At 58.0% G+C, this 57,671-nt stretch carries 42 protein-coding genes and 1 tRNA gene (1 of these 43 running past the window's edge); 14 read left to right on the top strand and 29 right to left on the bottom strand.

The annotated features are described in order from the left end of the window. The 3 genes from VNL17_16105 to VNL17_16095 form a co-directional block, all read left to right on the top strand. Positions 1-493, top strand: partial view of an HAD family phosphatase gene (locus VNL17_16105; GenBank protein HXI85605.1) — the 3' portion only. Its footprint begins 119 nt before the window's first position; 493 of the gene's 612 nt are visible here — the last part of the coding sequence; the start codon falls outside the window, past its left edge; it ends in the stop codon at positions 491-493. A 19-nt stretch (positions 494-512) separates the two neighbouring features. Continuing rightward, positions 513-587: transfer RNA gene (locus tag VNL17_16100), tRNA-Asn, on the top strand. 809 nt (positions 588-1,396) lie between these two features. Then, entirely contained in the window at positions 1,397-2,032 is a 636-nt protein-coding gene (locus VNL17_16095; protein ID HXI85604.1) for a lectin-like protein, read from the top strand. Between the two features lie 118 nt (positions 2,033-2,150). On the opposite strand, the gene VNL17_16090 is transcribed toward VNL17_16095, so the two are convergent. After that, positions 2,151-2,858, bottom strand: coding sequence for a PEP-CTERM sorting domain-containing protein (locus tag VNL17_16090; protein ID HXI85603.1), 708 nt, complete (start codon positions 2,856-2,858; stop codon positions 2,151-2,153). Between the two features lie 409 nt (positions 2,859-3,267). Here VNL17_16090 and VNL17_16085 point away from each other — a divergent pair, with 409 nt between their 5' ends. The 3 genes from VNL17_16085 to VNL17_16075 all read left to right on the top strand — a co-directional run bounded on the left by VNL17_16085 (position 3,268) and on the right by VNL17_16075 (position 7,596). Then, positions 3,268-4,689, top strand: a complete 1,422-nt coding sequence (locus tag VNL17_16085) for a hypothetical protein (protein ID HXI85602.1) — start codon at positions 3,268-3,270, stop codon at positions 4,687-4,689. Positions 4,690-4,802: 113 nt separating this feature from the next. Continuing rightward, entirely contained in the window at positions 4,803-5,333 is a 531-nt protein-coding gene (locus VNL17_16080) for a 2'-5' RNA ligase family protein (GenBank protein ID HXI85601.1), read from the top strand. 250 nt (positions 5,334-5,583) lie between these two features. Next, positions 5,584-7,596, top strand: a complete 2,013-nt coding sequence (locus VNL17_16075; protein ID HXI85600.1) for a hypothetical protein — start codon at positions 5,584-5,586, stop codon at positions 7,594-7,596. Positions 7,597-7,848: 252 nt separating this feature from the next. Here the strand turns inward: VNL17_16075 and VNL17_16070 are convergent, their stop codons facing one another. The 3 genes from VNL17_16070 to VNL17_16060 form a co-directional block, all read right to left on the bottom strand. Then, positions 7,849-8,931: a glycoside hydrolase family 18 protein gene (locus VNL17_16070; GenBank protein HXI85599.1), complete on the bottom strand. Its 1,083-nt coding sequence runs from the start codon at positions 8,929-8,931 to the stop codon at positions 7,849-7,851. A gap of 42 nt (positions 8,932-8,973) precedes the next feature. Next, a complete protein-coding gene (locus tag VNL17_16065) occupies positions 8,974-12,201 on the bottom strand; it encodes a di-heme oxidoredictase family protein (protein ID HXI85598.1) in 3,228 nt (1,075 codons plus the stop codon). 367 nt (positions 12,202-12,568) lie between these two features. Next, positions 12,569-13,834, bottom strand: coding sequence for a hypothetical protein (locus tag VNL17_16060; protein ID HXI85597.1), 1,266 nt, complete (start codon positions 13,832-13,834; stop codon positions 12,569-12,571). 293 nt (positions 13,835-14,127) lie between these two features. Here VNL17_16060 and VNL17_16055 point away from each other — a divergent pair, with 293 nt between their 5' ends. After that, positions 14,128-14,526, top strand: coding sequence for a DoxX family protein (locus VNL17_16055; protein ID HXI85596.1), 399 nt, complete (start codon positions 14,128-14,130; stop codon positions 14,524-14,526). Between the two features lie 308 nt (positions 14,527-14,834). Next, positions 14,835-17,504, top strand: coding sequence for a LamG-like jellyroll fold domain-containing protein (locus tag VNL17_16050; protein ID HXI85595.1), 2,670 nt, complete (start codon positions 14,835-14,837; stop codon positions 17,502-17,504). Positions 17,505-17,665: 161 nt separating this feature from the next. Here the strand turns inward: VNL17_16050 and VNL17_16045 are convergent, their stop codons facing one another. Beyond that, positions 17,666-17,839, bottom strand: a complete 174-nt coding sequence (locus VNL17_16045; GenBank protein ID HXI85594.1) for a Flp family type IVb pilin — start codon at positions 17,837-17,839, stop codon at positions 17,666-17,668. A gap of 260 nt (positions 17,840-18,099) precedes the next feature. Here VNL17_16045 and VNL17_16040 point away from each other — a divergent pair, with 260 nt between their 5' ends. From VNL17_16040 to VNL17_16030, 3 genes are all read left to right on the top strand, one after another. Further along, positions 18,100-18,873: a PEP-CTERM sorting domain-containing protein gene (locus VNL17_16040; protein HXI85593.1), complete on the top strand. Its 774-nt coding sequence runs from the start codon at positions 18,100-18,102 to the stop codon at positions 18,871-18,873. 192 nt (positions 18,874-19,065) lie between these two features. Further along, positions 19,066-23,256, top strand: coding sequence for a glycoside hydrolase family 2 TIM barrel-domain containing protein (locus tag VNL17_16035; protein ID HXI85592.1), 4,191 nt, complete (start codon positions 19,066-19,068; stop codon positions 23,254-23,256). 312 nt (positions 23,257-23,568) lie between these two features. Beyond that, positions 23,569-25,764 carry a family 16 glycosylhydrolase gene (locus VNL17_16030; GenBank protein ID HXI85591.1) on the top strand — a complete coding sequence of 732 codons (2,196 nt, stop codon included), beginning with the start codon at positions 23,569-23,571 and terminating at the stop codon, positions 25,762-25,764. Between the two features lie 65 nt (positions 25,765-25,829). Here VNL17_16030 and VNL17_16025 read toward each other — a convergent pair whose 3' ends face one another. Together VNL17_16025 and VNL17_16020 are read right to left on the bottom strand one after the other, a co-directional pair. Then, entirely contained in the window at positions 25,830-26,591 is a 762-nt protein-coding gene (locus VNL17_16025; protein ID HXI85590.1) for a hypothetical protein, read from the bottom strand. Further along, positions 26,588-27,181, bottom strand: coding sequence for a hypothetical protein (locus VNL17_16020; GenBank protein HXI85589.1), 594 nt, complete (start codon positions 27,179-27,181; stop codon positions 26,588-26,590). The genes VNL17_16025 and VNL17_16020 overlap by 4 nt, the downstream gene beginning before the upstream one ends. Before the next feature lie 322 nt (positions 27,182-27,503). Between VNL17_16020 and VNL17_16015 the strand changes: the two genes are divergently transcribed. Continuing rightward, positions 27,504-28,052, top strand: coding sequence for a PPC domain-containing DNA-binding protein (locus tag VNL17_16015; protein HXI85588.1), 549 nt, complete (start codon positions 27,504-27,506; stop codon positions 28,050-28,052). 14 nt (positions 28,053-28,066) lie between these two features. Here the strand turns inward: VNL17_16015 and eda are convergent, their stop codons facing one another. Continuing rightward, positions 28,067-28,699, bottom strand: coding sequence for a bifunctional 4-hydroxy-2-oxoglutarate aldolase/2-dehydro-3-deoxy-phosphogluconate aldolase (gene eda / locus VNL17_16010; protein HXI85587.1), 633 nt, complete (start codon positions 28,697-28,699; stop codon positions 28,067-28,069). A 14-nt stretch (positions 28,700-28,713) separates the two neighbouring features. Next, a complete protein-coding gene (xylA, locus tag VNL17_16005; GenBank protein HXI85586.1) occupies positions 28,714-30,030 on the bottom strand; it encodes a xylose isomerase in 1,317 nt (438 codons plus the stop codon). 119 nt (positions 30,031-30,149) lie between these two features. On the opposite strand from xylA, the gene VNL17_16000 reads away from it, so the two are divergent. Together VNL17_16000 and VNL17_15995 are read left to right on the top strand one after the other, a co-directional pair. Beyond that, positions 30,150-31,865 (top strand): DUF4034 domain-containing protein, encoded by a 1,716-nt coding sequence (locus tag VNL17_16000; protein ID HXI85585.1) that lies wholly within the window; start codon positions 30,150-30,152, stop codon positions 31,863-31,865. 444 nt (positions 31,866-32,309) lie between these two features. Continuing rightward, positions 32,310-33,938 carry a glycoside hydrolase 43 family protein gene (locus VNL17_15995; GenBank protein HXI85584.1) on the top strand — a complete coding sequence of 543 codons (1,629 nt, stop codon included), beginning with the start codon at positions 32,310-32,312 and terminating at the stop codon, positions 33,936-33,938. Positions 33,939-33,954: 16 nt separating this feature from the next. Here VNL17_15995 and VNL17_15990 read toward each other — a convergent pair whose 3' ends face one another. The 20 genes from VNL17_15990 to VNL17_15895 form a co-directional block, all read right to left on the bottom strand. Next, positions 33,955-35,349, bottom strand: a complete 1,395-nt coding sequence (locus VNL17_15990; protein HXI85583.1) for a sigma-54 dependent transcriptional regulator — start codon at positions 35,347-35,349, stop codon at positions 33,955-33,957. Positions 35,350-35,364: 15 nt separating this feature from the next. Then, a complete protein-coding gene (locus VNL17_15985) occupies positions 35,365-36,924 on the bottom strand; it encodes an ATP-binding protein (GenBank protein HXI85582.1) in 1,560 nt (519 codons plus the stop codon). After that, positions 36,925-38,091 (bottom strand): hypothetical protein, encoded by a 1,167-nt coding sequence (locus VNL17_15980; protein HXI85581.1) that lies wholly within the window; start codon positions 38,089-38,091, stop codon positions 36,925-36,927. It lies immediately after the preceding gene. A 43-nt stretch (positions 38,092-38,134) separates the two neighbouring features. Beyond that, positions 38,135-39,754, bottom strand: a complete 1,620-nt coding sequence (locus tag VNL17_15975) for a secretin N-terminal domain-containing protein (GenBank protein ID HXI85580.1) — start codon at positions 39,752-39,754, stop codon at positions 38,135-38,137. Positions 39,755-39,759: 5 nt separating this feature from the next. After that, positions 39,760-40,395 (bottom strand): hypothetical protein, encoded by a 636-nt coding sequence (locus tag VNL17_15970; GenBank protein HXI85579.1) that lies wholly within the window; start codon positions 40,393-40,395, stop codon positions 39,760-39,762. Further along, positions 40,392-40,934 carry a type 4a pilus biogenesis protein PilO gene (gene pilO / locus VNL17_15965; GenBank protein HXI85578.1) on the bottom strand — a complete coding sequence of 181 codons (543 nt, stop codon included), beginning with the start codon at positions 40,932-40,934 and terminating at the stop codon, positions 40,392-40,394. Before pilO ends, VNL17_15970 begins: the two co-directional genes overlap by 4 nt. Then, a complete protein-coding gene (locus VNL17_15960; protein ID HXI85577.1) occupies positions 40,924-42,375 on the bottom strand; it encodes a hypothetical protein in 1,452 nt (483 codons plus the stop codon). Before VNL17_15960 ends, pilO begins: the two co-directional genes overlap by 11 nt. Then, positions 42,375-43,802 carry a hypothetical protein gene (locus VNL17_15955; GenBank protein HXI85576.1) on the bottom strand — a complete coding sequence of 476 codons (1,428 nt, stop codon included), beginning with the start codon at positions 43,800-43,802 and terminating at the stop codon, positions 42,375-42,377. Before VNL17_15955 ends, VNL17_15960 begins: the two co-directional genes overlap by 1 nt. Further along, a complete protein-coding gene (locus tag VNL17_15950; protein HXI85575.1) occupies positions 43,799-44,509 on the bottom strand; it encodes a type II secretion system protein GspJ in 711 nt (236 codons plus the stop codon). Before VNL17_15950 ends, VNL17_15955 begins: the two co-directional genes overlap by 4 nt. Beyond that, positions 44,506-44,880, bottom strand: coding sequence for a type II secretion system protein (locus VNL17_15945; protein HXI85574.1), 375 nt, complete (start codon positions 44,878-44,880; stop codon positions 44,506-44,508). The genes VNL17_15950 and VNL17_15945 overlap by 4 nt, the downstream gene beginning before the upstream one ends. Before the next feature lie 7 nt (positions 44,881-44,887). After that, the gene (locus VNL17_15940) at positions 44,888-45,406 is read right to left on the bottom strand and encodes a prepilin-type N-terminal cleavage/methylation domain-containing protein (protein ID HXI85573.1); all 519 of its coding nucleotides are present in this window, start codon (positions 45,404-45,406) and stop codon (positions 44,888-44,890) included. 7 nt (positions 45,407-45,413) lie between these two features. After that, a complete protein-coding gene (gspG, locus tag VNL17_15935) occupies positions 45,414-45,878 on the bottom strand; it encodes a type II secretion system major pseudopilin GspG (GenBank protein ID HXI85572.1) in 465 nt (154 codons plus the stop codon). Positions 45,879-45,898: 20 nt separating this feature from the next. Beyond that, entirely contained in the window at positions 45,899-47,140 is a 1,242-nt protein-coding gene (locus VNL17_15930; GenBank protein HXI85571.1) for a type II secretion system F family protein, read from the bottom strand. Positions 47,141-47,142: 2 nt separating this feature from the next. Beyond that, positions 47,143-48,849, bottom strand: coding sequence for a GspE/PulE family protein (locus VNL17_15925; GenBank protein HXI85570.1), 1,707 nt, complete (start codon positions 48,847-48,849; stop codon positions 47,143-47,145). A gap of 31 nt (positions 48,850-48,880) precedes the next feature. Next, the gene (locus VNL17_15920) at positions 48,881-49,420 is read right to left on the bottom strand and encodes a hypothetical protein (protein ID HXI85569.1); all 540 of its coding nucleotides are present in this window, start codon (positions 49,418-49,420) and stop codon (positions 48,881-48,883) included. A 404-nt stretch (positions 49,421-49,824) separates the two neighbouring features. Further along, the gene (locus tag VNL17_15915) at positions 49,825-51,123 is read right to left on the bottom strand and encodes a DUF1501 domain-containing protein (GenBank protein ID HXI85568.1); all 1,299 of its coding nucleotides are present in this window, start codon (positions 51,121-51,123) and stop codon (positions 49,825-49,827) included. 16 nt (positions 51,124-51,139) lie between these two features. Further along, entirely contained in the window at positions 51,140-52,975 is a 1,836-nt protein-coding gene (locus VNL17_15910) for a DUF1800 domain-containing protein (protein ID HXI85567.1), read from the bottom strand. Positions 52,976-53,238: 263 nt separating this feature from the next. Further along, positions 53,239-54,027, bottom strand: coding sequence for a hypothetical protein (locus VNL17_15905; GenBank protein ID HXI85566.1), 789 nt, complete (start codon positions 54,025-54,027; stop codon positions 53,239-53,241). 359 nt (positions 54,028-54,386) lie between these two features. Then, a complete protein-coding gene (locus VNL17_15900; protein ID HXI85565.1) occupies positions 54,387-54,866 on the bottom strand; it encodes a hypothetical protein in 480 nt (159 codons plus the stop codon). A gap of 815 nt (positions 54,867-55,681) precedes the next feature. Further along, on the bottom strand, positions 55,682-57,671 hold a 1,990-nt coding region (locus tag VNL17_15895), incomplete at its 5' end, for a hypothetical protein (protein ID HXI85564.1).

The following is a 57,671-nucleotide window of genomic DNA, read 5'->3' as shown; positions in this document are numbered from 1 at the left end:
CTACGCGCGCACCACGCCGTACGTGACCGAATTGGCGTTGGGCAAGGTGACGAAGCTGCGGTTCTTCCACACCGTCGCCAAGGATCTGGCCTTCGACGGCACGTACCAGGAATTCGCATTGCTCTGGTCCGACATCTTCACGCCGATCGACCCGATGATCGCGCTGGCCGAATCGCTCAAGAACCGCCTGCCGCGCCTGCTCCTCTCCAACACCAACGCCATCCACATGGACTACGTCTTCGAGCACTACCCGTTTCTGCAGGACTTCGACGCGCATGTCCTCTCGCACGAAGTCGGCCTGCTGAAACCCGATCCCGCGATCTTCCAGCACGCGCTCCGCACGTCCGGCCTGACCGCCGCCCGCACCGTTTTTCTCGACGACATCGCCGCCAACGCCGAGGCCGCCCGTCACGCCGGGATGCAGGGCATCCATTATCAAAATCCAGACCAGGCACGCGCAGAGTTGACGAAACTCGGTGTGTCGCCTATATAACAAGGCCACCACTTTCCGTTCCGCAGTAGCTCAATGGTGGAGCAGCGCACTGTTAATGCGCGGGTTGTAGGTTCGAGTCCTACCTGCGGAGCCAATTTCCTCACAAAAGCCTGTTGTTGTGGGCCGGTCTGCCGACCGGCACTTGGCCCCGACCGCAGGTTTTCCGCTCCGTTTTGCCTCCGATTTTGGGTCTGTTTCCGGCAAATGCACTCATTTAGGCCCTCAAATTGGGTTCGTTTTCCCAAAACGAACCCAATTCTTCTCGTCGCTTCAAAACGCATAAGTCACTTATCACAAGTGTCATACGCGCTCGTTTGTGCAAAATAAATTTGGGTTCGTTTCGCAGAAACGCATATGGGCCTCGAGCTGCGCACAGCAGCGAGTCGCGCCGACTTGTCCGCCATAGCACGAAGTGCGACGGAGGAAGCCTTGGCGACGGCGGATCGATCCTGATTCCCCTATTCTGCATTTCCCCGACCATACCCACTCGGATGGACAATGTCCAGAACAATTATCAATTATCGATATCAAAACGCCAACTCACCTGGGAATGAGAAGCAAGTGGGAAACCTTGCTGGTCGTTGTAGGCCGCGTGCCCCCACGCGGCGATCGTTGTTCTATTCGATAATCCGTCCATCTTCCTTTCGGTGAAACTGAGGTGTGGGTCGTGTGCGATGTGTGCGGTCGTGCGTTCGGTGGCCCAAACCTGAACAAGACGATTGTCAGAGTAGGACACGTCAACCTATGCGTCGATTGCCTGCGGAATTAGGGTTTACTCCAGGTAGTAAATGCGGCTATAAGTAGAGCAACGAGTTACCTCTTAAGCCTGTCTGCAAAGCGCCACGCTTTCATTCGGGGGAGGTAAAGATAAACCCAACCAACCTAAGTTATGGAGGACGTATCATGAAAGCGAGCAACACAACTCGGTTATCGGCGGTTCTGGTAGTTCTGATGGCGATCTGTGCAGCGACGAAGCTGATGGCAACCCCGATCTCCGGTCCAATGGTGGATCCAGCTACGGGACACACCTATTATCTGCTGGCGAATAGCGATTGGACTGATGCCCAATCCCAGGCGCTAACTCTGGGCGGGAATTTGACGACCGTTAATGATGCCGCTGAAAACGCCTGGATTAGCCAAACGTTTACGAATTTTGGTGGCGTCCAGCGCAATCTATGGATCGGGCTTAATGCCGCAGGTTTGGACGGTACCAATCCGAGCGATTACTCATGGATAGATGGCAGTTCTTCGAACTACAGAAACTGGGCCCCATTGCAACCTGGTTTCACAGGTAATCCAGCTAATCAATATGCTTACATCATTCCCGGTGGAAATGCTAATTCTGGGCAATGGAACAACGTACCGAATCAAACTACGGCTGGTTACCAATTCAATCCTGCCATACCGCTTTACGGCGTTGCGGAGGTGGTCCCCGAGCCGAGCACGTATCTCTTGGCGCTACTTGGAAGCGTCGTAATTTGGGGGAAATTGGCGACGTCTCGAAACTGGGTGAACCGTAGCCGACACTTCAATCGTTAGGCGAACGAAGCCCTAAACCAGGCACGGCAACCCTCGGAAGTTCAAACTGTAGGGTTCGCAAATCGTCCAAAGCGGGGACGTAAAGCGTAACATTACTTGTTGTTTTCAGAAGCCGACTTCAACCGGACTTACGACGGCCGATGCCAAACAACAGGCTGATCAGCCCCCCCGCCACAAGTGTCAGAGTCGTTGGTTCGGGAACGGCCGTGAAGTTGTTAACTTGCCAAACTTGCGTCGGTTGCCAACTGCTGAGGCGTAATTGGTAGCTGCTATAGGGCATCACGACCGAGTTGGAAAGCCCGACGTCCAGGCCGTTAATTGACCAACTCACCTGACCGTTTCCCGCAACGCCAACAGAGACATGATACGTCGTTTGCGTTTTGATGGCATACGAAACCGGGCCCCAGAGGATGCTGGCACTATGATCCTTTTGGACCTGCAAGCCGTCTTGTCCACTCTGACTCTCAAACATATCGAGTTCGATGTCGGGATTGGGAAGAAGGTTGGGGTTTTCTCCCGTGGGAACAAAGAACAATTCAAAAATCCCATCCGTCGTGCTCTTGGCGGGCAAGAGCACATCGTAGGAGATCGCCAGCGGCCCCGTGAACGATTGGACGGAAAGCACGTCCTGCCCCGTGAGAACGATCTGATTACCGTTGGTTGTGGCCGGGGCGCCTTGCGGTCCGGGCCAGTCCTGGTTGGCGGGCCATGGAAGGTCCTGCCAGGTGACCGTTTGTCCAAAGACAGATAGGGTGCAAGAACAGATAGCGCACACTATGAATGTTCGCAGGCACACAGGTAGACGGCAGACAAGAGGCATATTCATCGCGTTTCCTTTCCCAACTCCTCAGAGGTCGGAGGAAAGTTGGATCGCTCTGTACTCGCAGACGGAGCGATTTAATCAAGAAATACCAGCCTTCGGCGGTCACGTCAAGGCATTAAGGAACGGCGCTGTGGCACGGCAATCAAGCCCTGACCACGTCAAACCTTAAGGTTCGCAAACCGTCCAACGCGGGGAGCCAGTTTCCCGCCAAAGTAGAACCAAATAAGGAATCTCCATCAAGGGTGCAGGCTGTAGAGACCCACAATTCCAGGTGGAGTAAGACGTTTGTGGCGCACAGTTAACGCTTATCCTGCCTTGCTTCTGTGCCAGTATAAGGATAGTCTCGCACCGAGCGTGAGGCTCGGTTCCACCCCTGAGTGATTTGCGGCCACCGACGGCTGAAAGGCAAGGCATGCATCGATTGCGACGCGGTTATCTGGTCATTGGATTGTTTGTCGGTCTGGTCATTGGAGCCAGTTCTTCCCAAGCGCAATTCAGTGGCAATTCCCAAACGAACCTCATCAGCGGCGTCACGAGCAACTGGGTCGGCACTTACTATGTTGGGAACGGCAGGTTCGCCGATGCGCTTTTAATCCAGAACGCGGGGGTGTTGTCCAACGGGTCCGGCTTTGTCGGCAATGGATCAGCCTTCGACAACAGTGCGGTGGTTACGGGCTCCGGGTCGGTATGGAATAACAACGGTCCGTTGTCTGTCGGGAACTTTGGCTATCATAATAGCTTGGTAATCAGTAATGGGGGCCAGGTGTTCAACTCGCACGCCGTCCTCGGCGATAATTACATTGGCAGCAGCAATAACAGTGTGCTGGTATCTGACCCGGGTTCGCTGTGGCGGAACAGTCAGGACCTCGAAATCGGCGGCTATGGTCCGGCTAACACGCTGGTGATCAGCAATGGCGGTTGGGTGACCAGCGGCTATTCCTACATCGGTTATAATTCCTTCGGCAACAGCGTCCTGGTCACAGGCGTGGGCTCGGTCTGGAGCAATCTCGCCATTTCGTTTTCCTCCTCAGATAACCAGCTTGTCATCCGCGACGGAGGACAGGTGATCAGCGGCTCAGGTTTCTTAAACCCTGGATCGCAGCGTATACTCGTTACCGACCCGGGGTCGGTTTGGTCCAGCGGCAGCTCCTTGGAGTTGGCTAGCCCCAAAGGCAGTAGCATGGTCATCAGCAATGGCGGTTACGTAAATTGCGCCGACGGGGGACTTGGCGGTGCCAGTAATTACGTGCGCGTGGTTGACGGCGGCGTCTGGCAGAGCGACGTACTTCGCATTGGTGATGAAAAGATAAGCAATACCGTGGTCGTGGCCGGTGGATCTCTTCAGTCAACCAACATTGTCATCGGGTCCCCCGCCACCGTGTGCAATAACCTGCTCCAGTTGAACAGCGGCACCGTGCTGGTCACGAACGCGACCGCGAATGCCGTGCTGGAGGTGCGTTACGGAAAGTTGATCGTCAACGGCGGCACCCTATGGGCTGATATCCTTGTTCTAACGAATGCCTGCAGTCAACTTGTTCACACCGGCGGAACACTCCTCGCTGGCCGCGTGATTCTCGACCCCGCCACGTTTCGTATTGTTTCCATCGCCCGGCAGGGAAATGACATGCTGGTCACGTGGATGATGGGGCCGGGCGCGACCAACACATTACAAGCTACGGCGGGAGATGGAAGTGGCGGTTATAGCACCAACGGCTTCACCGACATCTTCGTCGTCACGAACAATGTGGCTATCGGCACCATCACCAATTATCTCGACATCGGCGCCGCGACGAACATCCCCGCCTGCTATTACCGCGCGCGGCTCGTGCCCTGAGCAGACTCCTTCGCCAATTCAAACCGCAAGGTTCGCAAACCATCCAACGCGGGGACTCCTTTTTTGCTTTCATCGCGGGTCCATCAGCGGTTTAGTGGGGTGGGCTCCATTCCATGATCGAACATCGTTCATACATTGTTGCCGAGATTCCCGAGCCTGTTCGTTCACAGGTTCAAGCGTTACGCGATTCGCTCAGAACTCTTACGGCCAAACTACCAGTTGAGATCACCCTGGCTGGTTCGTCAGGCGTGGGACCGATCCCTGTCGGCGCCGATTTGTCGATCATTCAGCGCCATTTGGACCGGATACTCTCCAACATTTCTCCATTTCCTACTCGCTTCTCCGCCGTTCGCGCATTTCCCAATACTTCGATCTTCTATCTGGAGCCATTTGACCGTTCGCCGTTTGACCAGATTCATCGGGAGTTGCGCAGTTCTGGCATTCCATTTTCTGAGTGTCCGTGGCCTTACAATCCGCACTGTACCTTGCGCGGAGGAAAACCACTGGATGCTGCGGCCGCGTCCGAGCTTCTGGCTCGTTCCTTTCCCAAAGAAGAATTCCAGATCAACACCGTTTCTGTCTACCACCTCAATGACATCGCTATGGACTACAAACTCCTTTTCCAACGAACGCTTGGAGCCTAGTCACGCGATGCAGCTAACAGCTCCGGCGCGTCACGCATCCACTGTAGCTGATCTTATTCTCGTTAAGCGAAGCAAGTCTTTCCCGGCGTGGCAGGCCTTGCAAACTCAAACCGCAAGGTTCGCAAAGCGGAGAGCCAATTTTGTCCTTTACTCGCCGCTCCAGAGGCTGTTTTAGGGGTTGATTTAGCTGGGGTTGCGAGGTACGATACGCGCGAGTTAGTGCCTTTCGTTTGGCCTCGATTGCTGTACCATGAAGCAAAGCGACAGATGCGGAGGACAGCATCCGCACCTATTTGCCCTCATCGTGACATTTGCGCTTGCGTTCACCCCTCAAGATTCCCCTGCGCAATTCGCGTCCGATTACGAGACCAACATCATCAGCGGCGTGGTCAGCAATTGGACGGGCGACTATTATATCGGCAGCAACACGGTGTTTGACCAACTGCAGGTCATTAGCGGGGGCGCGTTGTCCAACGCATACGGCTTCATTGGAGTCGGCGGGGGTGGCAGCAACAACAGCGTGTTGCTCAGTGGAAGCGGGTCAGTCTGGAGTAACCAGTTTGATCTCACCGTCGGCTACCAAGGTGGCAGCAGTAACGCGCTGGTCATTAACAACGCTGGTAAAGTGATCAACGGCTCCGGCTACATCGGCAACGGTGGTAACAATAACACCGTGTCGCTCAGCGGTAGCGGATCGGTATGGAGCAACCTCTTCAGTTTGCGCGTGGGCAACCAAGGTGGCAGCGGTAACTTGCTGACGATCGACAGTGCTGCGCGAGTAAATGTCCAGTTCAACGGTTATATCGGCGTCGGTGGCAACAGCAACAGAGTGTTGCTCAGCGGGAGTGGGTCCACGTGGAAGAATATAGGTGATCTGTTCGTCGGCAGCGGCGGCAACAGCAACTCGCTGATCATTCAAAGCTCCGCAGTCGTATTCAACAATAGCGGCACGGTTGGCAACAGCGGCAACGCCAACGGTGTGGTAGTGACCGGGGCCGGAGCAGTCTGGAGCAACTCGGGCACACTTCTCGTCGGCAACAGCGGCAGCGGCAACTGGGTTGTTGCCAGCAACGGCGCCAGCGTGTTTGTTGGCATCGACGGCAACATCGGCAAGGGCGGACGCAGTAACAGTGTGCTGATCACTGATAGCGGAACGACGTGGACCAATAAAGGCGACATCTCCGCCGGCTACAAGGGGAAAGGCGCAAACTCAATGGTTATCAGTAATGGGGCTGGGGTGTCATCGCCATATGGGTTCGTTGGAAACAGTGACAACGGCAGTTGGGCAATTATCGACGGCGCTGGATCCGTGTGGGTCTGCCAATCCAACATCTTTGTTGGTTGCGCTTGTGATTCCCCGAATGGTGGAAACTCGAATACTTTGATCGTCAGGAACGGAGGCAAACTGGTTACGCGTGTGGCACCCTTCAATGGCTACTCCGGTGCCATCGGTTACAACACCGCCAATAACAGTGTCCTGATCACAGGGGCTGGATCGGTCTGGAGCAACAACGAGAGCGTCCTCTTCGTTGGCACGTGGGGCAGTGGTCCGAGCGTGGGCAACTCACTGGTGATCAGCAACGGGGGCACGGTGGCCGAAAGCTCACTCTTGCGAATTGGCGGCTCCCCGGGCGCAATCAGCAATTCCTTGGTCATCGCCGACGGCGGCACAGCATTGGCCGACAGCATGAGGGCCGATCCCATGAACTTTGTCAGGCTTGCCGGCGGGAACTTGACAACAGTAAGTGGCTCAGAGATCTCCAGTAACGCGTCGCTGACCGGCTGCGGAACAGTTACCGGACCTGTTGTAATCGATCCGGGCGGCACAATCGCCGCCGATTGCGCGAGCGGCGTATTGACGTTCACGGGTGCCGTCACCAACAACGGCACGATGCGAGCGCTCAACGGAAGTGTTTTGGAATCATATGGGCCGCTCGTCAACAATGGCATCATCGACATTATGAGCGGCACGACGAACTTCCATTCCAGCTTCGTAAACAATGGGTTTGTCGTGGACGCTTCATATTTCCAAGTGGTCTCAGTGGCGGCGCAGGGCAACAACATCCTCCTCAGTTGGACGGCCCTGGGCGGAAGAAGTTACGTCGTGCAGATGAGCGCAAGCGGAGTAAATTCAAACAATTTCACAGACACCGGCCCGACGATTTCCGCTTCCGGCACCGGCGAATACGTGACCAACTACCTCGACGTTGGCGGTGCTACCAACGTTCCTTCACACTACTATCGCATCCGCTTGGTGCCGTAAGGCTGAGCCGGGCTGAACAAAGCGTTGTCACGCTACTCTTGTAAGTTAAAACCACATGGTTCGCAAGGCGTCCACAGCGGAGAGCCGATTTTCTTTTCTGGATTACCCTCCGGTGGGAGATGTCCCGGCTTCCCGCGGGTGACGTGGTCGCTTCGATGGTTTCCCCGTCTCCTTGGCTGGCGCAAGTATGGCAGAGATTGGTGCGGCTGCCGATGCGGACTCAAGACGGCCGGCGGGAGTTGCGGAATTGTGTCACTGCTGGCGCAGGGCCGGCATGGGGATCGGGATGTTGAAGAACTTGGAGCCGGCTCCCAGGCCTCCCTCACACGTGTTCGGCGGTGTGGTACAGGTTGTCTTCGTGCCTGGGCACTCGGCGGCCCAGAACATGTAGCCGAGCATGCCGGGAGTCGTCCCCGCGCCATTCGGAGCCACGGTCTGCACATACTTCCGCGCCGCGTAGTTCACCGAACGGGTAAAGCTTGTGCATTCCGTAGTGACCCTGCGGCCGGTCAGGGACAGGCTTACGGTGAGCTTGGCCGGGGCCAGGGGCGGGATCGGCGGTGTCGTGCGTGGGGTCCCCTTGATGTGTTCCTGCCAATTCGACTCGGCAGAAGAAGCGCTGGATTGATGGTCCGCCACCATCGCGTTGACATAATCCAGCACGGGATTTGTGGTCGATAACCAATCCCGCGTCGCCTTGGCTGCCAGACTAATCAACCAACCGTCGCCAGCTGCAAGGTCGATGGTCAAGCGCGCGGCCGGGTTCGCTCCCGATGCGTCGTAGGGCACCACCGAGCGGTAGGCATTGATGAAGGCCTGCAACCCGGTCAAGCTGGTTGCGGAGTCGCCTTCGTAATCGATTTCAATCCCGACTCCCAGGCGTTGCGCCACTTCGGCGGCGTTCAATCCAAGCTGCCTCGCATCGGCTGCCAGCGCCTGGTCCCAGAATTTGACATACGTAGCGCCGCCGATGGACAGCATCACGCGAACGCCACGGCTCGTAAAGTAGTTCACGATGTCGGGCGTCATGCCCGCGGGGAGGCCATTCACCGTCTGCGAATCGTTGGCCTTGCCGAGCAGCTTCAGCGGTTGCACAAAACTCAGGATCACGAGGTTCACCGACGGAATCCCATCGCCGCGATCGATGATCCAATGGTTTTTGTGGTCGAACTCGGTCAGGTTGCGAACCGATGCCCAGATGCACGCATCGTTGCCCGCATGCCAGACCCCGTAAATCTGAATGGGCGTGGCGTTCGTCACCGCATAGGTGGATGGACTGGCTGCGAACAAGACGCCCGCGACAATTCCCGACAGCACGACAAATCTGTTCATCATGAGCGACCGTTTTTCGGTCGGCAGCGTACCGGTCTGAGGGTCTTATAGCGATTTCAAGAACGCGATAAGAGCGGCGCGATCGGATGCCGACATGTTGCGGAAGGCTTCCCGCGACGCCGCGGCTTCGCCGTCGTGCCAGAGGATGGCTTCCTCGAGGCTGCGCGCCCGACCGTCGTGGAGATACGCTTCGCCGCCGTTGACCGACGGCGTAAGGCCGATGCTCCAGAGCGGCGACGTGCGCCATTCGGAACCGGTGGCGTTGCCTTCGCCCAAGTTGTCAGCCAAGCCGGGACCCATATCGTGCAACAACAGGTCCGTGTACGGATGGATGGTCTGGTTGCGCAGCTCGGCCATGGGATGGTGCGGGCTGGTGGTGATCGTCGGGGTATGACACTTCCAGCAACTGGCGCTGCCAAAGAGCGCCTGGCCCTGGAGGTTTACCGAGTTGGTGACGTCGCGGCGAGCATTCACGCCGAGAGCCTGGACATAACGCACCCAATTCGTTAGGTCGCTGTCGGAAAGCTCAACCGGCCCACTATTGGTATCACCGTCAAGAACCGGGAAAACCGAGGTCGTCACACCCATGTCGTTATTCAGGGCCGCGGCTACCTGGTGCTTAACCCGCGCTTGCCCGCCCCGGTAAGTGAATCGCCCGAGGCGCAATTGGCCGGTTTCGGGATCGGTCACAGTTCGTACTTTACCGGAAATACCGTCTGCATCCGAATCACCGGGATCGGCCAGAGCTTCAATAGTACTTTCATCAACCGCCTCCAGCAGGCCCATGCCGACGAGCTGCGGCGCAACGCGCACCGAATAAAACGCCGGCGTATGTGGCGAGAAGGTGTAATTTGGCTTTTGCAACGTATAGGGTGTGCTGTCGCCATAAGTCCCATTAATGGTCGTGTAGCTGGAAATCACGCAGGTGCCCTCGGGTGTTCCGCTGGTGATCTGCGGCTGAAGGACGGAGCCATAGACCGGATCCGGCGTTCCACTCGCATCGCTGGCGACGTGGACGACGGATTGCAGCATGGGCGCGCCAATGGCGGGCGGTAACGCGCGGCCATTGTTCACGTGACACGCGATGCAACTGCGATTGGTAAACTTCGGTCCGAGTTTGCCGACCTGTTGCGTAAAGGTCCCATTTCCCCCCCCCGCGTCGACCTCATCGCCAACATGCGCGCCGGTGCCGAAATCCGTGTGATGCAAACGCCGTCCGAGCAGGAATGGCTCGCCGCTTGGCGGTGACGCGCCAGGCGACAACTGATTGAAAAGGTGTGTCGGTTCGCCCGAGTACTGGTAAGGCATCGTGCTGGTCCCGGCAGACCAGGCGTTCGTAGGGAGCGGATTTGAGTCAATGTTCACCCTGACGCCATTGACTATGGGCCCGTCGTTTGCCGGGTTCAGGTCGATGGGGTTCTGGACCGTGCCCCACGGGACTATGCCCTGCCCGACGATGTAGAGGATCGCGCCGCCGTAGTAGTTGAGCTGCCCGTTGGTGACCGTCAGCATGAACGGGCTAAACTCGATCTCGATTTTATCACCCGTATGCAAGGCACCGCCAGATCCGTTATGGGTGAGGTTGAATGTCCAGTTGGTCAAACTCGAATCCGCTTGGTTCGCGAATTCGTTGTCGCCGTATTGCGCGACCGTGGTCTGGCCTTGGAAGAAGAACCGAATGTTCGGTGTATCGAGCCCATTCAGCGACCACATGTGGAACAGAACGCTGCTCCCTCCCTTGGCAACGAAATCGTCAATCTCGATGGTGGTCATGCGCTGCTGCCAATAGAAAATCGCATAGGTGTCGTAGAGACTAAAGTCCGGTGGGTTATCCCTGGATCCATCCTCCCGCGCATGACGGAGGCGTGGACGATCAGAGATCCGCGTCACATGATTTGAGGAGGTGTCGTAGACCGTATCCGGTTCCAGTGACGTAAAGGCGTCGAAGAGCGGGATGATGCCGATATCCGTATCCGGCTGGGCCGTGATGGTTGCGGCTGCCGGATCGCTCTGGCCGTTGGCCGAGATCGCGATAATCGACACGAAATAGGTCTCCCCCGAAGTCAAACCGGAGATGACCGTACTCGTCACATTTCCAAGGTCCGTCGTGTTGGTTGTAGTCGTGTTGATGTCCCCATAGGACATACGATAATTGTTCACCCCGGGCGAAATACTGGCCGTCCATGCCACGCCGATCGCATTGGTTAAACCAGACGGGACCTGATGCAAGTTTGTTGGAGGCAATACCGTCAACGGCGGAGTCCGCAGATGGAAGAACATGGCGCTATTCGTCATCGGCGCCAGGAAGGACATCGTGCTGCCGTTTCCTAGAAACAATCCAAAATTATTCGTCCAAGGACCTGTCAGATTGGTGGTGGATTCAGCGTAGTACGGAATCGCATTACTGGAAACCCAGCTAATGTTGGCCATCGGTATTGCAGATACCTGCAGGACGTTGGTCGCCGCTGGTGTGCCCGAGCCGGAACCGCCGCTGCCGAGTACGACATCATCAAAATCAAGGTTGGCTGAAAAGTTTGTAACCGCCGCGCCGGCAATGTGAAAATAAATGGTCGCCGAAGTAGCACTGGCAGGAGCGGTAACGGAGGTATTGAATTGGGCGTACGAGCCGTTTCCGGGGGTGAAAGTTTGGTAACCCGTATCCCCCCCGGCATTCCACAGAATTCGCCACTGTGCGTTATATCCCTGACTGCCGGCCAGGGCTTTGGACCAGAAGTTGAACGGGTAGGTAGTTCCTCCCGCCACCGGCACGCCGGACTGGCTAAACTGAACCAATGGACCAGCACCGGTGCTGGCCAAGTGTACCTGGTAGTTAAATGACCCGCCGTGCGGACTGTCGTTCGTGCGGATCCCGTACACCGGGCCGCCAACGGCCGTATCGGTGACCCAATTGCTGGCGGTAGTTCCGTTTCCGATTTCAAATCCGCTATTCGCAGGGAGCGCGGCGGATGGAGCTGTACCCGGAACGATTTCCAAATCCTGATACAGGCGATAGCCGCTCGGAACCGGATCAAAAAAGGTGTGTGTTGTCCCGTCGCCAGCAATCGGGGCAACGAGATCGGCCCAAGTGCTAACGGGGTTCGATGACCATTGCAGGTGATAAGTATTCGTCGTGTTTGGCGCGGGCCAGCTCAACTGAACACCGGGCTGAAGGTTGAGTTGCACTTGAGCACGGCCTACACCTGTGCCGATGAGAAACAAGAGGGAGGCCGCTGCCAAATGGATGAGGGGAGTTCGCTTCAAGCTGGGGTTCATCGTAGGTAGTTCTTAAGAGTGTATTGTCGGCATCTTGGCCAACGGCCTCAGCAGCTACGCATAAACGCAAAGACGCCAATCTCGGCGTCTACCAAGGACCCGAAAGCACTCTGAACAGCTTGGCAGTTTTGGCAAACGATTGCAAGACAAAACATCCGCACACTGGAATTGAGGTGGTTTCATAACTCCATGTAGGTGTTGCAATCAATTGCAGTCGAGACTGGAAACTGGATCGGATAAGAATTCTAAACTCAAAAGCGACAGAAACTTATCATGATTTCAAAGGAAGGACTGCAGGATGAAGAACGTCGCGGACTTGCAGCAGAGGGCGAATAGAGTGCACGGAGAAGCCAGAGCTTTTTTTTGCTTACGGCAGCACCACGTCCGGGAGGGTGAGACGGATGCGGTAGAAGCGGGAGGGGGCGTTGGTCGCACCGCCAAGATCGAAGTAATTGGTAGTGAATAAGTTATTGCCGGGGACGAAAATCGGGGCGCTGATGTCGCCGAAGGAATTACTGTAATTAGCACTGATGTCACCGCTGGTTGCCTGGACGATGCCCGTGAAGCCTTGGGGCATGGTCCATGTGAGTAGCAGGTCGTTGCCTTGTGCCGCGACGGAGTTGATTTGAAAAATCGATGGGCTCCAGACAGCGACATAAACAGCCTGGCTGCAGGTGGCTATGCTGCCGCAGGCATCGTACGCCGTCCAGACTACCTGGTTATTGCCCGGTAGTAAGGCCGGAGGGGAGCTGATTTCAATCCCCACCGGGGGGCAGATGTCGTTGACGGTTGGCGTGCCGAGATTGCTGAATGACGCCGTACGCGTTGTCGGATCCAGGTTGGTGAGTGTGACGCTACCCGGACAAGTAAACCAAAGCGTGTTAGTCGTGCTCCTGATCCCGATCAATTGGGTTGCGATAGCGCTGCTGCCGCAGGCGTCGGTTGCCGACCATGCGCGCGTGATCAGATAGTTGCAGTCGGCGAACGGGTTGGTCCGGGTCTCGTTGTACACCACGCTCACCGAGCCGGTGCAACCACTGGTTGCGGTGACGTTTGGCGCGGACGGCACCGCGCTCAGGATTTCCAGTGTCTCACTCCAGTTACTGCCAACGCCTTGGAAACTTACCGTCTCGGCAACGATGAATCCGACGATGTTGACTGAGCCACCGACGGGACTGAACTGGTCAAGCACGGGTATGATCAGGATCGCGCCAAGGCCAATATCCTGAAACGCCTGGAGGATTCTTGTATTTCCAGGGATCGTCGGGATACTTCCCACTGAAGCAGGGCAGCCACACCCGCTTGTCGTCATATCGCCCTGCCAGGCACCGGTGTTCAGATAGTGGTTAAGATCGATCTTACCTTCCTTGCCGCTGCCGATGTCAAAATTGCTGATGTTAAAGAAGCTCCCAGTAACCTTGCCGCTAAGTACGCCGCTTGTTATCCCGAATGGAATGGCGTTTGAGGTGCTCGTCAAGTACTGTAAGCCGTTCGCGCACAAGATCGTCATGTTGGGCGGGACGGCGTAGAACGCGATGGTCTGGGCTGCCACCGGCGTCGCCGTCAGGAGCAGCAGGAGGAACCGCAATACCCAGCGATTCACACCAAGCCTGCGGAATCGGCATTCAGTCATTGCGCGCGCACCGTCCACTATTACAGCAAAGATCGCACCACAGGAGTTTGACGCCTCACGATTGTCCTTGGTCATTTCGTTTGGCGGCGCTCATAGTATCACCTCGGACAATGCGCACAAGCCGATTCTGAGTATTTGGCTCCTCTTCCCGGCATCACGAATAGTCGTCGTTCATCGGAAACGCGACGTATGTTTTGCTTGTGATGTGCCACAGGGGTCCAATAGGCTCCGTGATCTGAGTTAGATGGAGAGGGAATCATGATTCACGCGAATCGATTCGCATTCTAAACGCCATGTCTCGCACCGTCGCATCGTGGATCCTGGCCGCATTCTTTGTCGTAGCCGGTCTGAATCACTTTCTGAATCCCGGTCCTTACCTCGCCATGATGCCACCGTATCTTCCATGGCACGCGGGGCTGATTGTTGTCAGCGGCGTCGCGGAAATTGCCGGTGGGTTGGCAATCCTTATCGCCAAAATGCGACGGCTGGCAGGGTGGGGCCTTATCGCCCTTTTGGTGGCGGTCTTTCCGGCGAATGTACAAGTGGCATTGCATGGCTGGGCCGGCGTACAGATACCGCAGTGGGCGTTATGGGCGCGCCTTCCTCTTCAAGGTGTGTTGATCGCGTGGGTTTACGGGGTCTGCCTGGCCCGACACTCCCGAAGCGACACACGAAGCCTGTCGTCCGGATAAGAATGGTTGACGCGGGGGACGAAAAGTGTAAACTGCGCGGCTTTCGGGCGATTCAAATCGCTTGCGGGAGGGGCCGTAAAAAAGTTCCAGCTCTTAAGTAAGCCACACGAGAGCCAGTTGTTTTCTCGAACGACTGAGGGGATTGCTTCGCTGACTGGCGTAATTCTTGCTTCCATCCTACGGGGGTACCCGGCGCTCAAAGCCAAATTAGAGCAAGACACCATGAAATGATGTTAAAGCTGACGTTTCAATCATTTTTGAGGCCGCTCTCGATAAGAGCGGGACGTTGCTCTCTTGTGTTGATGGTCTTGGCAAGCAGAGTTTGTTTCCACGCAGCAACAGCGGATGCCCAGATAGCACCGAACCTCTTCATCTATTCTTTTAATCCCGCCGTTTCCAAGATCTCCATCACGCCGAGTTCACGCTGGGGCCTGTTCCGTGAGTCCGACACCATCACGGTCAGCACCACGGACAGTTCTTCGATCCGCATTCTGGCGGAGAGCGGCTCGGTCGTGTACCTCGGGCCTCCGACTTCGTTGCACCTCCCACTCGGGCATTATTTCGTCGAGTGCAACGGTGATCGGAACCAATTCTGCGTCCTGCCCGACGACTACGCGGGCGCTTCCTTCCTGGGCACCGAGGCCGACGATGGAACGGATAGCTCGCTGACCACACGACTGGCCGCGGTCAATCCTTCCTGGGTGCGCACCGGAGATGGGGTCTGGGCGGCGGTCGAGGCCCAGCAGGGCGTTTGGAACTGGACCGCGATGGACCAGGCGATCGCCGCCAACGCGGGGCGCAGGATCATCGCGTACGTGGCCGACGCCCTGCCGGCCTGGGTGAATGCCAACAACTTCGTCGCCAGTTATACGCAGTTTGTCCAAGCCCTGGCCAACCGTTACCCGAACCAACTGACCGCCATCGAAGTGTGGAACGAACCCTGGTACAACAAGTTCCCCAACACGACGAACTTGGATACGTTTGTGCCCTTTTATCTGCAACTGGTGGCTCAGGCCCGTCAGTCGGTGAAACCCGTCAATCCGTCCATCCAGGTGATTGGACCGGCCTGGTCCGACTTCGTACGAACTGAGTCGCTGGCCATGACCAACAGCCTTAACCAATTCGACGGCTGGTCCTGGCACGACTACAATCGCGGCTATCACGCGCCGGACCAGGATTACGGCACGCCGGATTGGGTGCCGATTCTGGAGACCGACCGTCTCAGCTATTACTTTGGGAACTTTGCGACGCAGAAACCGCTGTTGGTCGATGAACTCGGCCTGTACGGCCACAGTGCCCTTGGGACCACCAACGCGACTGCCAACCCCGGGTACAATTCGAACATCGACTGGTACCGCGGGATGTGTCGGGCCATCAAAACAACCGTGATGTATCGCGCCTGCGGCGCTGAGACCATTATTCCGCACATCCTTACTGGGTATGGGCAATCGCCGGATTCAAACCTGGAATTGTTTGGCTGGGACATGTCTGCCACCAACGTCAACAGCCCGCGGGGACCGCATCCCAAGACCTCGGCTTTCTTGATGACGTGCTATTGGTTAAACGGCGCAACGCTAACCGACTATCGCACGCCCGGTCAAAAGGCATTCTTGTATGCCTGGCAGCTGCCCAATAATACTTCCGTCGTTTTCGCCTGGGCTACGGAAGGACAAACAGTGTCGTTAATCAACACCACCCTTGCCGCGACGGATCTGTATGGCAACAGCATTCCCGTGAGCACTTTGACGGAAACGCCGGTGCTCTTCCAGTCGAGCACCCTGAGCCCAGCAGCACTTCTCACCAATGTCCTGGCGGCCCTGCCGCCGAACCTGAACCTTCCGCCGGTATTCACACCCATCGGCAGTCAATCCATTTCGAAAGGACAAACACTGCAGTTCACCGTCTCAGCGACAGACCCCAACCACTATGCATTGACATACTCTGCCGCTCCGTTGCCCGCCGGCGCGTCGTTCGATCCCATCACGGGCGTGTTTTCGTGGACGCCCACTGCCAGCCAGTTGGGGGCCTATCCCATCACGTTTACGGCCACGGACAACCCGACAACGAGCGCCTCGATTTCCATCACGATCAGTGTCGTCGGGAATCTGTTGGACGGGCTGGCCAATGACTGGAAATTCGACGCGAACGGGGGAACAATCGCCGCCGATTCCGCCGGGCAGGCCAGCGGGACATTGTCAAACATCCCGCCCTCCGGCTGGGTCGCGGGCAGACACGGCTCGGCGTTGAGTTTTAACGGCACAAATTCGTCCGTGATGCTGCCCAGCAGTGCGCTCGCCTTTACCAACAATTTTACCGTGGCCGCCTGGCTCTACCCGCGCAACGCTTTGGCAGCAGGCGCCTTTATCTCCGTGCGATCCATTTATCAATCAAGCGGATTTCGGTTCTTCATCTACAACAACAGCGTGTTCGTACAAGGGCAAACCACCGCCGGTTGGCAGTTTGCAACCTTTGCCAATGGCGCCATCCAAAATGGCAATTGGTACCACGTGACGGTCGTCGACGACAATTCCACCATTCTGGTCTATCTAAACGGCGTCTATCTGGGAAGCGCCTACTGGGGCGGAAACATGATCATGAGTTCCAACCCCTTCAGTCGGATCGGCAGCGACGGGACCCAGGGGGCCGATTACTTCAACGGGATCATTGACGATGTGATGCTCTTTACCCGCACCCTGGGACCGGGCGAGGTCACGCTCTTGTATCAAGGAGCCTACCAGCTGCCCACGCCCACCGTTACCCTGAAATTAGTGGGCTCGAACGCAGTCGTCAGTTTTACGACGGTGACGAGCGCAACGTACGAAGTGGATTACCGCAACGACCTGACAACCGGCACCTGGTTGAGTTTGACCAACGGCATCCCTGGCACCGGCGGCATTCTTTCAAACATCGATTTTGGAGCCACGAGTCAGAGCAAACGATTTTATCGTGTCGTTGCGCATTACCTAAACAGCCCATAGCCCCACGCTGGGTTCACGACTCAACGTAAGATGGACTGCGCTGGAAGCAAAAGCGCAAAACTCACGGATCGTTCAACGCGGGCAAACAATCGCCGCGGAACTCTTGACTGAACACCAATGAAGTGACCGGGGTGGGCGGACGCATGCCCCGCCCGGTCGGTTTAGGGCAGATTCGCGTTGACGGATGACAGCGTATTATTGACTTTATTGCCGAGCCCTTGGAGCACCAGAATCGCGACGACCGCGATCAAAGCCAGGATCAGCGCGTACTCGACCAGACTTTGGCCTGATTGCTTCCTGCCCACGTGAGCAAGTCTCTGTAGACGTCTCTTCATATACGTTCTCTCTCCCTTAGCAGTTAAACCGCAACCTCGGTAAGCTTGCCACACAAGGCAGTAAAAGCAAGGCCTTTCGGGGTGGTCAAGTCCGCTGAAAGCTGGATTTGAATTTGATAGGCAGCGCAGGGGATGCGTAAAGCCCACCGGAAGCAGGGGGGATGCGAACGGACGTGTTTGGGTCAAATGCGAGTTCTACCAGATTCAGAGACGGGCCAGACCATTCAAAAAAGTGAAATCCAGAAAAGAAAACGCTTGCATTGGAGGGCTTAATTTATATTATGGGCTGCGGAGAAGCAAAAGATTTGCCGGCGCGGGCGAGTTTACTTAACGTAGAAAGACGAGGGATAGCGTTTATGCAAACGTTCACAATGAAGCGAGTTTTACTCGTTGGCGGTGTCTCAGCGGCAATCTGTTTCAGTTCCACTTTGCCAGCATCGGCTAACTTGTTACTGTCTCCGGGTTTTGAGACTACCACCGGATGGACAGCTTTCAACGGCGCGAACGCGGCATCGAACGGTTCCATCCTCAGCGGTGCAAGGTCAGGAAGGGTGTCGGCCTCGGCGTCGAGCAATGTGACGTCGGGCATCTTCCAGACCATTACAAATATAACGGCTGGCTCGGCGTTTGACCTGACGGGTTTTGCAGATTGCACGAATCAGATTACCTTCGGCAGGGCTGGCATTCAGGGCGTATTTTTTAACGCGAGTGGCGTAAATCTGGGCACCGTGGAGACCAGCCCTGGCAATGCCAAATTTTCAACGACTCAAATTGACTCCAACACTCCCCCGAATTTTGCTAATGTTCCTGATAACCCATCGGGATGGGTCGCACTGGATACGGGTGTCTTTACCGCCCCGGCAAACACCGCATACATGCAGGTGTTTGTGATCGGCATCAATCTGGCTGGCGCTACTTCCAGCGTTTGGTTTGATAACCTCGACTTGGAAGCTGTTCCCGAGCCCTCGACGATCGCACTCGGGATGATGGGCATTGGTTTGCCACTGTTGATGCGTCGTCGTCGCAGTCGCTAGGGTTAAGTTATTTTGCCGGGGTCTGGCCCCGAATCCTCACACACGTCGCAGTCGCGGCGTGTGTGAGTTTTTTTGTACGGGCGCGGTGTCTTTGATGTATTGTTAAGTTACTTTCGAATTGGGATATAAGTTTTCCAGTCGCCCCGAACGAGAAGGAAGATTCCGTTGAAAGTGGTTTCACCTAAAGCGTTCATGACTGTCTGCGCGGTTGCCGCCTCGTTGTGGTTGCTCGGTGGCCCTGGACTTGTGGCCCATGCCGCTCCGTACACCCCGCCGAGCAGCAACCGATCCGATCTCCTTCTGGACGACAGTTGGAAATTCATTCTCGCGGATGTCCCCGGCGCGACGAACGTTGTGTTTGATGATTCTTCATGGACGCCGATCACGCTCCCGCACACGTGGAACAACCTCGACGGCCAGGATGGCGGAGGGAACTACTTCCGGGGCATCGGCTGGTACCGGCGGCATTACACGGTCGATGGATCGTACACCAACCGTCAGCTCTTCCTGAAGTTCGATGGCGCGAACATTGTCGCCGACGTGTATGTGAACGGAACATTTGTCGGCGAGCACAAGGGCGGTTTTTCCGCGTTCGTGTATGACGTCACGCCGTACATCAACGTCGGCGCTGACAACGTCATTGCGGTGAAGATGAACAACGCTTCCAACGCCGATATTCCACCGCTGAACGCCGACTTCACTTTTTTCGGGGGAATTTACCGTGATGTCCATCTGCTCGTGATGGACAAGCTGCACGTCACGCCACTCGACTACGGCTCGCCGGGCGTCTACCTGAAACAGACCAGCGTCAGCAGCAACTCCGCCAACCTTCAGGTCACAGCCAGGCTCCGCAATGACACCGCCGGCAATTCCAACGTGACAATCACGACGGTAATCGTGGACGCGACGAATAAAGTCGTGGCCACGTTGACCACCAATCAAGTGCTTGGCGCGGGCAGCGATCTGGCGATTGTCCAATCTACGACTATTTCCAATCCTCACCTGTGGAACGGGCGGGCTGATCCATACCTCTATCAGGCGTACGTTCAGGTCAGTGATGGCACCACGAACAATGACCTCGTCCAACAGCCACTCGGCTTTCGTTATTTCAGCGTCGACATGAACACAGGCTTCCACCTCAACGGCCAGTATCTCGATCTCCACGGGGTCAATTTTCATCAGGATCGGTTGAACGAAGGCTGGGCCATTAGCGCGGCTGACATGACGCAGGATGTTGGCCTGGTGGCGGAAATGGGTTGCACGGTCGTTCGCCTCGGCCATTATCAACATCCCCAGACCGAATACAATCTGCTGGACCAGGACGGAATCGTCGTCTGGAGCGAGATTCCTTTGATCGATAACATCTCATCGAGTGTGAACTTCTCCAACAACGCGAGCCAGCAGTTGATTGAGACCATCCGCCAGAACTACAATCACCCGTCCATCTGCTTCTGGGGAGTCTACAACGAAATCATTTTGCAGAGCGGGCCCGATCCGCGTCCGCTGGTGCAGTCCCTGAATCAATTGGCGCACGCCGAAGACCCGACGCGCCTGACTACAGCCGCGTCCTGTTGCGCGGACAACGGCGATCCCCTCAACTGGTACACCGACGTCATCGGGTTCAACGAGTATTACGGTTGGTACACCGGTTTCTACACGGATTTCGGCGGGGCGATGGACACCAAATTCCAGGGCGCCCAGCGGCCGATGGGTATCAGTGAGTACGGCGCGGGCGCCAGCATCTTCCAGCATATGGAGAATCCATCCGAGCCGGCTAATATCAGCAGTGCGGGCACTCCGCATTACGAGGAGTACCAGAACCTCCTGCATGAATCTACGTGGCAACAAATGCAGGCGCGACCGTATCTGTGGCTCAAGACCGTCTGGAACATGTTCGACTTTGCCTCGGACGGGCGGAATGAAGGCGATACCGCGGGCCGCAATGACAAGGGCCTCGTGACCTATGATCGCCAGACGCGCAAAGATTCTTTCTATTGGTACAAGGCGAATTGGACGACCAACGGGTTTGTTTACATCTCCAGCCGTCGTTTCACACCGCGGGCCACAACCACGGTGGAGGTCAAAGCATACTCCAATTGCGACAGCGTCCAGCTTCAAATCAATGGCGTATCGCAGGGCACACTCACCAGCACCAATCACATCTACAAATGGGCCGGCCGGACCCTGGCGGGCAGCAGCAACGCACTGGTCGCCATTGGCACGCAGGGCAGCCAAATATTTACCGACACGGTCATCTGGGTTGTGGCCACCGCGGTCAACTCCGGCGGTAGCGCCGTCGGCCAATTCGCCGCCGACGCCTACTTCACCGCGGGTGCGGCCTCCTCGAGCACGAACACGATTGACACCAGTACCGTTTCGAACCCCGCGCCACAAGCGGTGTATCAAACCTCGCGCTTCGGCAATTTCTCATACGTATTCCCCGGGCTCGTGACCAGTTCGAACTACCTCGTGCGCCTGCATTTCGCGGACTACTTTTGGACTACCACCGGCCAGCGCCGCTTCAACGTAGCCATCAACGGCGCACAGGTTCTGTCAAATTTTGACATCATCGCCGCGGCTGGCGCCCCGAACCGGGCGAATATCCAGCAGTTTATTGCCGCCCCCGACAACAGCGGGCAAATCACGGTCCAGTACACGACCCTCCTGGACAACGCGTTATCAAGCGGCATTGAGCTGGTCCCCAATGGGTTGGTTTCCAACAGGCCTCCGGTCATCGTGATCAACTCACCGGTCGGCGCCCTCGCCACGCTCAATAGCACCAATTCCGCTCTCGTTCTCAACGCCACCGTGACTGATGACGGAAACCCGCAACCGTCCACGCTCACAATGACGTGGACGCAGGTCGCGGGTCCCGGCACGGTGATCTTTGGTTCGTCCAACGCCCCGGTGACGACCGCCATTTTCCCGCAATCCGGTGCGTACATCCTCCGGCTGACGGCCAGCGACGGGGAATTCCAAGCCATCCAGAACGTGAACGTCACCGTCGATCCCGCAACAGTCTATGCAGCGGGCCTCACGGCGTACTGGAAGTTTGACGAGACGAGCGGGACCACCGCCTTCGATTCGTCCGGCAACGGGTTGAATGCTGCCGCGTCCAGCGCCGCGCTGTGGACGACGAACGGATATATCAATGGGGCGGTGAACATCAACAACACGGGGGCCAACAACGTCAATGCGGGTCATCCAGCCGCGTTGAACAATCTGTTCAGCACGGGCGCAACCGTGTGCGCGTACATTAATACCGCAAGCCTCGGTGGCGGCAGCCTCGGCCGAATCATGGACAAGAGCGGGACAGGTTGGATCCTGTACACGCAGAATTCGTTCATCAGCGGCCAGTACCAGTTGCAATTCGAGCAGACGTTTACCAACAACCGCACGAACAAATGGCAGACGGGACACATCATTACCACGAGTACCTGGGCGCATGTGGCCATTTCCTACAGCAGCAGTTCACAGTCAAACATCCCCGGCTTCTACGTTAATGGCGTGGCGCAGAGCATCACCGACGTGAGCACCGGGCCCGGAGGCCTGAGTGAGACTCCCCGTGATGATTCTGCCCAGAACCTTATGATTGGCAACCGCGCCGATGCTGCGCGGCCGTTTGGCGGACGGATCGATGACGTACGGATTTACAGTCGCTCCCTCTCGGCGGCGGAAGTTTTCGGGCTTGCGACGTTACCAACCGGCGACCGCGCGCCGTTTGTCAGCGCCGGCACCAACCGGATTACTGTTGTCGGTGCGCCGACCCCGTTGGCCGGCACAGCGGCGGACGACGGGCTCCCCAATCCGCCCGGGGTCTTGACGACGACGTGGAGCCAGATCAGTGGCGCCGGTACCGCAACTTTTGGCAACGCGAACGCCACAAACACGACGGTTACCTTCGACACCACCGGCGTGTACGACCTCCGTCTGACAGCGGATGACGGTCAGGCTCAAGCAGCCAGCGATATGACGATCACCGTCATGACACCGACGCTGTTCCAATCGTGGCAACTGCAGTATTTTATGTGTGTCGACTGTCCACAGGCTGCGGCCAATGCCGATCCGGATGGTGATGGGATGAACAACTTTCAGGAGTTTCAGGCGGGTACGGATCCGACGAACAGTAAATCCGTGTTCCACATCACTTCCGTGACGACCCAGGGCAGCGACGTGCGGGTAACCTGGACGACGGTCGGCGGTAATACCTACGCGGTCCAGGGTGCCGCAGCCGCTGGTTATTCCAGCAACAACTTTGTGGACCTCACTGACCTGATTTTCGCTCCCGGCAACGGTGAATCCACTACGAACTATCTCGACGAGGGCGCGAGCACCAACGGCCCGGGCCGATACTACCGCATTCGCCTCGCCGTGCCGCAGTAATGGAGTGAGTGGCGCCTCTTGCGATCTGTGGATTTCTGGATGCGAGGAATCATGAATTGGAGTGTCGAAGTTGCGCTTTGCAAACGAAATCTTAATTCAATGTTTCAGTTGTAATACCATGATATGTGGGTATTTCACATTTGTATCTCGTTCTGGCAGTTCGGCCTCCAATGAAAACGTTATCATCGCTCTTTAAGGTTGCTCTCTGGAGGCAAGTCAGCGTATTATAATCGCACTAAACGGGACCAGTTCAAGATGACTGCACTAAGGGCTTTTACCTCTTCTTTGCTCCGAACCAAACTGTCATTTTTGATGCTGGTCCTCGGTGGCCCATTACTCTTCGGAATGCTCGGAGCGCCCACGACGAACGCCCAAACCTATTCGCTCATCTGGAGCGATGAGTACAATAGCGCCACGAGTTCGAATGTCGATGCGACCAAATGGGTATTCGAAAGCGGGAACAATGGCGGCTGGGGAAACGGTGAACAGGAGTTTTATACGGGCCGCACCAACAACGCTTACGTGGCGAATGGTTCGCTCCATATTCGCGCGCAAGTAGAACTCACCAACGGATTCCGTTTCACCTCCGCCCGCATGAAGACCGAGACCAAATTCTGGTTCACGTACGGGCGGGTCGAATGGCGCGCCAAATTCCCTTCCGGCGTCGGCATGTGGCCGGCACTCTGGATGATGGGAACGAACATTGCCAACCTAGGCTGGCCGGGTTGCGGCGAGATTGATGTGGTGGAGAATAACGGCACACCCACTTTCAACCAGGGAAGTCTGCATAACGGAGGCACCCTCGGTGATCAGACCGCGATATACAATTTTGCTGGTGGAGATTCCATCACTAACTTCCATGTCTATGACCTCGATTGGTCTTCCAACTCGATCTCATGGTCTGTCGATGGGACGGTTTTTGAAACCCGGACCCAATGGTCCAGTTCCACGGGAAACCCCTATCCGTTCCCCTATAATCAGCCATTTTTCCTGCTCATGAACTTCGCCACCGGCGGTTCTTACGCTGGCAATCCCACTACCAATGCCATTGCTGCCAGCCTGCCCCAGGAAATGCAGATCGATTATGTCCGCGTCTATCAAATCTCTCCGCCTTCGGTGCCTCCCTCAACGGTCACAGGATTGACGGCAACCGCGTCTGGCACGTCCGTTTCGCTGAATTGGAACGCGGCGAACAACGCCACGAGCTACTATGTGAAGCGATCGTTGGTCAGCGGTGGACCGTACACCACCAACGCCAATCCTGTGGGGACCAGCTATACCGATAGTGGACTGACCAACTGCACGACATACTACTACGTGGTTTCGGGCGTGAATAACATTGGCGAGGGTACGAATTCCAGCGAGGCCTCTGCCACCGTGGTGAGCTCGGGTTATTTTGCCGTGGGCTCGGGTAATACCTCTCCGGTTGGAGCATTCGTTGCCGACACGAACGTCGTGGGAGGGACCATTGCCTCGCCGTCAGGCGCGGCGATTAACACCAGCAATGTGACCAACCCCGCGCCCCAGGCCGTGTATCAACACGAACGCTACGGCGCCATGACGTATACCTTCGGCGGCCTGACTCCCGGCGTCGCCTACAAGGTGCGGTTGCACTGGGCCGAGATCTACTTTAATGCGGCCAATAGCCGAAAGTTCAACGTCACGATCAACGGCACACAGGTCTTGACCAACTTCGATATCTTCGCGGCCTCAGGCGGAATGAACATTGCGATCGTTCGTGAGTACACGGTCACGCCTGCCGGCAGCCAGATCGTCATCGCCTACTCGGTCGGCACTGCGGATCAACCCAAGATCGACGGCACGGAAATCATCCTGCTGCCGCCTGCAGCGCCGACTAGTTTGACCGCGACGGGAGGAACCGGGCAAGTAGCCTTGAAATGGGCCCCTGTGCCCTCCGTTACTGGCTACAACGTCAAACGGTCGTTGAGCAACGGCGGACCGTACACGAATGTGATCAGTGGGGTCGCGACCACCAACTATACAGATACAGGTCTGGCGAGCGGGACAACATATTATTACGTGGTCTCGGCAGTTGCGGTCGGATGCAACGAGAGTACCAACTCCGCCCAGGTTAGCGCGACGACGGCGGCATCCGCCCTGTCGTACTCGCAGTGGCAACTCCAATACTTCAACTGCACCAATTGCCCACAAGCCGATCCGGCGTTCGACTTCGATGGCACCGGCCAGAATAACCAATTCAAGTTTGTCGCCGGTCTCGACCCGACCAATCCGTCTTCGGTGTTCGTGCTCACTGTCGCCAGCGTGACCAATCAGCCGGCTCAGATGAACTTGATCTTCAACCCCCTGGCCAGTGGACGCACCTACACGCCGCAGTTCACGACTGACATGTTCGGCGGGGTTTGGACGCAACTGGTGGGTTACGCGGGCCCGTTGACCAATGGCAATCAGGCCACGATTACCGACATGAACGCTGTGCAGCCGAATAAGTATTACCGCATCGACATCAGCGCGCCAACCGCACCCTAACGAGACGTCGGTTCCGCGATCCTCGATGGAGTGGACAAGCGGGGAGAAGTCTTGGGGAAGGGAAGCTACGAACCTTCGTGGCTGTTGCCCATCGTCGAGGCAATAATGTGCCGTAGTGTCTTTTCGTACGGGGTCAGATCGTTAGCGTGCGCCAACCGGTCAAACTGCGATTCGAGTTGCGTGAGAGTCGCCAGTTTCTGGTCCACGTAGGACATATAGTCGGGGTTTGCGAACCCGTACCTGACTCGCGAAGGCAGGCGCTCGCGGATCTCCTGGTCAAGTTCGTCGCTGAGTTGTTGAACCGTCTTCGGATGCTGCGCCTCTCGCATTAGATCCTGCAGATTCCCGTGGGGCTGGGAAATAAACCTGCGCACATAGGCGGCCACTTGGGCTTGTACCGCCAGCGGATCGGTGTTTGCGGAGGGGATTGTCTCCGCGGCGGGGCGCTCCGGATTTCCTGCCGGGGTCATTGCATGGCTGTCGGAAACCGGGGCAACCGAACCTCGTGACGGCTCCCCGACGTTGGCGGATGGCGCCCAACCGTTCTGCGCGGCGAATCGGGTGATATAATAAACAGCCATTTCGGCAGCGGCATCGGGGCGGAGAAGCCGGTTCCGTATGGTGATCGTAACGACGCTCATGTACCCCAGAACCAGGAATGCGATGATTATGCAAAAGACGCGGGTTCGGCGCAGCGATCGCCGGGCCTTGTGGAGTTGCTCGTCAATGTACTGAATGGCAACCTGGTCGGCGGCGAAAATGGGCTCGTCATCTTCGCCTCGTTCGGCTCCGCATCCGGATTCGGGTCGAGCGGGGGATGAGATCATCGCGCGTCCCTCGAAGATTGGGAGCCAGCTCGCGGACTGTAATCCTCGAGAGGTGGTTTCGGCAGCCCTTCTTGCACACGACTGACAAACAGACCGGCCACCGCGATGGGAGGCAACCCGGCATGGGTGTCATTGCCCTCCCGGCTACGAATGGCGACGAGATCGTTGACAATCCGGGTCACGGTAGCCTGGTATTCCGACACAGTCTGCTCGCGAAAATGTCCCAGTGGCTTCTGCGGATCGTCCGCGGCATCGCAGATGCCCACATTGGTTTTTTCCCCAGCTGTCGCGGACGGCGAGGACTTCATCCGGGACGACGGCCCCTGAACTTCGTCCGTTCCACTTCCGGATCCAGAGGCGTGAGGGTGGCGGGGGATTGGCGAATACGGATCCGCCGAGGGGAATATCTTGCAGGACGCCTGGATGCCAGATTCGTCCATCTGCGGCAGGACCTGCTTGGTAATTTGGCGGGTGAGATCGACGATGAATTCATCGTGCGTCGGGCCATCCTGGAGTAGGCTCAAGGCTGCATTCCTGATGATCAGCAGACAGATGGTCGTGATGGCCAGCGCACAAAGGCTTGTACCCACGATCCATATGCGCCGTCGCGATCGCGCCACGTTTAGTTGGTCGATCTTCTCTTTTATTTCGTGAACGCTCAAATTGAACCGGCTCCATTCTGACATCTGGACAGACGTCGGTGCCTCGGGCGTCCAAATGAGCAGCAATCCTGCCAAGACAGGGATTTCTGTATCTAATTTACAGGCATATGGTTCCATTTATTAATCCATTCAGGGAAAGCGCTCGAAATGGCTGCAGGCCGCCGCCATGGCGAGACAGGACGACTACCGTCTGGTTGTTTGGAGGGCGCTTCGTTATTATCCGGCTTTCATCGGTATAAGGAGATCTCCCATGCGTCCATTCATTCAAATTCTGGGTTTTCTGGCGATCGTAAGCATGTCCGTGGCCCAATCAACTCGCACGGAAGTGACCAATGCCACCACATCGGCGGAAGATTCGAAGACGAACAGCAGCGCCGTGCCGGATGTGTACGCGTTAAGCGGGCAATTTGACCGGGTCCTGGTGCTGCGCTTCAAATACCAGACCGACCTCCTGACCGGCCTCGAGCGCATGATGAAAGAGCAAAAGATCCACAACGCGGTGATCCTGGCGGGCATCGGATCGGTTCGCGGTTATCACGTTCACACCGTCAGCAACAGGACCTTTCCTTCCAAGAATGTTTACGTGAAAAACCCCTCGGGCCCCGCGGATATTGTAAGCATGAACGGCTATGTGATTGACGGGCGCGTTCACGCCCATATCACCCTGGCCGATCCGGACAAGGCTTTCGGTGGGCATTTGGAGCCCGGCACGACCGTGTTCACGTTCGCGGTGGTGACGGTCGGGGTTTTCAAGGACGGGATCGACCTCAGCCGCATCGACGATAAGAACTATCGATAGCTGCCTGAATCGTCCTAAACGGCGACTGATGCGGCAAGTTGCACGGCTTCGGTGGTCAGGGTGCGGATGGCCGGCCAGTTTTTCTCTGCGATCAGCTTGCGCTCGACCATCCAGGAACCGCCGATGGCCGCGACGATCGGCAGCGATAGATATGCGCGGGCATTGCCGGCGTTGACGCCGCCTAGCGGGATGAATTTCAACCCGGTGTGCGCATACGGCCCGGCCAGCGACTGGAGCATCTTCACGCCGCCGGCGGCTTCGGCAGGAAAAAACTTCTGGAGCTTACAGCCCAGCGCCAACCCATGCTCGACGTCGGAGGGCGTCATGACGCCGGGGACGAACGGAAGTTTCAACGCGAGCGATTTCTTTACGACCACCTCATTCAAGCCCGGCGCGACGGCGAACTGCGCGCCGGCGTCGATGGCGCGCTGCAATTGGTCCGTATCCAGGATCGTGCCGGCGCCCACCAACATTTTGGGGAACGCTTTCACGACGTTGCGGAGGGACTGCTCGGCAGCAGGCGTGCGGAAGGTGATCTCCATGACGTTGAGCCCGCCAGCGAGGAGCGCCTCGGCCAGCGGAACAGCGTCTTCCGCGCGGTCAATGACTACGACGGGCACAACTCGTACTTTTGATATGCGTTCCATATGCGGTAACCAGTTTAAATAAATTCGTTGATGAGATTCTCCAGCAGCTCTTGTCGTCCGCTTGTGTTCGCGTCGGCCTCGCCCTTCTTAAGCATGTAGGTTTCCAGGTCCTTGAGGTCGAGTTTGCCTTTTTCAATGTCCTTGCCGAGGCCGCGGTCCCACGAGGCGTAACGCTCTTTCACGAATGCCGCGAGACGGCCATCCTTGCGGATCGCGGCGGCAATCTTCAGTCCGCGCGCGAACGCGTCCATGCCGCCGATGTGCGCGTGGAACAAATCCACCGGCTCGAAACTCTCGCGGCGGACTTTGGCGTCGAAGTTGAGCCCGCCGGCTTTGAAACCTCCCATGTCGAGCAAGACGAGCATGACTTGTGTCGCCAGGTAGACGTCGGTTGGAAACTGGTCGGTGTCCCACCCGAGGAGTTCGTCGCCGCGATTGGCGTCGATCGACCCGAGCTTGCCGGCGGCGGCCGCGACTGTGAGTTCGTGCTGCATCGTGTGACCGGCCAGCGTGGCGTGGTTGGTTTCGATGTTGAGTTGAAAGTGGTCGAGCAGGTCGAACTCGCGCAGAAAATTCAAGCAGGCTGCCGCGTCGGAGTCGTATTGATGCTTCGTCGGCTCCTTCGGCTTCGGCTCAATGAAAAACTGGCCTTTGAAGCCGAGGGATTTTTTATAATCGACAGCCAGGCGCAGGAATTTCGCGAGATGTTCCTGTTCCCGCTTGAGGTCGGTATTGAGGAGGGTCGAATAGCCTTCGCGTCCGCCCCAGAAGACGTAGCCCGCACCGCCGAGTTCGTGCGTGACTTCGAGGGCCTTTTTCACCTGCGCCGCGGCGAACGCGAACACGTCGGCGCTGCAACTCGTTGCCGCGCCGTGGACGTAGCGCGGATTGGAAAAGAGGTTGGCGGTACCCCAGAGCAGCTTGATGCCGGTACGCTGTTGTTCTTCCTTGAGAACTTTTACAACGGCATCCAGGCTCTGATTGGTTTCGCGGAGATTCTTGCCTTCGGGCGCCACGTCGCGGTCGTGAAAACAATAGAACGGCGCGCCGAGTTTTTCGATGAACTCGAATGCCGCGCGCACGCGGCGCTGGGCGTTGGCGATGGAGTTCGAACCATCATCCCACGGGCGCAGTGCCGTGCCCGGCCCGAACGGATCGCTCAATGGGTTGCGAAACGTGTGCCAGTAACAGACCGCGAACCGCAAATGATCGCGAAGCGTTTTGCTGTCGAGTTTTTCAGTGGCGTGGTAATGCTTGAAGGCGAGCGGGTTCTTCGACTTCGGCCCTTCGTATTCGATTCGTGTAATGTCGGAGAATGCTGGCGCCGCCATATCTGTGACTCGCAACGGTTTGAACATACTTAGTGCCATAGCCAAGGCCCGCAGAGCAACAGGTTTTTCGGAAGAACGGTGGCGGAGTTGGCAAGGAATATGCGCTTCCCACGTAGTTTATGAAGAAGCGTGCGATCACAAATGGCGGGTCCTTTGTCCTTGGGCTGATTCTCTTCGTTTGCGGGCTGAATTTTCAGGCGATTGCGGACCCGATGAACAATGCGGATCTGGCGTGGTACCGGGGTCTCTATGTTGCGCCCTACGTGCAGGTGAATACGCACCCAAACCCCTGGGACGCTGACGCGCAAGCCTTGTTGGAGATGTGCGCGCGCCGCTATGCGGGTATTGCCGACGCGCCGACGCATGAGGAAATTGGCGTCAAAGCAAAATCAGTTATCGACGCCGGTTGCACCGAGCCATTGGTTTACTACGTCTATTACTGTCAGTTGCGTCGCGCCGGTCCGAAAGCGCCGGATGGAGAGTTGCAAGGGCCGGACGAAATGTGGTTGCGCAAGGCCTTCGAAGGTTTTCGCGCGACGAAATATCCACGACGCCTGGCCATGAAAGCTGCATTGAGTGTGGCCCTCTTCGAAAAGAGAAAGGAAAAAGAGCACTCCGGAGAATCGCGGCGCCTGGCATTGGCGGCGGTGGATTTTGGGATTGAAGCCATTTCCAACCAGGAATACATGGCGAAGAATGGCGTACCGGAAACGAACCGGCTGACGAGCGATTTGGAATACTTGCGAGACATGACGGAGAAGGTGGGATTTGATACAGCGAAAGGATTTCAGCGGATGGTGGATCGATTGGGGGATGGTTACTTTTCCAATATCCTCGATGTGATCGATACGATTGCCTCCCATGAGCGCGTTCCCGATCATCGCGAGTGGGAGACGCTGCAGCGGAAAGGCCGGCGACTGTTGCGGACAGAACGGTTTGATGAGTTGGATCAATTGGCGACTGATCTGGTGACGAAGAAGTTACGGTTTCAGGGCGGTGAGTGGAAATCGGTCTATTTATATGACGGACTGAAATTGCCTCGCAAGTCGCCGGAGGAGGATTGGGCCAAGCGGTTTGAATTGATTGAGCGCTGGCGAACAGCCAATCCTGATTCCGTGCCAGCGCGGCTGGTACAGGCGCGGACGTATATGGAATATGCCTGGAATGCGCGCGGTGGAGGCTACGCCGATAGTGTGGCCCCGGCTGCGTGGAAGTTTTTCTCTGGGCGAATGGCAAAAGCGCACGACATGTTGTTGCTCATCCCGTCGGCGAATCGCCAGAACCCCGAGTGGTACCGATTGATGTTGATGAACCTGGCGGAGACGCAACAAACCGACGACTACCGCGAGTGCCTGCAACAGGCGCACGAACTGAAACTGGACTACGATTGGTTTGATAAACAAACCGCTTGGTATTCATTGCCGCGATGGTACGGGAACAAGGGCGACTGGCAGAAGGTTGCCGAGACGGCGGGGGACACGACCAAGGATGAAGACGGCGACGCCCTGTATGCGCGGGTAGTCTGGCACATCTGGGATTCCACCGAAGGCAGCAACTCGGATATTCGTAACAAGTTCTTCGAGAAAAACAACCTCTCGTGGCCGCGCATGAAGCAAGGTTTTCGGGACATCGAGAAACGCTATCCCGGATCGTTGTGGAACCTGAATGCATTCTGTCGCTTTGCCTGCATGGCAAAAGACAAAAAGGCCGCGCATGAGTTGTTCGATCGTATCGACAAAAACTGGGACGTCGCAATATGGTCGAATCGCCTCCAGTATCGCGCCTGGAGAGGGTGGGCGGAGACCAAAGACGACGACCAACTCACCAGTAAGTAAGCTGTTCAAAGACGGAGGCTGATTCAGCGTTTCACAGAACGTTGATTCACAAGACGCCGACAATTCGATCTGGACATCGGATTCCGATAATGATAAGGTCTGGGCATGTTCTTAGACAGGCCTACTCCGCGAGGAAGAGAATACCCTCACCTCAGTCCCTTGCTCCGAACTCCGGTCCGGAGTTCGGAGCGTTTTACGACTCTCCCAAGGGGAGAGGAGGGGCCGTATATACGTTTCTACGAAACGAACCCATTTCGTTTTCGTGTTGTTTTCAATGTATCGCATTTATTCACAGAAGCTTATGCCGTTTGGAGGAGCGTTTGCAAATGGGTTCGTTCTGGGAAAACAAACCCATTTTGGGACGTATTTCCTTGTGGGGAAGAATGCAAATGGGGAAAGTCCGCTCGGGGTGAAGGTCTGATGATGCGACGGATCACGATATATGTGCGAAGGGTGCTGGGAGTTTTTGCGCTGATGATGGCGTGTGTTTCGTGCCAGACGGGTTCACGCGTTGGCGCTTCGGCGACGGGCCTTGGGCCTTGGGTTCCGGACAATGGGGACGGCACTTACAAGAACCCGGTCATTTGTGCCGATTATTCGGATCCGGATGTGGTGCGGGTGGGGGATGATTTCTATTTGGTGTCGTCGAGTTTCAACTGTGTGCCGGGGTTGCCAGTCTTGCATTCGAAGGATTTGGTCAACTGGACGATCATCGAGCACGTGTTCGACAAGTTTTCCTATGGAAACTTCGATGTGCCGCAACATGGCAATGGGGTTTGGGCACCGAGCATTCGCTATCACAAGGGTGAGTTCTACGTTTATTTCGCAGATCCCGATTACGGCATCTTCATGGCGAAGACGAGGAATCCGGCCGGGCCGTGGGAACCGTTGGTGCGTGTTCAAGAATCGAAGGGTTGGATCGATCCGTCCCCGTTTTGGGATGATGACGGGAACGCCTATCTCGTACACGCGTGGGCCAAGAGCCGCGCCGGGGTCAACAGCATTCTCACCATCAATCGGATGAGCGCGGACGGCACGAAACTTTTGGATGAAGGGAAGCTGGTCGTTGACGGGCGGGACGGCAAGTATCCCACACTTGAAGGCCCGAAGATGTACAAGCGGAATGGTTGGTACTATCTAATGGCCCCGGCGGGCGGGGTGCCGAAAGGTTATCAACTGGCGTTCCGTGCTCGGAATGTTTTTGGGCCTTATGAAGGCCGGATCGTGATGGACCAAGGGAAGACGGAGATCAACGGGCCGCACCAGGGCGGGTGGGTGGAGTTGAAGTCTGGGGAGAACTGGTTCGTTCACTTCCAGGACCGTGGCGCGTACGGGCGGGTGGTCCACCTGCAGCCGGTCAAATGGGTGGATGATTGGCCGGTGATGGGGATCGACAAGGATGGGAATGGCAAAGGCGAACCGGTGTCTCTCTGCAAAAAGCCGGATGTTGGCCGGAGTTATCCTGTACTCGTCCCGCAGACGAGTGATGAATTCGATTCGCGGCGGTTGGGGTTGCAGTGGCAGTGGGAGGGGAATTATCACAAAGAATGGACGTCGCTTACGGAGCGGCCGGGGTGGCTGCGGCTATTCGCTATTGCGATTCCCGACAAGGGCACCAATCTATGGAGCGCGCCGAATTTGTTTTTGCAGAAACTTCCCGCTCCCGAGTTCACCGTCACCACGAAGCTTGAGTTTGGCAAACTGGCAGTGGGGGAGAAGGCCGGGCTGATCGTCATGGGAGCAAGCTACGCGTACCTCGCGGTGGAGCGGACATCTTCCGGTGCTCGGGTGGTCGAGGTCACTTGTCGGGACGCGGCCAAAGGTGGGAAGGAGATTGGGGAAAGCGGCGCTGATTGCGCGAGCGATTCCTTGCTGCTCCGGGTCAAGGTGAATCCCGGCGCGATTTGCCAATTCAGCTACGGCGGCGATGGGAAAGGGTTCACACCTGTGGGCGAATCCTTCCAGGCCACCGCTGGTCGATGGATGGGCGCGAAGGTTGGATTATTCTCCTTTGCGAAGGATGGCGCGGAGCAGCGAGGTTATGCGGACTTCGATTGGTTCCGATTTGAGTAAGGGCGGTTCGCCCAACTCAGGTCGCTTTGACATCCGGCGCGGGCGGATCGACTTGGAATCCGAGTTCTCGCAGTCGATGCACCTTGTACAACAGCGCTCGACGGCTAAGGCCAAGCGCCTTGGCGGTCTCGGTACGGTTAAAACTGTGCTCACGCAAGGCAAGAAGAATGGCCTCCCGTTCGAGGTCTTCCAACCGGCTGGCTTGCACGGTCAGCCTTTCCGCGGACTTCGCCGGGTCCTCCTGGACGCGCGCGGGGAAGTGTTCCGGCAGGATCAGGTCGCCATGCGACATCAGCACGGCGCGCTCGATCGCGTTGCGCAGTTCGCGAACATTGCCGGGCCACTTGTATCCCTCCAGAAAACGGGCGACACCCGGCGAAAACTTCGCCTGGTTGTTGGTAAACTGCGCAAGAAACCGCGTGGCCAGCGGGAGGATGTCCTCGGGGCGTTCGCGAAGCGGCGGAACGTGAATCTCCATCACATTCAGTCGGTAATACAGGTCCTCGCGGAATTCCCCGTTGGCGACCACTTCCTCCAGGTCGCGGTTGGTCGCGGCGAGAATGCGCGCGTCAGTGTGCAGTTCCTTGTTGGAGCCGACACGTTGAAACCGCCCGTCCTGCAGGACTCGCAGCAGTTTGGCCTGCAAGGAGGGCGACATTTCGACAATTTCGTCGAGAAAAATGGTCCCTTGATTGGCCTCCTCGAAACGCCCGATGCGCTGGGTATACGCGCCCGTGAAGGCGCCTTTCTCGTGGCCGAAGAGCTCGCTCTCCAGGAGCGTCTCCGGGATGGCCGCGCAGTTCACCTTGATCAGGGGACCGGTGGACCGGCGGCTCCAGGCGTGGATGACCTCGGCAATCACTTCCTTGCCGACGCCACTCTCGCCGGTGAGGAGGATCCGTGTTTCCGACGAAGCGACCAGCGAAGTGTCGCGAAAAACAGCTCGCATGAGCGGGCTACTGGCCACGACACCCTCCGGCAGCGGGCGGTCTTCGGTGACTTTGGGGGCCATCGCGCCTTCGAGGCCAAGGGCGTTTCGAACGGAAGCCAGCAATTCGTCCAGATCAATGGGCTTTTCCAGGTAATTCACCGCGCCGTCGCGCATCGCCACGACGGCGTCGCGGATGTCCGCATAGGCGGTGACGAGCAGGACGGGCAGGGTCGGGCGCAGCTTTCGCAGGCGATGCAGCGTCTCGAGACCCGAGATGCCGGGCATCCGCACGTCAGAAATCATCATGGCGACTTCCTGCTCGCCCAGGACTTCGAGCGCTCGCTCGCCCGAGGAAACCGGTACTGTCTCAAACCCCTGGCCGTTCAGAAACGAATTCAGAAGGCTCCGCTGTCCGGCGTCGTCATCGACGATCAGGATGCGGGCTGCGCCCGGGGATGGATGATTGGTTTTCGGTGACATGAAGGCTCCGTGTCCTCATCCCGCCTTTGCCGCAAGTTTCAGGCGGCTGAGACGAAAGATCGCTCCCTTTGGTTCCTTGGGGATATATTGAATCTCCCACCCATGCGCGAGAACAATTTGCTGGACTACCGCCAGCCCCAATCCTGTTCCCTTCGGATGGGTGGTGAAATATGGTTTAAAGATTTCAGCGCGATGCTCGCGAGAAACGCCGGGACCATTGTCGCGGACATCAAGCTGCGCCTCCGTGGCGCTGCTTCTCCGAGAAATAATTTGGATCTCCCCGCGAGCCGGGATGGCCTGAATGCTGTTGATCAGCAGGTTAAAAAGAACCTGGCGAAGCAACTGGGCGTCGGCCTCCACGGTCAGGCCCTCGTCTTCGATCTTGAGCTGGATGGCCTTGTCGTCGATATCGCTTTGGAGCGCGCGGACCACGTCGCCAATCACCGCACCCAGGGCAACCACCGACCGACGCACTTCTCGCGGCCGGGAATAATTGATGAACTCGTTCAGTTGGGCGGTGACGCGATCCACCTCGTCGGTGATCTGGAGCGACTTGCCCCGGATTTCCTCCGGTGTGCCGGGCTCCTTGGAGATCATTTGCGCCAGGCCGCGGACGATGTTCAGCGGATTGCGCGTCTCATGGGCGAGGCCGGCCGCAGCCACATTCATCTCCCGCAAGTGCGAGTTCAGTTCGCTGGCGCGCAGCAGGTAGACCTGCAATTCCGAGGTCTTGACGAGATTCTGCCATGCCAGGCCGATGCCGACGACGGAAACGGTCGCCAGGAAGCCAATGATGAAGCGCAACCAGAGATCGCGAAGCGACGCGGTGCGAAAGGACTCGGTGGACATGGCGACCACCAAACCATGCAACCCACGGGTCTCGCTCAACGCCTGATATTCTTTCTCATCCATCCAAAACGGGCGTCCGAAGCGAGGTCGGCCTCCTCGGTCCCTTGGGCTTTCGGTCCGTTCGTCTGTGTTCGTTGTCGGGCTGTTTGTGGCCACACTGTCAGGAGGGCGTTGTAAACCCGGATCGTCCGGACGAGACTCACCGCGCTCGAATCCTCTCCCGACATTACGAACTCCGTTGGTCGCATCTCGTCGCGAGAGAATAATGGTTGGGCGATTGGTTTCGCCTTCCGGGGTCACGCTCGCGCCCAGATCAATCAGGTTCACGAGAGTGACACTCCGGTCTCCCCAGCGTTCACCCTGTTGCGTCGCATCCTTTTTTTCGAGATCAAGGGGTTTGCCCGCGGAGGCCACCACATTGCCGGAAGCGTTCAAAAGCGCGACCGAGATGAGTTCGCCCGACTTTGCGAGTTCGTTCAGGGCGGATTCGAGTCGTTCCTGGGAGACGATCCCACCGAAGCGCCGTTGCGATCGAATGACGATGCTGAGCGTTGCGGCAATGTCCCGGGATCGATTGATGAGGGCGGTCCGCGCCGATTCCTTGACCCAGCGATACTCCAGGACCTGCCAGATAATAATCGTCGCCCAAACCGCCAGCAGAAATCCGTAAACAAGCGGAGTCCGGCGTCGGATGCGCGAAGTAAAAGTCGCTTCGGATTCGGCCATCTATTTCGGGCTCTTGGTGGATTGGCCAGGAGCCTTGTTGCTCTTCACCGGCAGGGTGTCGAGGAAGCGGTCCAGCTCCTGTTCCGTGAACGCCTTGGGCATTAGCTGCGAGTTGGCCTTGTCATGTTCCGACAAGACCGCCAGTTGCGAAGGTTGGGTGACGATGTGCGGGGTCAAAAAGATGATCAGTTCGGTTTTCGTGTAACTCTTCGTTTGGCGTTTGAAGGCATTGCCGATGAACGGAATATCGCCCAGGATGGGGATTTTGCTGTCCGTGGTCGTCTTGTCGTTTTCCATCAAGCCGCCAATGATGACGGTTTGAGCATCGGGTACCACCACCACGGTATCAGCGGAGCGAGAATTGATGACCGGGGCGCTGACCGAGCCGCTTGGTCCGCTGGAGATGGGAACCCACTGGCTTCGATCGGCGAGTTCCGACGTCTGGGGTGACACGATCATTTCCACGAGGCCCTCGGGAGTGATGAACGGAGTGACTTGCAAAATAATCCCGACTGGTTGGTAGGTGACGGTGTTGATCTGGTTGCCCAGCGTGTCGAAGCGCGTGCTGGTGATGAGTGGAACCTGCTGGCCGAGGCTGATGGTTGCCTGCTGATTGTTCCGGGCCAGGATCGACGGGCGCGACAGGATTTCCGTCTTTCCCGCTTGCGCAATAAGCCGCAGTGTTGCGGAGAAGTCATTGCCGAGGATCGTGTACAAACCCGCGCCCGGCGGCACGGGGGCGGCCCCTGACGAAAGAAGCCCGAAGATATTCGAGGCCGTACCCGTCATGGGGCCGCGGAGCTTGCCGGTGATGTTTCCCTCAACCCCAATATCCGAAGCGTTATTGTAAGTGACCTCCAGGAACACAACCTTAATGAGCACCTGAGGCTTTGGGCGATCCAGGCCGCGGATCACCTGTTTGATGTATTGGGCCGTCTCATCGTCGGCGATCACGGTGATTTGCTTTGTGTCGGGGTCGCTGGAAATGACCGCGTCCCCGATTGTGCCATTCGGGACATAGGGTCGGCTGTTCGCGGTGCTCGAAGGCGCCGCGGCTGGTCGTTGCGCCTGCCCCTGTCCCTGCGCGCGCGCCGGAAGTGCGGCGCACAAACAGACGCACACGCTGCCGGCCAGAATCTTTATGAACCGCAAATAATTGATCATCATGTTTGCCTCGTCATTCCTTGTTCTTCAGATTGCGGGTAACTTCCTAGAATCCCCCAACTCCACCACCGCCGCCCCCGATGCCGGTTCCGCGTCCCATGCTGCTGGTCGTCGTTCCCTGATTGTTCCGCGTGGTGCGACTGGTGAGGGCGTCGTTCTGTCCATTCTGCGTTGAAGAATTGTTCCGCTGCGTGGTCGTGTCCTTGTTGAACATGTCCTTCAGCACGGGCAACACATCCGTCACTTCCGCGTTCTCCAGCGGGATGACATAGACACTTTGTTTTCTGGAAGTATTGCCGTCGAGCTGCTCGATCATGGCGGCGATTTGGGGCATCAAATCGCCGGCGGCGCTGATGATGATCGAGGAAGTGCGTTGATCCGGGCACGCAATGACCTGGCCTTTTTTCTTCATCCGGTCACTGGTCGGCGTCTGGGTGGTCGGGGCGTTTCCCTGCCCGAAGAAGCCACCGCCAAATCCTCCACGAAAACGGACGGCGGCCTGATTTTGGTCGGCCGTCTTGCTGTCATCCGGGAACAACTGCGCAAAGAGCGCCGCAGTCTCCACCGGATCGGCATTGGCCAGATGGAACACCCGCAATTCCGTCACGTCCGAGACGCTGACGTCGATTTCCCGGACCAATTGCTCAATCGTGGGTATGTATTCCTCCGGCGCGCTGACGACCAGGGAGTTGCTGCGGTCGTCCGCCACAGCCGAGACGTGCGGGACCACTCGTTGCGCCGCTGCGTTGTCTGCACCGCCGCCCTGGCCACCCCCTTGACCGCCACCTCCGGCACCGCCGAAGCCCCGGAAGAACTGGCGAGGATTGTTGCCTTGCTGCTGGTTGGTTGTGGGCGCCTGGAACAATTCTTTGACCGCAGTGGCCAAATCTTTTGCGTCCGCGTATTTCAACGGGAAAACGCGGACGGTTGAAACGCTGGAAACCGAAGTATCCAGCGCGTTGACGATTTCCACCATGCGCCGCACATTGGCCCGCGTATCGGTCAGGACCAACGCGTTCGCGCTGTCGTTCGCGGTCAAGGTAGCGTACGCCGGCTTGAGCGGTTCCAGGTCCTTGACCAGCTGGGAGACGTTGGCGTAACGGACCGGGATAATTTGTGTGACCATTTCATCGGTCTTGGGGATCGCCTCGGCATTGCTGCCGGGCATAACCGGGATGTTTCGCTTCTTCGCTTCGTCACGGGCCATGATCGTCAACGTCCGACCGTTGCGAACCGCCGCGTAACCATTTCGATTCAGCGCAGAATCGAGCACTGCGACCGCTTCATCCCTGGTGAGGGGGCGGTTGTTCCAGACGTCCACCTTGCCTTTCACCTCGGTTTCCAAAACGATGGTGAAACCGGCAGCCCTGCTCAGGTAATCCAGGACCATTTCCAGCGGCGCGCCTCGGAAGTTAAGGCGCAATTCGTCATCGCCAGCAGGCGCGTTCGCCGCAGCCACAGTGTCCGTCGCTGCGGTCTCGCTGGGTTTCTCGGTCACAACCGGTTCCTGCGTGGCTGGTTGATCAGCCACCGCCGGCGGAGCACTGGGTTGCTCGACGGCCGGGCTGTTCGTGGGTACAGACGCCTGCGCCGTATCAGCCGTCTGGCCGTTTGACACGGCAATGGGCCCCCAGCTCAAACCGACCAGCAGAATGTAAGTTTTCATGGTGTTCATTTGTTCAGCTCCTTTTCGCGCTGTTGCATCAATTTTTTGAGGATCGCATCGGCGCTGCTGCTGCCGGTGCTGGGTCCGCTGTCGGAAGTTTCTGTATCCTTCGTTTCGGAAGCGGAAGCCGCGTCGGTAGTCTCCGATGGTTTGGCGAGCGCCACGGTGCCGTCCACCAGCTGCCATTCTCCCGCATCGAGCTTTTTCATCTGCATCCCCACGGCCATTTTGATCTGGTTGCCTTTGGTCTCCAGTTGGACATGATCAGGCGCGACTTCCGTGACCTTGTAGTCGGCAATGGTGCCGGCCACTTTCAGGACCTTCTTGTATTTCGAATCGCTGCCGCTGAAAAAAGCGAACTCGCCCCGCTTGTCAATCAACGTGCCAACCAGGGAAAAGCCCTCCGCGCGCGCCAGGCGATTCGGATCGATCCTTCGTCCACGTTCACCTGATCCCGCGCGACGGTTGGGATCGAAAATGTTCCGCTGGGAAATGATTTTGAAACTTGGATAGGCCACGGCTGCCGTAGGGTTGTTCGTGTCTCCCGCGAAGCTCCTGGTCGGAAGCCAGAGCATGCCGATAGTGAACAGGGACCACATCACGCGGCGGGCCTGACTTCGTTGGTTGCGGGAATGCTTCATGGTTGTTGTGCCGGCTCCCCCGTAAGGACCAATCCCGTAAAACGTACTCCGAGTGAAAGCTGTTGACCATCGTTATCCCGCGAGGAGATTTCGACGTCCTCCACTCGCAAGGCAATCGATTCCCGCTCCAAATCGTAAAGGAAGCGCGTCAGGGATGACATATCACCAAAGGCGTCAGCCCGGCATTCCAGCGTCACGTAGTCGTCCGCGTTCTGCTTCCATTGGGGCTTGATGGAAGTGAAACTGATCCCGCTATCCTGCGTCCAATGATCCACGGACTTCAAGACCTTGCTTTCGGCCATCGACAGGTTGACGGGAAGGGTGTTGCTCGCCATGTTTGACCAGCGGTCCCGGATCCTCTTCTCCCGATCCAGCAAAAGCCTGCCCTGGGTGAGGTCTTTCGACAATTCCGCAATCCGTTCGGAGCGCTTCGACCACACGTGACCCAAAGGCGTGAGGATCAATCGGTCAAGGGCCAGCAACGCTACCGCGCTGATCGCCACAACCGTCAGCACCTTTTGGCGGTTTTCAATTTTCATGGGTGGCTCCGTCCGACCAATGAAAGTCGAAGGTGAATTGCAGCGGTGATTTGCCGCGGACCTGCTGGACTTTTACATTCTCGATGTGATCCTCTGCCCGCAACCGATCCAAGAGTTTCAACAGGGCCTGGTTGTCATCCGCCACGCCCGAGCAGGAGACTTCCGAAAGGTCCTTGATTTCGAGCGTCTTCACCGAAACCACGCCGTCTTCCGGAAAGGCCTGGGTGAGGTTCTTGAGGATCGTCAATGTGTGCGCCGAACTGTCGAACCACGGCCGAAACTTGCGGATGTTTTGTTGCATCCCATCGATTTCCGTGACCCGCGGTTCAATGGCGCGCCAGCGCGATTCCAGGATCGAAAGCCGGGTGTACTGGATCAGGAAAGCCAGCAAAACCAGAAGAACCGTGGCCCCCGCCGTGGCGCTTGACCAAAAAACCCGACGCGAAGAGAATCGCGCCGCGAGTTCCATCCAAGGGCTGATCTTCGGCGGCAGAAACTCGAAACCGGTGGTCTGGTCTTCCAGACCACGGAGCGCCATCACCAGCGCCGGCGGCGCGCCTTCCGGAAGGGAAGCCAGCACGGCTACTCCGTCCACTTGGGCAAGGAGGCGTACTTCCACCGGCAACCCCATGCGTCCAGCGATCGCGGCAATCTCCTCGGCCAAAGGTTGCGTCCATTCGGTGCGTCCAAAGACCCTGATCTTCGTGACCGCTTCACGGAATCCTGCCGGCAGTTGTCCCAGCGTCAGCCGGATTTCCCTCGTCAACAAATCGGTGTCGATTTGGCGCTGGCCGTTGTCCGTTTCGATGGCGCCTTCCAGGGAACGCAACGCGACGACACCGCCGCCACAGGTGATCTGCAGGTCAACCCTGTTTTCACCGACTACCAGGGCCAGGACGCCTTCCGATTCCGCCGCAGACGGCAACTGCAAAGCGGCGACCAGCAGCGAGAAACGGACCGGTTTGAGACGGGCGGCAACAAGAACCTGTTCGAGGCGCGACAAGTAATCCCGGGGTATCGCCACCAGCGTGGCGTACTGGCCATCCTTGGCGGAGCGGCAGCGTGAGGTCGTCGTGCGCAGGTCTTCTGGCGCGTAGGGGAAACCTCTTTCAGCCTGGATGCTGAGAAAGCTGCCGACGTCCTCCTCCGGGATTTCGGGCAATTTGACCGGCAGGGTCAACACCCAATTCAGGGGGACGCCGACCGCACACCGGCTTTCACGGATGCCGGCTTCATCGAGGCGATTGCGGATTTCCTGCCCTACCAGCTCCGGGTCGTTCGTCAAAGGATCCAGTGAAAGCAGGGCTTCAAAGGGCTGGCCCGCCTCTGGCGGACTTTTGCCGCGCGAAAGGATGATCCCTTCGAGACGCCGTCCCTCGATGGTCAAACCCATCAGGGACGACCCACGTGGCTTCAGAAGTTTTAGGAAGTTCAGTGTCATCACATGTTCCCGGTCAGTTGCCAGTTTTGCCGTGCCGTGCCGAGCGCCCGGGTCATTTGATTCAAATCCCGACGATAAATGATCTGCGGTGTTCCACTGCTGGTGTCGAAGACGAAAAGGGTGCGCCGGTAACCCCGGCCATGATGACCGATGGCGGCAACGTCGGCGGTGAACTGATAACTCTTGGCCGTGATATACTGACCAGCTGCGCTAGCATCGTCGGGACTTAAAACTTGAGCTACCCACGCTACCGTCGCCAATTGGTCGGGATGAGCCTGTCGATACGCGATGAGAGCCTGCGCGTTGTTGACCCCAACAAGGCAAGCGAGGACGGTAGCGGAAGCGGTATTCACATTGACCAGCCCCGGAGTGTAAGGGTCGTTACTCGCGATCAGCATGTCCGCAACCTTGGCGAAGTCATCGGCATTCATCCCGCTGGTCATGTAGAATTGCAGGACACTGGTAAACTTGGGATTTGTTCCAATTTTCTGCAGGATTTGCGTAACCTGATCCGGGCTCAGCACACCCTGAAGTGCCGTCCGCAAGGCTTGTCTGTTATTGACATTGGTGCGGGGCAAGCCGTTGATCTGAGTATTCGGTTCGCGGCTGTAGACGGTGACATAGTCCAGAATTCCCGCGTTCAACCCGTTGTCGAGATTGGCGACGCTGCTTGGCAACGTATTCTGATTGCCTTCATTCGCATCGAGGATGCCGTTGAGATTGATGTCCGCGCCGTATAAAATGTCCGTGGTCGCGCCGATCACGAGTTTCAATTCGTCAATCGTCTCGAACGGGGCATTCTTGCAGGTGTACGGCGGGTTCAGCATTCCGTACTCCAATTTGGCGCCTCCCGCAACGACGGTGGAGGCGTTGGTCCGCCAGTTCAGGATCGAAGCAGCCAGATCAGGGGTCATGAACGGCAAGGCCTCCAACTGGTCCAATGTCGCCGTATTAAGGTTCAGCTTCGATGCTTCATCGACGAGAGCAAACACCGGCACACCGCTGTTGACGTTTGAAGTTCCGCCGGTATCCCGTCCAATCAGCCAGAAGTGCGCGTTCCCCACGGGCACATCCTGACCCTGGTAGGTTTGGGTGAACGGCGTCTGTCCCGATTGCGGAGTGTACGCTTGAATGACACCCGGCAAGACCAGGACGCCGGGCATGTTCGTGCCCTGCGATTGGACCTGCACTTGAAGATTGGTGAGAACGGCGCTGATGTAGCGTGCCGCGCCTTCGATCGCCTGGTCGGCCTCGACGCTGGCCTCATAATTGTCGGCAGCCTGGAGATTGAACAGCATCGACTGGCCGAAATACAAGGCGATGCTCACCAGACCAAAGGCAATCCAGAGCACAATCACCAGCACCGCCGCTGTTGGCGAAAACGCATTCCGTCCAACACGCTGCCGTATGGAATTTCCGGTTTTCATCCGCCGGTTACACTCCCTGCCGTCGCGACACTGTTACTGGACACCTGTCCGTCCACCGGGACCAAAACCTCCAGCGGCAGGCGGCCCTGGCCGGTGGAATTCCCGTTGGCAAATTCGATGTGCACCTTGATCGCTTGCGGTGCGGGCGTTACCGCGGAGGTCGAATCCCATGTGGTCTGCCAATTCGCGCCGTCGTAAAATGAAAACTGCACGGAGCTGACGCCACTCAAGAGCGGTTGCTCGGTGAGATCTGGTTGCGTAGACGCCAGAAGGTTGCGGCTGATGGCGCGGACCAGGTCCTTGCCGCCTGGATGCGAAGCGTTGGTCGAATCTTTCAGCAGGTAGGAGACTTTTTGCACGTCTCCCCAAGGCTGGTCATTGCGGATCACCCCGGTCGTCGTATATATGTCCAGATCCGTGGGTTGGTTGTTGCCGCTTTCCGTCCCGGGGCTTTCGATGGAAATCGCCATTGTCCCGCTCGTGATCAATGTGCCCCGCAAGTCGGCCTTGAGAATCGAGGCGGCATGACTTTGCGGGATGCTGTTCTCGACCAGGTCGGCGGTGACCGACCGCAAGTGTAACGCGGCATAGAAAGCGGCATTCATGGCCGCCAGAACAATCGCGGCGATGAACGTCGCAATCAGCACCTCCAACAGGGTGAAGGCGCTGGGGTCTGAAAACTTACGTTGGTTGCCTCGACGCCTCATGGGACTGTGTCCGGCAATACAGTGCTCAAGTGCACGTTGTAATTCTGATTTTGCACGGGGTAGGTGACCTCGACGGTCACGAGCCGCAAATTGTTGAGGCTGGTGTCGCCGCCCCACGATTCGTTCTTCATGGTCCATTGATAACCCGGCCACTGCGCACCGCAGGCGCCGCCCTGGCCGGAATTGTGCCATTGACCGGTGACGATCAGTTCGTTCAATTTGCTTTCCGCCAATTGCACGGCCACACCCTTGCGCCCGGCCACCGCCCCGGCGCGGCTGGCGATCCGCAAACCCTGCAAAGCCACCGGGATGACGATGGCCATGAAGAGCATGGCGGCGAGCATCTCGACCAACGTGAAGCCGGCTGGCAAGTGCCGTCTACCACGAGAGCGTTGCCCGCGTATTTGTTCTCTGCACCGTGACATAATCCAGATGATTCTCCGATTCCGCGATGGCCGACCAATCGCCATCGCCCTGTTCGATTACCACCCGTTGCAAACTACCTTCTTCGATGGAGCCATCCGGCGAAAACAGGATGCTGGCACCCTGCTTCGGCAGCGGCACTCCTTGCTCAAACTGAAACCGCAGTCCGTCCCCCAGCTTGTAGCTGACATCTTTACCGGTTCCCGCTGGCGCCGTCGCGCCTGCGGCATTGAATCCATCCTGCACCCGCAGGCCGTACGTCCCGTCGGCGGGATTCATCCACAAAATCATCGGCAACCCTTCCGAGGCGGCTCGGCTCTGGCCATAACGCGTCAGGGCCAACAGTCGCTGGCCTTCTTCCTGGACCGTCTGCCCGTGAAAAAACCTCACCAACCGCGGCGCGCCGATGGCGATCACGATCGAGAGCAGGGCCATCACCACGATCAGCTCGATCAGCGTAAAGGCGCCGCCCAACCGTGGCCTAACGCTTCTGTTTTCCCTGGTCCCAACTCGTGATGTCATCGTCGCCACCCACGCGGCCATCGGGTCCCATGGACATGATGTCGTACGTGCTTGCATTGTGTTTTCCCGGACAATCGTAAATATAAGCCTGTCCCCATGGGTCGTTGGGGATGCCTTCCTGCTTGAGGTACGGACCGCGCCAATTGGGCGCGTCCTTGGGCTGGGAAACGAGGTCGTTCAACCCATTCTTGCCCTTGGGATAATAGCCATTGTCCACCTCAAAGGCATCGAGGGCGGTCTCGAAGTTGGAGATCTGCGTTTTCGCGGCGGTCATCCGCGCCTGTTCCGTGCGTCCCGCGAACTTCGGCACGACGATGGCGGCGAGGACCCCGAGGATCACGAGCACCAGGAGCAGTTCGATCAATGTGAACGCCTCTGCGCTGTTGCTGCGAGATTGATTTCTGATTGATTGGTTGCGTTTCATGATGACAGTTCCTTTGCTGTTTATTTGATGTAATCCTGAAGCGAGAAGATCGGGAGGACCATCCCGATGAAAATTGTGCCGATGAATCCGGCAATAAAAAAGAGCATCAGCGGCTCGGCGAGGGCCACAGCCATCTTCAACTCACGATCCAGGTCGCGCTCCGTGACGTCCGCCAGGCGGATCAGCTCCTGGTCCAGACGACCGCTTTCTTCCGCCACGGAAATCATTTCCAGGACGGAGCCGGTAAAAAGTTCCCGGCAACTGGCGAGGCTCGGTCCCAGCGCGGATCCTTCCTTGACGCGTTCGATGGAGTTGGTGACCGCATCCACGAGAATCTGGTTCCCGATGGATTTGCGGGCGACGTTCAGCCCATTGATCAGCGGCACGCCGGCGGCCAGTAGGGTCCCGAGCATGCGGCAGAAGCGTGCCATGGCAAATTGCGCGATGAGTTTTCCCACGATCGGCGCGCGCAGCAGGGAGCGCTCCCAAACGCGTCTTCCTTGATGCGACCGCAACCAGTTGCGAATGAAATAGCCGCCCAGCACCAATCCCAGCACCACAAACAGGCCATATGACCGCGCGACGGTGCTCGCAGCAACGATCATGCGAGTCAACAGCGGCATGGTTCCGCCGAAACCGGTGAAAATGGTCTGAAACCTGGGAATAAAGAACACCAATAGGAAGACGAGGACGGACAGGGCCAGGGTCAACAAGATTGTCGGATAGAGCAGGGCTGTCATCACTTTCGAACGCAATTCTTTTTCCCGTGCCTGGAAATCGGCGATCTGGGCGAGGACCAAATCGAGGAAGCCGCCGGTTTCGCCCGCTTCGACCATCGCCACGTAAACGCGCGGAAACGTATCCGGCCATCGTGCCATCGTATCGGCCAGCGTCGCGCCGTCCACGACGGAATCGTGGATTTCCTTCCACTTTGTCCGGGCGAGAGGCGTGGAGGCTTCGCGATGAAGGATGACCAGGGCCCGGCTGAGAGGGACGCCCGCCGCCAACAGGCTGGAGAGCAGGCGTGTGAAATTCTCCAGCGTGCGGCTGGAGATTTTCTTGGAAGCCCAGGGTGTCACCACCATTTCTTTCTTCGAGTCGCCGTTTTTTGCAGCCTTGCCGTTGGCGCCGGCGGACAAGCTGATGGGTGTCAGGCCGCGGCCTTCAATTTGACGAAAGGCTTCCTGTCGGCCGTCGGCATCGATGTTGCCTTCGGTGACGGTGCCGTCGGTCTGCAGCGCTTTGTAAAGGAAGAGTGGCATCGTTACGGTTTCCCGGGTGCCGCGACCGGCTCGGTCTTGTTGGTGCGCGCCACTTCCTTGGCGGTTGTCACGCTGAGCACTTCTTCGACGGTGGTGATGCCCAGGCGCACGAGGCGCCAGCCGTCTTCCGCCAGTGTGCGCAGGCCCGCGCGCCGGGCCGCGTCGCGGATGACGTCACTCGAAGAGTTCTTCAGGATCAACTGGCGGATTTCGTCGTCGGAGTCCATCCACTCGAAAATGGCGTGGCGACCGAAGAAACCGGTTTGCCGACATTCCCGGCAACCGACCGAACGGTAAATCGTGGTGTTGGCGGGAATACCCACTTGTCCTTTGAACGCACGGGCAGTCGGAGAGTCATCCACTTGTTTGCAATGCGTGCAGAGCACGCGCACGAGGCGTTGCGCCAGCACGGCTTCGAGGGACGAAGCGACAAGATAGGGTTCGACCCCCATATCGACCAAGCGGGTCAGGGCGCCGGGCGCGTCGTTGGTGTGCAGCGTCGAGAAGACCAGGTGACCCGTGAGGGAGGCTTGCACGGCGATTTGCGCCGTTTCCTGGTCGCGGATTTCGCCGATGAGGATGACATCGGGGTCGTGGCGCAGAATCGAGCGCAGGCCCCGGGCAAAGGTTAGTCCGGCTTTTTCGGAGACTTGAATCTGGTTGACGCCCTTGAGTTGATATTCGATCGGGTCTTCAATCGTGACGATCTTGCGGACAGCATCGTTGATTTCGTTGAGGGCGGTGTAGAGCGTGGAAGTTTTGCCGCTGCCCGTCGGGCCTGTTACCAAAATAATCCCGTGCGGCAATTGGAGGACGCGACGAAAGCGATCCAGTTCGGGTGTGTCCATGCCCAGTTCGCTGAGGCCGCGCAACGTGGCGTTCTGCCGTAGCAAACGCATGACCACGGCTTCGCCGTGGAGCATGGGGATGACGGAAACGCGGATATCCACTTCACCGTCATCGATACGGATCTTGATGCGACCATCCTGCGGCAGCCGCTTTTCGGCGATGTTGAGATGGCTGAGAATCTTGATGCGCGAAACGATCGCCGGTTGAAACCTCTTGAGTTGCGAGGGGACCGGAACTTCCTGGAGCACGCCATCGATCCGGTAGCGGATGCGAAACTCGTGTTCGAAGGGTTCGAGATGAATATCCGAGGCCCGCAGTTCGATGGCGTCGCGCAGCACCTGGTTGACGAAGCGGATGATGGACGCGTCTTCCGCTGCGGCGTCCAGATCGGTATCCTCCTCGGAGCCGTCTTCGCTGACGACTTGCAGGGGAGTTTCCTCTTCCAGCGTGCCGATGGTGTCCGCGCCCACGCCCAGCCGTTTCTTCATCTCCCGCTGGATCGCCTCGCTCGGGGCAAGGACGGGCTTGAGTTTCAAGCCCGTCATCGCCTTGAGGGTATCAAGCCCTTGCGTGGCAAACAGGCGGCTCGTGGCGACTTCCACCGAGCCGTTGACGCGCTTCAACGGGAGGAGTTCTTCCTTCAGCAGGATGCGCGGGGGAAACAGCGACAGGAGTTCCCGATCCAACTCGACGTTTTCCAGGTCGGTATAGGCCAGCCCGTATTCGCCGGCCAGCCAGCGAAGCACGTCTTCCTCGGACGCGACGGTCCTGGAGCCGTCTTCGCACCGACGCGCCAGGGTCGCGGCATCGGCAGTCGATAGCTGCCGGGCCTGCACCATTTTGTCGAGTAACTCGTTCACGCTGTGTTCCCGCGAATCCTTGTTGGCCCTGTTATGGTAGAAGTCCCATCGAGACTGCCGTGGCCTCCTGGCGAACTGTCAGCACTTTGCGGAGGTCTTCCTGGGCTTTTGTTAAAGCTGCTTCCTTCGCCTTGCGAGAGTCGCGAAGCTTCGCCATCTTCGCTTTCAACTCCTCCGGAGAAGCTTTTACATCCAGCGCCTTTTGGAGGTCCTCGGCTTCAGGACTCGGCGGGGCATTGAAACCACCGCGACCGCCAGTGCGAGCGGCGTTGTCACCACCACCACCACCGCCGGCATTACGGCGGCCACCGAAACCCATTCCGCTCATTGCTGCGCGCCGCGTATCCATTACCTTTTGGATCAGGCCCTTGACAGCCACCCATTCGTCATCGTTGGTCATCTCGAAGCGTTCCTTGAAGCGATCCATCATCTGCTGTTGAAATTGTGCCGGATCGAAATTCCCGCGCCCGCCGCCACCACCGCCATTGTCCTGTGCCATTACATTTCCCACCCCGGCCACAAGGGCGGCCAATCCAACCGTCAACAACAACGGTCTCATCATTCTCTTCATCGCCTGGTCTCCTCCAATTTGTTTGGTTGATACGTTCCGGTTATCGCAGATCAAGGTGCTCTGCGATTTGCCCTGCTACCTTTAGCAACCCAAATGCCACGTATGGAAAACCCTTTAAAATCAAGGAGTTGCCGCTATTCAGTGCGCATTGTCTTCACAGATACCGGTTGTCTATTGTGCAAACGTTGCGCAGAGGAGTGTTTGGCCGGAGGCATGTATGCAGGAGGGCGCGGGGGAGGTGCTTAGGAGGATGAAGCGGTGGGGGCCGCCCCGCGCGACTGCAGCCGAGGACGACTGGCAGCGTCCAAATTGTGTGGCGGGGGATCGACAATCACATTTCGACAGTGTCACAAATTGGCAACAATGCCCGAAGGCCCAGCGGCCTCGAAGAGCACATTCCCCGTCTAAACTGCCAACAATCCCGGGTAATTCTTGGCGTTCGGTTTGTGGTTTGGAAACAGCTTGTCGATGTTGCGCGCGCCGAGATGTTTTTGGGACAATTCGGCGAAGACGTCGCGGTAGTCGGTGGTCAACATCAGGTCGCGGCCTTCGAAAAGTTGTTCGCGGGCGAGGCCCGGCCACCGGCCGTAAACCTTGCCGCCACGGACGGGGCCGCCGAGCACCATGAAACAGGTGGCGTGACCGTGGTCGGTGCCACGGTTGCCGTTTTGGCGTACGGTGCGACCGAACTCGCTCATCGTCAGGATCACCACGTCGTTCATGCGATCGCCGAGGTCCTGGTACAACGCAGCGAGGCCGCCGGAGAATTCCGTGAAGCGATTGGCCAATTGGCCCTGCGCGCCACCCTGGTTGACATGGGTATCCCAGCCGCCGATCTCGGCAAAGGCGACTTCGACGCCGATGTTGGCCTTGATCATCTGGGCGATTTGCATCAGCGAACGGCCAAACGCGCCGTTGGGATAGGAAGCGCCGTTGCGCGGCGAATACTTCGTCGGGTCGGCGGCCTTCAACATCCCGATCGCGTCGAAGGCGTCCTTGCCATTGCCGTGAAGCAGGTCGCCCACGGCGCTTTCGTACATACCCTCGAATCCGCTCGCGGCGGAAGCGGTGGCGCTGTTAGGCGCGGAGTTGTCGCCGTTCACCCCGAATGATTTCAAGTCGGGTATGGCCAGCGCCTCCTGGTCGCCTTGCAACGTTCGCGGCAAGATTGATGTCATCGAGACGGCGCGGAAAGGAGTAAGTTTGGCGCGGTCCTCGGGGCAGTCCAGCAGCGCGCGGTTGAGCCAACCGGTGCGGATTGATTTATCATCCGTCACGCCGCATTCCATGAAATCCTGGGCGTCGAAATGCGAGCGGTTCGAGCTGGGCGAGCCGCACGCGTGAATCAGGGCCAGATGGCCGCTCTTATAGATGGGCAGCAGGGCGCCCATGTTTGGATGCAGGCCGAAAAACCCGTTGAGATCCAGAACGCCTTGCGGGCCGGACTTCTGCGTGGGCTGGGCGATGGCGATGTCGGAACGGGACTGGTAATAATATGGATCGCCGAACGGTACGAGCATCGAGAGTCCGTCCACCGCGCCGCGCTGGAAGATGCAGATGAGAATTTTTTTGCCGCCCGCGCGCGTGGGGTCGGCGGCAAAGACCAGTTGCTGGAGGAAGGAGGGGCCCCACAGCGGCATCGTGCCGACGGACACCAGGGCCAGACCGCCGCGTTTAAGGAATGCCCGACGTGTGAGTGTCATGATAGAGCTCCTTGCATTAGTGGCGTTGGAATTCCGGTGAACCGAGAACCAAGGCGGTGAGTTCAGGGACGTTGACGGTGCTGGCGTCGCCCGTCTGCTTGTCGGGGATTTGTTTCTCCAGTGTGGCGCGGGTGGCGGGCGCCATCTCGCCGTGGAGCAGCACCCGGTTCAATTGATCGAGGACCAAATCGGGTTTGTCGCTGTCCACGCCGCGAATCAGAATCAAATCCGCGGGAGGGGCGGAGACATTGACGACCTTGTGTTCCGACAGCGCGAGCGCGAAGTTCATGCGGGCGATCAACGCGCCCGCGTTGACCCATTTGCGCGAATCCTCGGTGTAGCCGGTCGGCGCCTGATAGGCGAACAAGGGCTGGCCCATCTCCATCACGGCAATGTCCAGCGATTTGCGCCGGGCGTTGGCGATCCGATCCAGGTTGCGTCCGAACGTGGCGCCGGCTTCCATGGCGAGGCGCTGGTTCATCGGCAGAAGATCATCCGGCACAATGGTCCGGCCCGTCGCGCGAACGGCGGATACGGCGAATTCGAAAGGCGATTTGATTTTCGCCCGATAAGCCTGCGGCGAGAAGAATTCGGGGCTGTAGATGATCGTCTGAACGACCGCGCGCAAATCGCCGTCGGTTGAGCGGAAGACGGCAGCGACGCGGTCCACCAGCGCGGGCGGCGGATCGTCGGCGACGAGGCGGCGGCAGAGTTCCGTGGAGATGAATTTCGCAGTCGAAGGATGCGAGGCCAGGATGTCGAGGACGGTTTCACCGTCCTTGATGCCGCCATTCGCCGGGATATCGTGACCGAGAACTGTTTTCGCGCCGTTGTCGTGACGGCGCGGTGTGAACGCGAACAGACCGGTTTGCGGGTCGACGCCCCAACCGGTAAAGCACCGCGCCACCTCCTGCACGTCTTTTTGCGTGTAGCCACCGTCCACGCCCAAGGTATGCAGTTCCATGATCTCTCGCGCGTAATTTTCATTGAGGCCGCCCACCTGCTTCGGCTTATTGTCCACGGTTTGCGCGGGCGCGCCGGGATTTTGCTGTTGTATGACCTGTTGACGGCGGCGCTGTTCATTGGGGGACACTTCGCGCGGGGCCGAGTTTTCGAAGTTATCCAGATAATGGAGCATCGCGGGGCTCTTGGCGGACGCGCCGAGCAGGTCGCGGAATTTGCCGAAGACATGCGGGCGGATGACGTCGCGCTCGTCGGCGACCTTGAGGACGCGGCACGGGCCTTTGCGGACGTCGATGTTGAAATGGTTGCTCCAGAAATCGACGAGCACCTCGTAGAGTTGCCGGGGTGAGTCGACGGCGCTGATGATCTTGGCGTCCTGCAGTTCCGCCACGGCGATTTGCGAACGGCGAGGGGGTTCACCATTACCGGGCCGCTTGGCCGGGGCCGGGCGCGCGTTCTGGGCGCTGGCGGAATTGGTGGAAGCGTCGGCCATGGCGGCGCTCTTCTTCTCGGCTTCCGCCCGTTCGATTTGCCGTTGTTTGTTTGCCTGTTGCAGATCGCGGAAATCGCGGAACAGGTCGGTTGGGCTCATGGCGAGGGCGTCGAATTTGGCGAGTTCAGCCTGGAGCGCGGAATCGTCGATCGTCTCGGGGTGCAACTGCTGGCGCATGTACTCCGTTAAGCCGATCCCCTGGATCCACTCCACGTCGCCGGGGCGCGGACCGTACCCGAGCCGATTGAGGACATGAATGATCCTCTGGCGTTCCGTAAGCGGTTGCGGTTGATCATCGGCGGCCCGCGCCGGACTGCCCGACAGTCCCATGAGCGCACTGATTACCAACAGCGCCCCGGCCCGCCAACTCCGCCCATGAACAAGTGAATTCAGCATTTCCGTCTTTCCTGCGCGAAAGCGAAACGTTCCGTTTCCAATTCTAGCGCGTACCGTGTCACCTGTCTATTTCCAACACCGGAGCACAACGGTTGGTTGTGCCGGAAATGTGTATTTTCACTAATGCTTAGAGTGACCCAAATCCCTAACAATGCGAATCGGCTCACACTGGGTGCCGCTGCCAATTCCAACGTCCGACTAGAGCCGACGAAGGCGGAGCGTTCGTACAGTACGCGCCCGCGAAGCTGACGGGCGGCAGTGATCTACGGCGACGACGCGGACTGCCGCACACCAAGCACCACTGCGATGTCACCGGCGAGGCTACTCACTTCTTCCGGCTGCGAGGCGCTCGTGCTCCAACGTTGGACTAGGCGGGAGCCAGCGACGTCAAAAAGGTAAACGTCATAGCGATCGGTCGCTCCGTCGCGACGGGTAAGCACCAGCCACTGATATCCCAACGGTCCCAAACCGTGGATCTCGGCGAGGTCCTGGCCGTGCACGTGGGTCACGGTTGGATGGTCGCAGAGCAATCCCTGCGCGATCAGATTGCCGGAGAGTTGGTCGCTGGCTGAAGAATCCTCGACGTCCCCGGTGAACACGGCCACGGCAAAGCGCGCCCCCTGGGGTAACCGCACCGACGCAGCGCCGTGCAGTGGCGGGGGCGTGGCGAATTTGACCGCGATTGCCAACGCGTGTTTCCGGTGCACGGGCTGGCCGCCAGAGTATCCCGTCGAAGGATTACCCACGTAGGCGCTGTAGCCACTCACGAACGAACTGCGATCCAGTAGCAGCAGGCCGTCCGCGCCCCACGCGGCGGCTTTTTTGCGCATTCCGTTTTCGAGGCTGCTCCAGGTCTGGATGCCCAACCCTTCCACCTCGATCTCGCCGAGTTTCTCGTAAGCCACCGGCGGCTCCGTGCGGAACACCATGACCTTGGCCGGATCGGTGGGTGGATACGTGTGCGCTCCCGGATACAATGCCTGCTGACTTGCGCAGCCGGCCAGAGCGACGACGGCCAATGCGATGACTGCGATTCGAAACGATCGATTCATTGTGCCTCTCCTTTGGTTGGCTGCGGGGCGGAGCATGACACACGCCGCAATTCCTGGCAATCTTCTCGCGTTCGCTCTTGCAAGCGAGCCCGCGAAAGCAGGATAGGCGCCGTAATCGGTGCTGGCTCAGGCGACAGGTTAGGGCAACCCATGCTTCACTTCTTGGTGATCCTACGCCGAAGGGCATCCAGCGCCAGTATAAATGGCAAAGCCAGAACAACCGTCCCAACGACGACACGAATCCCCCTCAGGCCGAAAACAAGACCTGCAGTCAGACCTGCGAGGACGGCGCCTGTCATTTGGATGTACTGAGGCGTTTCTCGAAATCTATACATGCGGGTGTCCATCTATGGCGGCGTTTACTGCAATTGATTCAATATGGGATTGCCGGGAGGCGCGAGGCGCTGGATCTCCTGTATGAACTCGGCTTTACGGGGCTGAAAGAGAGGGACTTGAAGGGCCTTACTCTCGCCGGCCGGGTAAACCAGAATCCATTTTAGATTGAGGAATCGGAGCGTTCGGGCCCTTCCGATATCTTGCCATCGGACAAAACGTTCGTCTCCCATAAAAGACTGGGTCGTGACTCCGTCGGTGAAAATGGTGGTGGGGCAGAAAGTGGAGAGCATCCAGGCGCCGATGAGTAAGAAAATCGGTAATGCTCCACCAATAAACGTAAGTATATGGAGAATCAGTCCCAAAGTAACTGGGACGGGTATTCCCGAGTAAATCGCCAGTAGGAGGCAAAACGTCACAGGCAGGCCCAGCGCAAGCATGAAAATAAACATACTGAGGACGGATGATCTAAACTGCTTACCTTCGGTTGGTGGGGAAGCGGTCATGACGGCTGAAGTGTGTTAGGCAACAAAACAACTACCGATTCCGGCTGCCAATGTTCACCCACTGCCAAATTAAACTCCTGATGGGGCCGTAAGCAAAGCTTAAAGCAAGGCACCCACCCGTTCACCCCTTCGAGGAAGGGGAATCCTCCTCCGCCAGAAGCTACGGCGGACAAGCCTGCGTGTATCGTAAATTGATAATTTCACTGGACAGGGCCTGGTAGGAAGGGTATGGTCGGCACGTGAGTTATGGACGGACAGGACGGTACGAAACCCTGCGGGCTTCGTACCCTGCAATTCGGAGGCGGCACGGTGGCCCTACTTTGCTGGAACGCTACGAAGGCCAGACACGCGCCGTGGCTAGAAGGAGAAAGGCGGCAGGCGGAACCGCGCTCACCGAGCGCGGCTACAGTGGCGATCCGTCCGGCCGTTTTGCGGGACGCGTGGGATCCCCCCCTATACGTTTCTGCGAAACGAACCCATTTTGGTTTCGCGGACTTTTCGTTGGATTGATTTCATGTGCAGGGACTTATATTTTTTGCAGAGTCGTTTGCAAATGGGTTCGTTCTGGAAAAACGAACCCATTTGAGAGGGGTTTTAGGGAGGTGTTCATTGAAAATTGGGTTCTTTTTCCGGAAAACGAAGCCACGGAGAGGAGCCGCGACGGTAACGTCCCTCCCACATTACATCCCCGAAAAGGATTCGGGGCGGGCGGGCCGGAGGTAGGCCCGGATTCAACGCTCATCACTGGCGCGAGTCAGGATGGCCGGGTGATTGAGTCAGCACCCGACGGGTGGGCCGGTGACAGACAACGGAATCTACGGCACGAGGCGGACCCGGTAGAATCGTTGGGTGGCTGTCCCGAGGGCATTGGTGGCGAAGAGGCTGCTGCCACTCGCGGTCAAGGTGCTGCCGACGTTACTCCAATTGGTTGGGTTCATGCTGGTGGAGGACTGCACTTGATAGACCAGCCCGGACATCGTGCTCCAGGTCAGCCTGATGGTGTTGTTGGTGCGCGTCACCGCCAGGAACTGGGGTTTAGGAAGGGGCGTCACGGTGACGTCGTCGAGGGCGAACAGGGACGAATCGTTGCGGAATCCGAACTGGAGGACGGTGCTATTCCCGGTGGCGACAACCACAAACTGGAAATACGTCCAATCATAAGCCGGCTGGTTGAACTGGACGGAGTTGGTGGCCCCGTTCCACGACACCAGGAATTCATTTGGAATCGTACCGAAACCGAGATCCAAATTCTCCCGCCAAAACGAAAGCAGGTAGGGCTGGCCCGGCAACGTCGCCAGGGTTTGAGAAAGAAAGCCGACCGAGCCACCCTCGCTCAGCACCGCGGAATAGGTCCCGTCGTAGGGCGCGACGAAGAGCGAGCCGTCGTCGACATAACAGAAGCTTCCGGAGGGGTCGCCGGTAATGGTCCAGGAAGTGAAATCGCCGGTTTCAAAATCGCCATTCTGCACGAGCGGCTGCCCCACGAGCAGCGTGAACTGGCGGTTCAGGGCGATGCCGCTGTTCAGATTCTTGAAACTTACGTTCCCCGAGTAGATGTTTGCCGCGAGCGAATTAGCCGTGGAGTTCAAACTCACGGTCACGGTCTGCTTGGCCGGGCCGGACGCCAATGTACCGTTGGAAGGCGACACACTCAGCCACGCTGGTATATTGAGTGCCGACCAACTCAGAGTGGTTGTTCCCGCGTTGCTCAGGGCGTAGGTCTGGGAGGTTATGTTGAACGGGCCGCCGACCGGACCGGTGGCCGTGAAGCCGGTCACGGGTCGGATCCTCAACGCGTCAGGTGGACGGGAGAGGGCGTTGACGAGGTTGCTGCCCGTTGGGGTTCCCCAACCCGTGCAGAGGTCGTAGCCGGGGACGGCGGAGAATTGAGTAGGGCTGCCGATCCATTCATTATTGCCGGTCGTGGTGTCCTGGAAATCGGAGGTATAATCCAGTTCGGTGCCGATGAGATAGACGGCTGGATTGATGAAGCCGACCGGGGGCTTGCCGTTGGCCGCGGCCTGTTGGTTGACCAGCGCGATAAACGCCGCCCACAACGGCGAGGCAACACTGGTCCCACCGATCCCGGGATATTCGGTGCCGTTATTGGCGATGACGTCAACGTTGTCGGCGGTGAGGGCGACATCGGGAACGTTGCGCATGGTCGTCGACCCGCCGTTGGCGGTCGTGGCAATACCCTGCTGCCAGCTTGGAATCGAGTAGGAAGTGCTGATGCCGCCACCGCTGCCGATACCGTCCTCCGCAGAGCCGAATTCCACACCCCAATTCCACGCGGTTTCGGACACATACGGCCCCTCCGGACCGGTCGTCGTCAAGGTCGTCCCACCGACACTGGTGATGTATGGATCGTCTGCGGGAAAATTGGTGGAAGTCGAACCGATATACGCGTCGCTGTCACCCGAAGCCGCGAAAAAGGATTGCCCCTGGGCCGCCATTTGCTGGAAGATCTGATCGGCGTTGGTATCGGGACCATCGCCCCAACCCCAAGAACAACTGAGTTGCCGGGCCTGATTGTCCGTGGCCATCCGGTTGAGGACGTCGTTCGGTATGGCGTTGGTCTGCGCTTCGTAGAGGATCACCTTGGACAGTCCGGGTGCCATGGAGATCACCATTTCAATGTCGAGCGAGACTTCGACAGTGCCATCGCCACCGTTCGGAGTCCCGTCATACCCATCGATGTAGACATTCGTGAGGGCAACGTTCGGCAGGCCGGCCATACTCTCGTAGGTGGTGATGTCGTTCGGGTAATAACCGTCAAATTGCACAAGCGCGATCGTCTGGCCC

It is taken from the genome of Verrucomicrobiia bacterium (assembly GCA_035577545.1).
GTDB lineage: Bacteria > Verrucomicrobiota > Verrucomicrobiia > Palsa-1439 > Palsa-1439 > Palsa-1439.
This window is presented reverse-complemented; position numbering and strand designations above follow the sequence as displayed.

Coding starts and splice junctions, on each gene's coding strand:
- VNL17_16045 (HXI85594.1), bottom strand. CDS start 17,839: ATGAAGAGACGTCTACAGAGACTTGCTCACGTGGGCAGGAAGCAATCA.
- VNL17_15990 (HXI85583.1), bottom strand. CDS start 35,349: ATGTCACCGAAAACCAATCATCCATCCCCGGGCGCAGCCCGCATCCTG.
- VNL17_15985 (HXI85582.1), bottom strand. CDS start 36,924: ATGGCCGAATCCGAAGCGACTTTTACTTCGCGCATCCGACGCCGGACT.
- VNL17_16090 (HXI85603.1), bottom strand. CDS start 2,858: ATGAATATGCCTCTTGTCTGCCGTCTACCTGTGTGCCTGCGAACATTC.
- VNL17_16000 (HXI85585.1), top strand. CDS start 30,150: ATGAAGAAGCGTGCGATCACAAATGGCGGGTCCTTTGTCCTTGGGCTG.
- pilO (HXI85578.1), bottom strand. CDS start 40,934: ATGAAAATTGAAAACCGCCAAAAGGTGCTGACGGTTGTGGCGATCAGC.
- VNL17_15920 (HXI85569.1), bottom strand. CDS start 49,420: ATGAAGAGAATGATGAGACCGTTGTTGTTGACGGTTGGATTGGCCGCC.
- VNL17_16035 (HXI85592.1), top strand. CDS start 19,066: ATGACTGTCTGCGCGGTTGCCGCCTCGTTGTGGTTGCTCGGTGGCCCT.
- VNL17_15900 (HXI85565.1), bottom strand. CDS start 54,866: ATGACCGCTTCCCCACCAACCGAAGGTAAGCAGTTTAGATCATCCGTC.
- VNL17_15970 (HXI85579.1), bottom strand. CDS start 40,395: ATGAAGCATTCCCGCAACCAACGAAGTCAGGCCCGCCGCGTGATGTGG.
- VNL17_16095 (HXI85604.1), top strand. CDS start 1,397: ATGAAAGCGAGCAACACAACTCGGTTATCGGCGGTTCTGGTAGTTCTG.
- VNL17_16055 (HXI85596.1), top strand. CDS start 14,128: ATGTCTCGCACCGTCGCATCGTGGATCCTGGCCGCATTCTTTGTCGTA.
- VNL17_15980 (HXI85581.1), bottom strand. CDS start 38,091: ATGATGATCAATTATTTGCGGTTCATAAAGATTCTGGCCGGCAGCGTG.
- VNL17_16060 (HXI85597.1), bottom strand. CDS start 13,834: ATGACTGAATGCCGATTCCGCAGGCTTGGTGTGAATCGCTGGGTATTG.
- eda (HXI85587.1), bottom strand. CDS start 28,699: ATGGAACGCATATCAAAAGTACGAGTTGTGCCCGTCGTAGTCATTGAC.
- VNL17_15930 (HXI85571.1), bottom strand. CDS start 47,140: ATGCCACTCTTCCTTTACAAAGCGCTGCAGACCGACGGCACCGTCACC.
- VNL17_15915 (HXI85568.1), bottom strand. CDS start 51,123: ATGACACTCACACGTCGGGCATTCCTTAAACGCGGCGGTCTGGCCCTG.
- VNL17_16085 (HXI85602.1), top strand. CDS start 3,268: ATGCATCGATTGCGACGCGGTTATCTGGTCATTGGATTGTTTGTCGGT.
- VNL17_15950 (HXI85575.1), bottom strand. CDS start 44,509: ATGAGGCGTCGAGGCAACCAACGTAAGTTTTCAGACCCCAGCGCCTTC.
- VNL17_15905 (HXI85566.1), bottom strand. CDS start 54,027: ATGAATCGATCGTTTCGAATCGCAGTCATCGCATTGGCCGTCGTCGCT.
- VNL17_16030 (HXI85591.1), top strand. CDS start 23,569: ATGCTGGTCCTCGGTGGCCCATTACTCTTCGGAATGCTCGGAGCGCCC.
- VNL17_16015 (HXI85588.1), top strand. CDS start 27,504: ATGCGTCCATTCATTCAAATTCTGGGTTTTCTGGCGATCGTAAGCATG.
- xylA (HXI85586.1), bottom strand. CDS start 30,030: ATGGCGGCGCCAGCATTCTCCGACATTACACGAATCGAATACGAAGGG.
- VNL17_15955 (HXI85576.1), bottom strand. CDS start 43,802: ATGAAAACCGGAAATTCCATACGGCAGCGTGTTGGACGGAATGCGTTT.
- VNL17_16075 (HXI85600.1), top strand. CDS start 5,584: ATGAAGCAAAGCGACAGATGCGGAGGACAGCATCCGCACCTATTTGCC.
- VNL17_15960 (HXI85577.1), bottom strand. CDS start 42,375: ATGACACTGAACTTCCTAAAACTTCTGAAGCCACGTGGGTCGTCCCTG.
- gspG (HXI85572.1), bottom strand. CDS start 45,878: ATGAAACGCAACCAATCAATCAGAAATCAATCTCGCAGCAACAGCGCA.
- VNL17_15975 (HXI85580.1), bottom strand. CDS start 39,754: ATGAAAACTTACATTCTGCTGGTCGGTTTGAGCTGGGGGCCCATTGCC.
- VNL17_16025 (HXI85590.1), bottom strand. CDS start 26,591: ATGATCTCATCCCCCGCTCGACCCGAATCCGGATGCGGAGCCGAACGA.
- VNL17_15910 (HXI85567.1), bottom strand. CDS start 52,975: ATGCTGAATTCACTTGTTCATGGGCGGAGTTGGCGGGCCGGGGCGCTG.
- VNL17_16080 (HXI85601.1), top strand. CDS start 4,803: ATGATCGAACATCGTTCATACATTGTTGCCGAGATTCCCGAGCCTGTT.
- VNL17_16070 (HXI85599.1), bottom strand. CDS start 8,931: ATGATGAACAGATTTGTCGTGCTGTCGGGAATTGTCGCGGGCGTCTTG.
- VNL17_16065 (HXI85598.1), bottom strand. CDS start 12,201: ATGAACCCCAGCTTGAAGCGAACTCCCCTCATCCATTTGGCAGCGGCC.